The 42,554-nt window shown below is 42.2% G+C and carries 36 protein-coding genes and 1 riboswitch; of the genes, 16 read left to right on the top strand and 20 right to left on the bottom strand.

All coding sequences use genetic code 11. The features are described 5' to 3' along the window. Positions 1-395: 395 nt before the first annotated feature. From ACK4HU_RS08895 to ACK4HU_RS08915, 5 genes are all read right to left on the bottom strand, one after another. The gene (locus ACK4HU_RS08895; protein WP_409805709.1) at positions 396-878 is read right to left on the bottom strand and encodes a ferritin-like domain-containing protein; all 483 of its coding nucleotides are present in this window, start codon (positions 876-878) and stop codon (positions 396-398) included. Positions 879-1,010: 132 nt separating this feature from the next. Continuing rightward, positions 1,011-2,006, bottom strand: coding sequence for a manganese catalase family protein (locus ACK4HU_RS08900; RefSeq protein ID WP_409805712.1), 996 nt, complete (start codon positions 2,004-2,006; stop codon positions 1,011-1,013). Positions 2,007-2,850: 844 nt separating this feature from the next. Further along, positions 2,851-3,381 (bottom strand): shikimate kinase, encoded by a 531-nt coding sequence (locus tag ACK4HU_RS08905; RefSeq protein WP_409805715.1) that lies wholly within the window; start codon positions 3,379-3,381, stop codon positions 2,851-2,853. Then, the gene (locus ACK4HU_RS08910) at positions 3,378-4,475 is read right to left on the bottom strand and encodes a BT_3928 family protein (protein WP_409805717.1); all 1,098 of its coding nucleotides are present in this window, start codon (positions 4,473-4,475) and stop codon (positions 3,378-3,380) included. The genes ACK4HU_RS08905 and ACK4HU_RS08910 overlap by 4 nt, the downstream gene beginning before the upstream one ends. Before the next feature lie 119 nt (positions 4,476-4,594). Next, positions 4,595-5,143, bottom strand: a complete 549-nt coding sequence (locus ACK4HU_RS08915) for a DUF1599 domain-containing protein (RefSeq protein ID WP_409805720.1) — start codon at positions 5,141-5,143, stop codon at positions 4,595-4,597. Between the two features lie 14 nt (positions 5,144-5,157). Between ACK4HU_RS08915 and folP the strand changes: the two genes are divergently transcribed. Then, the gene (folP, locus tag ACK4HU_RS08920) at positions 5,158-6,042 is read left to right on the top strand and encodes a dihydropteroate synthase (RefSeq protein ID WP_409805723.1); all 885 of its coding nucleotides are present in this window, start codon (positions 5,158-5,160) and stop codon (positions 6,040-6,042) included. Then, positions 6,039-6,914: a diadenylate cyclase CdaA gene (cdaA, locus tag ACK4HU_RS08925; protein ID WP_409805725.1), complete on the top strand. Its 876-nt coding sequence runs from the start codon at positions 6,039-6,041 to the stop codon at positions 6,912-6,914. Before folP ends, cdaA begins: the two co-directional genes overlap by 4 nt. A 152-nt stretch (positions 6,915-7,066) precedes the next feature. Here the strand turns inward: cdaA and hslU are convergent, their stop codons facing one another. The 4 genes from hslU to ACK4HU_RS08945 all read right to left on the bottom strand — a co-directional run bounded on the left by hslU (position 7,067) and on the right by ACK4HU_RS08945 (position 13,681). Then, complete coding sequence (gene hslU / locus ACK4HU_RS08930) at positions 7,067-8,464, bottom strand: ATP-dependent protease ATPase subunit HslU (RefSeq protein ID WP_409805728.1); 1,398 nt, start codon at positions 8,462-8,464, stop codon at positions 7,067-7,069. 87 nt (positions 8,465-8,551) lie between these two features. Beyond that, complete coding sequence (lon, locus tag ACK4HU_RS08935; RefSeq protein WP_409805731.1) at positions 8,552-11,032, bottom strand: endopeptidase La; 2,481 nt, start codon at positions 11,030-11,032, stop codon at positions 8,552-8,554. Positions 11,033-11,201: 169 nt separating this feature from the next. After that, entirely contained in the window at positions 11,202-12,515 is a 1,314-nt protein-coding gene (gene rseP / locus ACK4HU_RS08940; protein WP_409805734.1) for an RIP metalloprotease RseP, read from the bottom strand. Continuing rightward, positions 12,515-13,681 (bottom strand): 1-deoxy-D-xylulose-5-phosphate reductoisomerase, encoded by a 1,167-nt coding sequence (locus ACK4HU_RS08945; RefSeq protein WP_409805737.1) that lies wholly within the window; start codon positions 13,679-13,681, stop codon positions 12,515-12,517. Before ACK4HU_RS08945 ends, rseP begins: the two co-directional genes overlap by 1 nt. Positions 13,682-14,069: 388 nt before the next feature. Between ACK4HU_RS08945 and ACK4HU_RS08950 the strand changes: the two genes are divergently transcribed. The 3 genes from ACK4HU_RS08950 to ACK4HU_RS08960 all read left to right on the top strand — a co-directional run bounded on the left by ACK4HU_RS08950 (position 14,070) and on the right by ACK4HU_RS08960 (position 16,868). Beyond that, positions 14,070-15,515 (top strand): S1C family serine protease, encoded by a 1,446-nt coding sequence (locus ACK4HU_RS08950; RefSeq protein ID WP_409805740.1) that lies wholly within the window; start codon positions 14,070-14,072, stop codon positions 15,513-15,515. 331 nt (positions 15,516-15,846) lie between these two features. Next, a complete protein-coding gene (locus ACK4HU_RS08955; RefSeq protein WP_409805742.1) occupies positions 15,847-16,182 on the top strand; it encodes a nucleotidyltransferase family protein in 336 nt (111 codons plus the stop codon). A gap of 269 nt (positions 16,183-16,451) precedes the next feature. Beyond that, complete coding sequence (locus tag ACK4HU_RS08960; RefSeq protein ID WP_409805744.1) at positions 16,452-16,868, top strand: nucleotidyltransferase substrate binding protein; 417 nt, start codon at positions 16,452-16,454, stop codon at positions 16,866-16,868. Positions 16,869-17,103: 235 nt separating this feature from the next. Here ACK4HU_RS08960 and ACK4HU_RS08965 read toward each other — a convergent pair whose 3' ends face one another. The 3 genes from ACK4HU_RS08965 to ACK4HU_RS08975 form a co-directional block, all read right to left on the bottom strand. Beyond that, positions 17,104-17,352: a hypothetical protein gene (locus tag ACK4HU_RS08965; RefSeq protein WP_409805747.1), complete on the bottom strand. Its 249-nt coding sequence runs from the start codon at positions 17,350-17,352 to the stop codon at positions 17,104-17,106. Positions 17,353-17,719: 367 nt separating this feature from the next. Next, positions 17,720-18,766: a YncE family protein gene (locus ACK4HU_RS08970; RefSeq protein ID WP_409805750.1), complete on the bottom strand. Its 1,047-nt coding sequence runs from the start codon at positions 18,764-18,766 to the stop codon at positions 17,720-17,722. Further along, positions 18,763-20,607, bottom strand: coding sequence for a TonB-dependent receptor plug domain-containing protein (locus ACK4HU_RS08975; protein WP_409805753.1), 1,845 nt, complete (start codon positions 20,605-20,607; stop codon positions 18,763-18,765). The genes ACK4HU_RS08970 and ACK4HU_RS08975 overlap by 4 nt, the downstream gene beginning before the upstream one ends. 130 nt (positions 20,608-20,737) lie before the next feature. Then, a riboswitch (cobalamin riboswitch) is annotated at positions 20,738-20,963 on the bottom strand. A 155-nt stretch (positions 20,964-21,118) separates the two neighbouring features. On the opposite strand from ACK4HU_RS08975, the gene ACK4HU_RS08980 reads away from it, so the two are divergent. From ACK4HU_RS08980 to ACK4HU_RS09000, 5 genes are all read left to right on the top strand, one after another. After that, positions 21,119-22,288 carry an ABC transporter substrate-binding protein gene (locus ACK4HU_RS08980; protein WP_409805756.1) on the top strand — a complete coding sequence of 390 codons (1,170 nt, stop codon included), beginning with the start codon at positions 21,119-21,121 and terminating at the stop codon, positions 22,286-22,288. A gap of 57 nt (positions 22,289-22,345) precedes the next feature. Next, positions 22,346-23,365, top strand: a complete 1,020-nt coding sequence (locus ACK4HU_RS08985) for an iron chelate uptake ABC transporter family permease subunit (RefSeq protein ID WP_409805758.1) — start codon at positions 22,346-22,348, stop codon at positions 23,363-23,365. A 166-nt stretch (positions 23,366-23,531) separates the two neighbouring features. Beyond that, on the top strand, positions 23,532-24,512 hold the full coding sequence (locus ACK4HU_RS08990; RefSeq protein WP_409805761.1) for an ABC transporter ATP-binding protein: 981 nt from the start codon (positions 23,532-23,534) through the stop codon (positions 24,510-24,512). Between the two features lie 536 nt (positions 24,513-25,048). Continuing rightward, positions 25,049-25,348 carry a carboxypeptidase-like regulatory domain-containing protein gene (locus ACK4HU_RS08995; RefSeq protein ID WP_409805763.1) on the top strand — a complete coding sequence of 100 codons (300 nt, stop codon included), beginning with the start codon at positions 25,049-25,051 and terminating at the stop codon, positions 25,346-25,348. Positions 25,349-25,611: 263 nt separating this feature from the next. Beyond that, positions 25,612-27,192: a glucoamylase family protein gene (locus ACK4HU_RS09000; protein WP_409805766.1), complete on the top strand. Its 1,581-nt coding sequence runs from the start codon at positions 25,612-25,614 to the stop codon at positions 27,190-27,192. 131 nt (positions 27,193-27,323) lie between these two features. On the opposite strand, the gene ACK4HU_RS09005 is transcribed toward ACK4HU_RS09000, so the two are convergent. The 6 genes from ACK4HU_RS09005 to ACK4HU_RS09030 all read right to left on the bottom strand — a co-directional run bounded on the left by ACK4HU_RS09005 (position 27,324) and on the right by ACK4HU_RS09030 (position 32,346). Continuing rightward, a complete protein-coding gene (locus ACK4HU_RS09005) occupies positions 27,324-27,650 on the bottom strand; it encodes a DUF4870 domain-containing protein (protein WP_409805769.1) in 327 nt (108 codons plus the stop codon). Between the two features lie 87 nt (positions 27,651-27,737). Further along, positions 27,738-29,042 carry a hypothetical protein gene (locus tag ACK4HU_RS09010; protein WP_409805771.1) on the bottom strand — a complete coding sequence of 435 codons (1,305 nt, stop codon included), beginning with the start codon at positions 29,040-29,042 and terminating at the stop codon, positions 27,738-27,740. Between the two features lies 1 nt (position 29,043). Further along, positions 29,044-29,442, bottom strand: coding sequence for a hypothetical protein (locus ACK4HU_RS09015; RefSeq protein WP_409805774.1), 399 nt, complete (start codon positions 29,440-29,442; stop codon positions 29,044-29,046). A gap of 133 nt (positions 29,443-29,575) precedes the next feature. Then, positions 29,576-30,067: a hypothetical protein gene (locus ACK4HU_RS09020; RefSeq protein ID WP_409805777.1), complete on the bottom strand. Its 492-nt coding sequence runs from the start codon at positions 30,065-30,067 to the stop codon at positions 29,576-29,578. A 202-nt stretch (positions 30,068-30,269) separates the two neighbouring features. Beyond that, the gene (locus ACK4HU_RS09025) at positions 30,270-30,995 is read right to left on the bottom strand and encodes a hypothetical protein (RefSeq protein ID WP_409805780.1); all 726 of its coding nucleotides are present in this window, start codon (positions 30,993-30,995) and stop codon (positions 30,270-30,272) included. 4 nt (positions 30,996-30,999) lie between these two features. Next, positions 31,000-32,346: an OmpA family protein gene (locus ACK4HU_RS09030; RefSeq protein WP_409805782.1), complete on the bottom strand. Its 1,347-nt coding sequence runs from the start codon at positions 32,344-32,346 to the stop codon at positions 31,000-31,002. Between the two features lie 113 nt (positions 32,347-32,459). Between ACK4HU_RS09030 and ACK4HU_RS09035 the strand changes: the two genes are divergently transcribed. Together ACK4HU_RS09035 and ACK4HU_RS09040 are read left to right on the top strand one after the other, a co-directional pair. Then, entirely contained in the window at positions 32,460-32,993 is a 534-nt protein-coding gene (locus tag ACK4HU_RS09035) for an RNA polymerase sigma factor (protein ID WP_409805785.1), read from the top strand. 6 nt (positions 32,994-32,999) lie between these two features. Continuing rightward, on the top strand, positions 33,000-33,719 hold the full coding sequence (locus tag ACK4HU_RS09040) for a tetratricopeptide repeat protein (RefSeq protein ID WP_409805788.1): 720 nt from the start codon (positions 33,000-33,002) through the stop codon (positions 33,717-33,719). A gap of 8 nt (positions 33,720-33,727) precedes the next feature. Here the strand turns inward: ACK4HU_RS09040 and ACK4HU_RS09045 are convergent, their stop codons facing one another. Next, the gene (locus ACK4HU_RS09045) at positions 33,728-36,613 is read right to left on the bottom strand and encodes a CHAT domain-containing protein (protein ID WP_409805791.1); all 2,886 of its coding nucleotides are present in this window, start codon (positions 36,611-36,613) and stop codon (positions 33,728-33,730) included. Between the two features lie 564 nt (positions 36,614-37,177). Here ACK4HU_RS09045 and ACK4HU_RS09050 point away from each other — a divergent pair. From ACK4HU_RS09050 to ACK4HU_RS09065, 4 genes are all read left to right on the top strand, one after another. Further along, positions 37,178-40,183, top strand: coding sequence for a PVC-type heme-binding CxxCH protein (locus tag ACK4HU_RS09050; RefSeq protein ID WP_409805793.1), 3,006 nt, complete (start codon positions 37,178-37,180; stop codon positions 40,181-40,183). 70 nt (positions 40,184-40,253) lie between these two features. Next, positions 40,254-41,288, top strand: a complete 1,035-nt coding sequence (locus tag ACK4HU_RS09055; protein ID WP_409805795.1) for a YhcG family protein — start codon at positions 40,254-40,256, stop codon at positions 41,286-41,288. After that, entirely contained in the window at positions 41,285-41,485 is a 201-nt protein-coding gene (locus ACK4HU_RS09060; protein WP_409805796.1) for a hypothetical protein, read from the top strand. Before ACK4HU_RS09055 ends, ACK4HU_RS09060 begins: the two co-directional genes overlap by 4 nt. Positions 41,486-41,716: 231 nt before the next feature. Further along, positions 41,717-42,325 carry a hypothetical protein gene (locus ACK4HU_RS09065; protein ID WP_409805798.1) on the top strand — a complete coding sequence of 203 codons (609 nt, stop codon included), beginning with the start codon at positions 41,717-41,719 and terminating at the stop codon, positions 42,323-42,325. On the opposite strand, the gene ACK4HU_RS09070 is transcribed toward ACK4HU_RS09065, so the two are convergent. Further along, positions 42,322-42,554: hypothetical protein (locus tag ACK4HU_RS09070; RefSeq protein ID WP_409805801.1), on the bottom strand; the 233-nt coding region annotated here is incomplete at its 5' end. The genes ACK4HU_RS09065 and ACK4HU_RS09070 overlap by 4 nt on opposite strands.

Below are 42,554 nucleotides of genomic sequence, written 5' to 3' on the forward strand. Positions count from 1 at the left end.
TATTATGATTATATTATAAGTTCACTTTGATAATTATAGTATTCATATTTTTGCTATTTCGTTCAAACTACGAAAAACAAGAATCCAGCATTTACACTATATATTATCAATATTTTTACAGTTTAATTTCGTAAGAACCTTTATTACTATCTAAGTCCCCATGACTTGTTTCTGATCTATATGTTATAAGTATTCAATTATTATGATTTTAAACATCATAATAGAACCACTTTCAAACAATATTTACATCATTAAGTACACTGGCTTAATAGAAAATAAATTATTACGAATACCATTACTGTACCCAGGCATCCGCCTCCCAATTTTTTTGCACCGTATCCAGCTATCAGTCCTTTGAAAATAGTGTTCATTTGATTTATTTTTTCTTATTTAACTTAAGCAGCTTCCTCAGATGCATCCACATTGATGGCTTCCATAGCCACTTCCGATAGCTTCAAATCAGCTTCTTTTTCTTCCTGAAGTGTCAAATCCAATAACTTTTCAACTTCAGTCAACTGAAGCGTCTCGGCAAACTGTCTAAGAGTGCCATAGGTGGCAATTTCATAATGCTCAACCTTCTGGGCTGCAGAAATAATACCTGCATCACGCATTGATCCTTCTTCACAAGATTCCATGATCTCAGAAGCTTCCTTGATCAGTCCTTCCATAGCTTCGCATTTTTTGCCTTCGGCCTTCACTTTGATCAAAGTGAAAACTTTGTCCAATCGTGTGATTTGTCCCTTGGTTTCTTCCAAGTGCGATGTAAGGGCCTTATTCAATTCCTCTGATGTAGTCTGCTTGACCATCTTAGGTAGTGCTTTCAACAAGGCGTTTTCTGCCCAATAGATATCCTTCAACCCATCTTCAAACAAAGACATAAGTTGAGAAGATTGCATTGATGATTTTTTGTCTGAGCTTGACTTCTTTGAGCCTGTACTAGGGGCTTGAGATGCACTTTTTTTGCTTTGCATGTTGTGGTTATAGTTATGGTTAAAATTTGAAGTGATTTATTATAAAGAAGACTTCTCCAGTTTCTGTGGTTTTTTTTGATCTTTCATACTTCCATTGTCTTGATATACAGACCAACTCATGACTCCATTACTTGGGGCTGTGGCCTTGTCTACCTTTTCTTTTCTTTTGGCACTCAAGTCTTTATTAGACTCCTGAACTGATTTTTCAGTGCGCTCTGTGCCTTTGGCTTTTTCATCCAGCAAGCCATTAGTGTCTCTCACGTGCTGAACGGGGTCTTGAATAGTCTGCCATTCCTCTCCCATCAACGGACTTGCACCTTGGTTCCAAGGACCTTTGAACTCCTCGCCCTGTGACATGTTGAAGTACTTGTTGCTGAACTTTGGATCACTTTCAAGAATTCCGGGAGGGAAATTAGGTTGAATCGTGTCAAGTGCAGCCTGGAACATTTGAAAATGGGCCACTTCCCGGGTCATCAAAAAGCGTAAGGATTCTTTTACATACACATCGTCTGTGAACTTCATCAGGTTTTCATAGACCATTTTCGCACTGGTTTCGGCACCGATATTTAGACGCAAGTCGGCGGTCAAATCGCCCATTCCCATGATATAGCTCGCACTCCAGGGGTTACCGACACTATCAGTCAAAGTAGGCGTACCACCACTTACTATAAAAAAATGTGGATTGATCATGGCATCATGGATGTAATTTTCCTTCGCTGCATTGCCATCGAGCATTTTGTTTAGATCAGATTCGTCTGCGGCATTTTTCAATTCGCCATTTACTCCTGTTAAGAGCATTTGGATAGTGGCACCGACAATCTCCAAGTGACTGAATTCCTCTGTGGCGATATCCATCAGCATATCATACTTGTCAGGGAATGCTTTCCTGCATCCAAATGCCTGAACAAAATATTGCATGGCAGCTTTTAATTCTCCATTAGGACCACCAAATTGTTCGAGCAATAATTTTGCGAATCGAACATCTGGCTTAGAAACTCTGGCATTAAATTGCAATTCTTTTACATGGTGGAACATAGCTTTATAGTTTGGTTAAAATGAATGTATATACTGTATAAAAATTGTATTTATAGCTACTTTAAATTCGCATTAAAAGCATACCAATTCACTAATAGAAATGATATCCTATTTAATGTGTTTATAACTTGATTCTAAATTTTAAATAGAATCTCGCTTGAAAGACATACACCCTTTTAAATAATCTGATAAGATTAAAATATTTTCAGAGATAATCAGGATTACATTTCTTGCTCATTTAGACATAAACAATAAGTCTAATACTATGCCACCACGCCTATATCGATTTAAAGCAGGATTATGCCAATAAAAAAATAATTTTTGAGAAGTTAAATCCTCGCAATGGGATAAAAATCCGGGGATTCTATCAACAGAAAATGATTGAGAAAAGTGAAATTTGTGAGTTGGGTATTTGTACAAATATTGAGAAAAGAGATTGAATAAAATTCAAGACCAACCTGCGAAAATTAAAAATCTGATACGATTTAGATTAAAAAAATATAGGCATTCGCTTTTTTACTAGTAGGAAATTATTTGCATGACAAAATTTAAAAATTCGTTTTTTAGGGCTGGAAATGAAGCGGATAATCAGATTAAAAAATATGGATATACGCAATTCTGCCAGTAGCCAAATTCTATTTAGTTTCACCTCGACTTCGCTCGGTGTCCGTTAGTTTTGTTTTAATAGGAGGGTAGGAATATGCGGCTGCGCCGCATATTCCTACCCTCCCCTAAATAATCAGAATCCGGAGGCCGAGCAGCTTGTCCGCCGTGGCGGGAAGTCGAGGCCATTTTGATTTACTGGAAAAGAAGCGGATAATCAGATTAAAAAATGAAATTTTTTTCAATTCTTTAGCTGGGAAATCAACTCATACATTAACAACTCTGCTGAGAAATCATCTCCACTCAGCTTGATTTTAGCCTGATTGTAATAGAAATCCCGCTCGGCAAGAAGGCTTTTCAGTTTCAGGGTTATTTCACCCTGATCCAGATTGAAAAACATGGGACGGCTCTGGACTTTGGATGTTCCTAACCTTTTGGAAATCGTTGACAATGGCACATCCAAGTACACAGAAACTGATTTTTGATTGATTAAATCCATGTTGTCATTAAAGCATGGCGCACCACCTCCTGCAGCTAGGACAAATGATTCATCACGGTCTAATAGCTCAGAAAGCATTTCGGTTTCAAGTTCCCGAAATTTTCCTTCCCCATGAACAGAGAATATCTCCGAAATCTTCATTTGACTTTTCTCTTCAATCTGCTGATCCAAGTCGAGATATGGAAATCGCAATTCATGCGCTAATTGGCGACCAAATGAGCTTTTCCCAGATCCCGGCAGACCCACAAGTACAACTTTCAGCGATTTGCTCATAGAAAAAAGTCTAAAACATCTGTCGCAGCCGGAGTATTGTTATGGTGATACTTCTCCATGACGACCCCATCTTTAAGAATCATTACACCCGGATTAGCCCGCATGATCGTCTTGACGACCGTGGCATCAGCCTGAAGCCCTATTACGCTCCAGTTATTCTTAGATAAAAAAGCATCGATCTCCTCCTGAGTAGCGGCGGCCATGAAGACCACATCCACAGGCGCACCTTCCATTGCTTTGACCAAAGAAGTCAAATCATCCAAATTGGACTCATTCATTTTAGCCATATTGCTACTGAGGATGATCACTTTATTTCCGGCAAAAAGAAACTCAGATTGATCTCCTTCAGAATTCCAAGCTGCAAAATCTGAGATTTTCGGTAAAGCATCTGGATTCTGTAGCACCATCTCCACAAACTCAAGCCCTTCTTCGGAAGGATACTGATCAAAAGTGACCGTCTCCTCCCCTCTTTTCATCACATATTTATATTGAAGTGCCGCGGAAGGCTGCATATTGGTGGGAATGCTTACTCCGTTTTTATATGCTCTGAAATCAATAAACGGTAAATTCTGAATTGCCCAATAAGCTAATCCCAAGGAAAGAACCAAGGTTACAATTGCTACGACACTTGCCCATTTGGGAGTTTCCTCCGGGAGATCTCTCCTGAAAAAAAACAGAAAAGAAATCATGATCAAAAGAATCACATCCTTGTAGAAAGACTCCCAAGGCGTCAATTTGATTGCATCTCCAAAGCATCCACAATCCGTCACTTTGTTGAAATATGCGGAGAAGAAGGTCAGAAAAGTGAAGAATAGAATCATCAAACCAATGGCAATCACGGTCTGCCTCAATTTGACTCCGATGATTAACATCACACCCAAAACCACCTCAGCCACTACCAGGACCACGCCTATGTAAAGGGCAATTGGCTTGAAATAAGAAAAGAATCCTGCGATATCATTGGAAAATACATCAAAATACTCTTCCAGCTTGATTGCAGTTCCAACAGGATCATTGACCTTGATCAGGCCCGAAAAAATAAAAAGCCCGCCTACCAAAATGCGTAGAATCCAAAGTACAGATTGCTTATTCATAGTTGTTTTTTCAATGGTTGTGTATAGCTTTTCTCTAACCTGTCTTTGGTAAGTATGCTTGAGTCGAGAAAAGTCCGGTTAGTTGTGATTTATACTTCTAAATTATACTCCTCTTAATGCTAGACTTCATGATACCCCTGTTTGATGAGGCAGAATACCGAGTAATTGATCATATCCTGATAGTTGGCTTCTATTCCTTCTGATACTATTGTTTTTCCTTGATTATCTTCGATTTGCTTCACTCTAAGAAGCTTCATTAGGATAATGTCAGTCATCGAACTGACACGCATATTTCGCCAAGCTTCACCATAATCATGGTTTTTATTTTCCAATAATCCCCTTGTCGAATTTACCCACTTATCGTAGACAGGCTCCAATTCTGAATAAGGAATTTCCATCCCTTCGTCCTGTTTCAAGCTGATCTGAATTAAAGCAATAAGGCAGTAATTAATAATTCCTACAAACTCATCAAGAATAGGATCATCTACTTTTTGACTTCCATTCTCCTGGATAGACCGAATTCGTTGAGCTTTGATGAAGATCTGATCTGTAATAGATGGGAGCCTGAGAATCCGCCATGCTGTCCCATAATCGAGGGTTTTCTTTCGAAACAGTTCTTTACATCGGGCAATTACTTGCGTATATTCGTTGGTGGTTTTTGTCTCCAAAATAAATTAGTTTAATGCTTCTCGGATCAAGTATATCTTCTTTGACCGAAGATAAATTATTTCCCCAAAAATATACACTTCAAATCAAGGGAAGGCTAGTAAGCTTGGAAAAACCCAAGATTATGGGGATTTTAAATCTTACCCCCGACTCATTCTTTGCCGGTAGCCGTGTCGATACATTACCAGACTCCATCTTGACTAAGGCAACTCAGATGATTGAAGAAGGGGCGGATTTTTTGGATTTAGGAGGTTACAGCACTAGGCCTGGTGCAATAGATATTTCTGTCCAGGAAGAAATTGACCGGGTTGTGCCTGCTGTAGAAATAATCCGAAAGAAATTTCCGGATGTACTTCTATCCGTTGATACATTCCGTTCAAAAGTGGCCAAAGAAGCTGTTTCGGCTGGTGCAGATGTGGTGAATGATATCTCTGCCGGAGCATTGGATGTAGAAATGCTGGAGGTGGTATCGAAGCTGAAAGTGCCCTATATAGCAATGCATATGAAGGGAAATCCACAAACTATGCAATCGCTTTCCCACTATTCTGATATTTTAGAAGAAATACTGTATTATTTCGCTGAAAAAGTGGATCTTTTTAGAAAACTTGGCATCAAAGATGTAATTATCGATCCGGGATTTGGATTTGCAAAGACGACTGAACAGAACTTTTTTCTGTTGAAAAATCTTAAGAGTTTTGAAGCTTTTGGGTTGCCACTTTTGGTAGGGCTATCGAGAAAATCAATGATTTACAAAACTCTGCAAATCAACGCTCCAGCCGCCCTTAACGGGACGACCGCTTTGAATATGTTTGCTTTATTGCAAGGTGCAAACCTACTCAGAGTTCATGACGTTAAGGAGGCAAAAGAAACTTTGAAACTATTTGAACAACTATACCCTTGAGCTTACTTTTCAAAATTGGTTTTTTAGACATTTCCATCGTCAATATGATAGATATTGCGTTGGTAGCTGCGCTATTGTACCAAGTCTATAAGCTTCTAAAGGGAAGTGTAGCAATTAAAATTTTCGTAGGGTTTCTTTCACTTTACCTGATCTATTTATTGGTTAGGGCACTGAGAATGGAGTTGCTTTCCGCAATTTTGGGACAGTTTATGGGAGTCGGTGTCATCGCCGCCCTCATTATTTTTGCTCCTGAAATCCGGAAATTCCTTCTAATTGTAGGACGAACTTCCATTTTCTCGGACGATAATATCTTCAAGGATATTTTATTCTTTTGGAGAAAAAAGGAAAACTCAGCCTTCAACATCAGCCCAATCATCGATGCTTCAAAAGTGTTGGCCGGAAGTAACACCGGAGCTTTGATGGTCATCTCCAGTAGTACCGAATTAAAATTTTATGCTGAGAGCGGTGACATGATGGATGCTGAACTTTCAAAGCGTCTTTTGATCTCGATTTTCAACAAATACAGCCCACTTCACGATGGTGCTGTGATTATCCATAAAGGTCGAATTAAGGCTGCTCGATGCATTTTACCAGTAACCGAGCGCGAAGTGCCTGCTCAGTTTGGACTTCGACACAGAGCCGGAATAGGTATGTCAGAGGCCACTGATTCCTTGATCCTAGTTGTATCAGAAGAAACAGGTCAGCTATCCATGATGAAAAACGGAAAGGTCCTGCACAATCTGTCCTTTCAGGAAATCAGAGAAATCATCAATGATTACCTCAACAATGAGGACTTGGATGATCGCTTCGAAAATCTTTCCGAACACGACCATTCAAGCAGACAGAATCTTGCGGTTTCTGGTAAGTCTTGATTTAAGAAAATTTACCCCTATTCTCTGAGTAGCATTTTTTTCTACACTACTAAATTTTACAGGCTAATTGCAAAGCCACCTTATTCCCTGCACGATGAATCATCCAGTGAATAATATTTTCCTGAAACAGACTAATAACCAATTCAGTCTTTTTAAAGAATATACTGCGACAGATCCCTGTTTTTCACCAAGGCATTCAATCGCTCTTCTACCATTTCTTTGGTCACCATGATTTTTGAATTGGCTTGGATTAAATCAGGAACATCAAACAGGAAGTCATTCAGCAAATGACTCATCACGGTATGCAATCTCCTTGCGCCGATATTTTCCACTTCCTGATTGATCAGGAAAGCCAAGCGTGCAATTTCCTCAATCGCATCACTAGTGAATTCCAAAGAAACCTGCTCCGAACCAAAAAGTGCTTGGTATTGCTTGGTCAGTGCATTCTTCGGTTCTCTCAAAATTCGGGAGAAATCTTCCTGAGTCAAACTTTGAAGCTCGACTCTGATTGGGAATCGCCCCTGCAATTCCGGGATCAAATCCGAAGGCTTACTTACATGAAAAGCCCCAGCTGCAATGAACAAGACGTGATCTGTATTCACTACACCATACTTTGTGTTGACAGCAGTACCCTCTACGATCGGTAGCAAATCTCGCTGCACGCCTTCTCGGCTGACATCCGGTCCACTTCCGCCTTTTCCGGCTTTCGATGCTATTTTATCAATCTCATCTATGAAGATGATACCGTTGTTTTCGGCAAGCTTGATAGCTTCTTCTTTTACTTCGTCGAAGTCTACCAATTTGGAAATTTCCTCTTCCAACAGCACTTTTCTCGCTTCAGCGATAGTCAACTTCCGCTTTTTGGTCTTTTTGGGCATCATACCCGAGATCATATCCTGAAGTCCAGCCATGCTGGCATCATCCATCATCCCGTTTCCGATCATTCCGATACCGACAGGTGAAGAAGCCTTTACATTGATTTCGATCTTTCGCTCATCCAATTCTCCGTTTCTGAGCTTTTCGCGGAAACGCTCCCTAGTGCGTTCATTCAATTCAGAATCATCTCCAGGTTCACCTTGAATTTCAGTATTGATAGCCATTGGTCGGGTGAACCCTGCACTTTTGACAGGTGGAATCAGAATATCGAGAATCACTTCCTCTACAGCTTCAGTAGCTTTTATTTTAACTGCTTCGTTTTTGACCTCTTTGACCAAATGAATGGATTGCTCCATCAAGTCTCGAACCATGCTCTCGACGTCTCGGCCTACGTAGCCAACTTCGGTGAATTTTGAGGCTTCCACTTTGGTAAATGGAGCCTGTGCAATATTTGCGAGTCGACGTGCGATTTCAGTTTTTCCAACTCCGGTACTACCGATTAGCAGTATGTTGTTTGGAACAATGTCCTTTTGGATATCGGATTTGACCATCATGCGCCGGATCCGATTCCGTAAGGCAATCGCAACATTCCGCTTGGCATCTTTCTGTCCGATGATGTATTTATCTAGCTCTTCGACGATTTGTCTTGGAGTGAGTGATTCGATTTGATTCATGGTAGTCCTAGGGGTGTTGGTAATGAAACTGATTTCGTTTCCAAAAGATTGAAAAGACTTCCCCTTTTAGAGGAAGTCCTAAAATTTTTATTCCTGAACCGGCTTTGGTTCGGCCGAGAAAGTGAATTTAAGCGGCTTGTCCACCTTATGTGGGGTGAGTGCGATATCCAAAACCTCAGAGACTCGATCCACGAAATGGAATTCGATTCCCTTTACGTATTGCTGATCGATCTCCTCGATGTCACGAAGATTTTTCTTACAAAGAATAATCTCTTTGATTCCAGCTCTTTTGGCTGCAAGAATTTTTTCCTTTATACCTCCGACAGGCATCACTTTACCGATCAGGCTAATCTCACCTGTCATGGCAGTTTTTGCTTTCACTTTTCGTTGAGTATAGACAGAGGCCATAGCTGTCAGCATCGTAATTCCTGCTGATGGTCCATCTTTTGGCACTGCACCCGCAGGAACGTGGATATGGAGATCATATTGATCAAAGACACGGTGATCGATACCAAGTGTTTCCGCCTTTGATTTCAGGTAGGAAAGTGCAGTCATCGCAGACTCTTTCATCACTTCACCTAATTGACCTGAAAGGGTCAATTTGCCTTTGCCTCTGCTCAAGCTGGATTCTATAAAGAGAATTTCTCCTCCTACACTGGTCCAAGCCAAACCTGTCACTACACCTGCAATGCTATTGTCCTGATACGTTTCCTTATCGAAAATCTCAGAACCTAAGATTCTTCTCACCGCCGCCGGTGTGATTTTATGATCGTATTCCTCCTCCATGGCAATGGATTTGGCGATATTTCTGACCACCTTTCCAATCGCCCGTTCAAGGCTTCTTACGCCTGATTCCCGTGTATAATCTTCAATGATTTTCGCCAAAGCCGCCTTATCAAAGGCGATGTCTTTGGCTTTCAAACCGTGCTCTTTTCGTTGCTTAGGCACGAGGTGCTTTCTGGCGATTTCAAGCTTTTCTTCCTGAGTATAGCCCGTCACTTCGATGATTTCCATACGATCCCTCAGTGCAGGCTGAATGGTGTCCAGCGAGTTGGCGGTTGCAATGAACAGCACCTTGCTCAAGTCATATTCTACTTCCAAATAATTATCGAGGAAAGCGAAGTTTTGCTCCGGATCAAGAACTTCAAGGAAAGCTGAAGAAGGATCCCCTCTGAAATCGGAGGAAAGCTTATCAATCTCATCCAACACAAATACCGGATTGGAGATTTTCACCTTTTTCATATTCTGAATAATCTTACCCGGCATCGCACCAACATAAGTCTTGCGGTGTCCACGGATCTCGGCTTCATCATGAAGGCCGCCCAAAGACATTCGGATATACTTTCTTCCCAATGCGGCAGCTACGGATTTTCCAAGGGAGGTTTTACCTACACCAGGAGGGCCATAAAGGCAAAGAATAGGACCTTTCAAGTCGTTTTTCAATTTCAGAACTGCGAGGTATTCGATGATCCGCTCTTTCACTTTTTCCAAACCAAAATGGTCTGCATCAAGTACAGCTTTGGCATGCTTCAGATCAAAATTATCCAGCGTAAACTCATTCCAAGGCAGATCAACCAAGGTTTCTGCATAGTTGAGTGCGATGGGATATTCCGCTGCAGCCGGATTGATTCGAAGGATTTTGTCGAGCTCTTTGTCAAAATGTTTCTTGACTTCAACCGGCCAATGCTTCAGATCGCCGCGCTCCCTCAAATCCTGTACTTCCTTTTCAGGACCTTCTTCACCCAATTCGTCCTGCAGGACTTTCATCTGCTGACGCAGGAAATAATCCCGCTGTTGCTGATCAATGTCGGTATGGACTTTCTTATGAATCTCTGACTTCAGCTCCAGCATCTGGATGTCTTTCATCATGTATTCCAAAAGAAGCGTTGCGCGCTCCACTCCATCGTTGATCTCAATCAAGCGCTGCTTGGATTCTACCGGTGCATTGATATTCGAAGACAGGAAATGAGTAAGAAAGGGCGTATTGTCGATGTTGTCCAAGGCCACTTGAGCCTCACGGGGAATCTCAGGATTGAGGTGAAGAATCTTACTTGCAGCTTCTTTCAGAGATTCTTCCAGGGCTTTGATTTTTCGGGAGTTTTTTGGAAAACTTTCATCCAAATAATCCACCTTGGCCATGAAATACGGGTCATCTGTGACCTGTTCACGGATTTTGAATCGCTTTTTACCCTGAATGATTATCGTTGTGTTTCCATCAGGAAGCACGATCATTTTGATGATTTTGGCCAAAGTGCCGACATGGTAGATGTCTTCCCACCCAGGATCATCATTGTTAGGATTGATTTGAGCACAAACACCGATCATTTTACTACCCTTATGGGCTTTCTTGACCAAGCGAATAGATCGCTGTCGACCCACAGTAATCGGTATGATTACTCCAGGAAAAAGGACGGTATTTCTAACAGAAAGTATGGGGATTTCTTCATCATAGGACTCATTAATCGGATCACCTTCTTCATCGTCTGTGATCAATTGAATGAGATCTCCCTCCCCGGTATAGTCACCGGACATAAGATTTTGAAATAAAGAATTAGAAAATTGGTTCATATGGACAGAATGACAGCCGGGCTGTCAGAGAATGGCTAAAATAAAAGATGAACCCCCTATTTACGAAGGTTCATCCTATAAAGTCAAGGTCAATGCCAAAAGGGCATTGGGTCATATTGGCAGCTTAGATTAAATTCAATCAATCGATTTAGTAGCTAGAGTAAGGTGATCAGGAAAACAATTTTAAAATATCGTTACCTATCGCAAAGACCATCAAAGCCAAAAGAATCACCATCCCGACTTTCTGAGCATTTTCAAGGAATCGATCCGAAGGAGTTCTTCCGGAGACCATTTCATAAAGCAGGAATACTACGTGTCCTCCGTCCAATGCAGGAATCGGCAATAAGTTCATAAAGGCCAAAATCATGGAAATCAAACCTGTGATACTCCAGAATTTCACCCAATCCCAAGAAGCCCCATAGATTTTTGCCATTCCGATCGGTCCACTGACATTTTTAGCAGAAACCTCTCCGGTAAACATTTTGCCTAAAGCTTTTGCATTGACGATCACCACTCCAAATGCCCTTTGGGTTCCTTTGGAAATGGCTTCACCAAAACCGAATTGTCTGCGAGTTGGCTCAATAAGTGACTGTACAGCGATTCCAATTCGTGCTTCATCAGTCACAGCAATTGCCAAAGTGTCAATTCCTGCTTTATTCTGCCGGACCACTTGAGCAGTCTTTCCTACTAAGGGCTGTAGGGCAGATTGCATTTCATCAAAGTATTCAATCGGCTGATTATTCACAGCTAAAATCTTGTCTCCAGGCTCAATTCCAGCAGATTCAGCTCCACTTCCTTTATCAACCAACCCTACTTCAAACGGAAAGCGAATAGAAACGAATTTGCTGAATGACTCCTCGCTGTTGAAAGTATTAATGAACCCACGTGGAATTTCGATTTTGATTTTTTCACCATTGCGATCTACGGTGTAATACCCGTTTTCGCTGAGTAAAGCCGAACCACTAGTCAGGTCATTAATCCCCTGATATGCTTCCCCATTGATGTCTAGGACTTTGTCTCCTGTTTTGAATCCAATCATCTCGCCGTATTCATAGGCTACGATTCCTTGTTGGATCACTTGATCTCGGGAGTAGTACGTTTCTCCGTTATTGTAAACCAATACTACGAAGATGACAATCCCTGTGATCACGTTAACGATAATACCTCCAAGCATTACAATCAATCGCTGCCAGGCTGGTTTGGAGCGGAACTCCCAAGGCTGCGGTTCGGAAGACATCTGCTCGGTATCCATGGACTCGTCCACCATGCCGGAGATCTTCACAAAGCCTCCCAATGGAATTGCTCCTATTGAATATTCGGTCTCTCCCCACTGGAATCCAGCGATTTTGGGAGGAAAACCAATTGAAAATTTCTCTACTCTCATGCCAAACATCTTGGCAGTAAGCAAGTGACCCAATTCATGCAGCCCTACCAGGATCGATAATCCCAAGAGCAGTTGGCCCACCATAATCAATGTTTCCATTATTTGTTACGCTTAATTAGTTGTGTTGTAATTGTTCTTGCCTCTTCATCTGTGCCGATATAATCATCCAAACTAGGACGGGCGATAAAGGTTGCTTTTTGAAGTGTCTCTTCGATCAGATCCGACATCTCCAGAAATCCCACTTCCCTATTTAAGAAAGCTGCTACCGCAATTTCATTGGCAGCATTGAGGACGCAGGGAGCATTTCCCCCTTTTGCTAAAGCATCAAATGCCAGTTGAAGGTTCCTGAAAGTTTTCAAATCCGGCTGCTCAAATGTTAATTGAGGATAATTCATAAAATTAAATCGCTCAAAGTCGCTTTTCAATCGATCCGGAAAGCTGAGAGCAAATTGAATCGGGATACGCATATCCGGCAAGCCAAGTTGTGCTTTGATCGAACCGTCCTCAAATTGCACTAAAGAATGGATGATACTTTGTGGATGGACAACGACCTCGATTTGTTCGATTTTCAATCCAAAAAGCCACTTTGCCTCAATTACTTCCAAGCCTTTGTTCATCAAAGAAGCTGAATCGATGGTGATTTTAGCCCCCATATCCCAATTGGGATGCTTGAGGGCTTGCTCTCTCGTGACAGTTTCCAGAAAAGCCCGATCTTTTCCACGGAAAGGACCACCCGAAGCAGTCAAAATGATTTTTTCGACTGGGTTGTGGTATTCACCTACGAGACATTGGAAAATCGCCGAATGCTCGGAGTCTACCGGAAAAATATTAACCCGGTTTTCTTTCGCTAATGCAGTGATAATCTCTCCTGCAACTACCAAAGTCTCTTTATTCGCTAGCGCAATCTGCTTCCCAGCCTTGATCGCATTCACTGTTGGAATCAATCCAGAATAACCCACCAAGGCGGTTAAGACCACATCGATGGTTTCCATTTCCACGATTTGAGCGATTGCTTTTTGACCTGCAAAAACTTTGATATCATGCCGATCTAAAGCCTCTTTTACTTTCTGATAATTGGCTTCATTTCCGATCACCACTGCATTCGGATTGAATTCAAGCGCCTGGGCGATAAGTAAGTCGCAATTATTCTGAGCAGTTAGAACCTCAACTGAAAAAGTTTTGGGATGCTGACGGATCACCTCTAGGGTCTGAGTTCCGATGCTTCCGGTACTACCCAGGATGGCTACGCGCTTAGTTTCTGTCATTCGAAGAGGGTTACAATCTATCTCAAAACTTCAGTTTTTGGCTAAAGTTCTTTTCAGGCTGACAAAATTACCAATTGGGCAGACTTTTCCTTGTACATCTCGTCACTTTTTGGGGAATGGGATGATTTTTGGTCATTTAACAGCAATTATCCGTATTAAAAATTGTGAAGTAACTAAGTTCTGGAAACTATCAGCTCACATTTTGAGTAACAGAAAAATTATAAACAGCTTCTTTGTAAGAAATTAAAACCAAGTAAAGAAAATAGCCGTCAAAATTTTGATTCATGCCATCTGCGCCTGCGCGCCGCGGCGTGGTCTCCTGTCTTCGAGCAGATCTTCAAGAGATTATTGGTTTAGTATCCTAAAGCGAAATCCTTAAACAGAAATTATGAACTCACTCATCAAATCTATCGGATTGCCTTTTATGGCAGGGATTGCCGGAGCGGCTTGTTGGTCCTATCTTGAATTTAAACCAGTTGAAAATTCTGAATCGACATTTTTTGAACCCAAACGAACCGAAATGCAATTTGCATCTTCCTATCGGCCAGAAAACTCAGCCATTGCTTCTGAAATCCCGGTTTCCTTTGTAGAAGCTTCGCAAAACAGCACTGAATCGGTCGTTTTCATCAAAAATTTTACCGGTACAGATCCAAGAAGAAACAGCATGTTCGACTATTTCTTTGGAACCGGGCCTTCTCAGCAAGTAGGCACAGGATCGGGTGTGATCCTATCTAAAGATGGATACATCATCACCAATAACCATGTGATTGACCGGGCAGAGACCATTGAGGTAGTTCATAAGAAACGAACCTATGCTGCCAAACTCGTTGGAACTGACAAAAACACAGATATCGCAGTTCTAAAGATCGAAGCCGATAATCTTCCCGAAATCAAAAAAGGAAATAGCCGAAGCCTCCAAATCGGTGAATGGGTATTGGCCGTGGGAAATCCATTCAATTTGACTTCTACTGTTACTGCGGGAATTGTATCTGCCAAGGAGCGTCAGATAAATATCCTAGGTGGAGATTTCCCTTTGGAAAGCTTTATCCAAACTGATGCGCCCATTAACCCCGGCAACTCAGGTGGAGCATTGGTGAATATTAAAGGTGAATTGGTAGGAATCAATACTGCCATCCTTTCCCGAACAGGATCCTATACCGGATATGGTTTTGCCGTGCCAGTGGATATTGCTTTGAAGATCGCTAATGACTTGATCAAATACGGTGAAGTCCAGAAAGCCATTCCTGGAATTGACGTGGTAGAATTGACACCTGAATTGGCAGAGGAAATGAAACTGAAGACGCTCGATGGAGTAATTGTTACACACACTTTACGCACGGGAGCAGCTGAAAAAGCCGGAATTCAAAAAGATGATGTAATCATTAAAATCGCTGACTGGAAGATCACCGGAAAGGGTAGCTTCGAGGAAGCACTTTCTTATTTCTACCCGGGAGATAAAGTAGCAATTGAATACATGCGAAATGGCAGCATAAAGACTGCTCAACTCACCCTTCAAAATCTCGAGGGAGAAGAAGGGGTCATCAAGCGTGAGTTTTTCACCTCCGGAGTTTTGGGAGCCAAACTTGAAGCGGTTAATACCATTGAAAGAGACCGTCTCAAAGTCCCTTATGGCATCAAGATCACTTCAATGACCAGAGGATATCTTCGGGATTTAGGTTTAAGGGATGGATTTGTGATCACCCACATCAATCAAATTCCCGCCAAGGACCCGAAAGCCGCCGGGAAATATTTGGAAGAATTCAGCGGCAAACTTCGGCTCGAGGGAGTAGCCCCAAGTGGTCAGCCATTTATGCAGAGCTATAATGTGAAATGATTTGAAAATTGATTGGCTTTCATTAAGGTGAATTTGGTTATACGTTTTCTACCACCAACTAAATTTTCTTAAGTTTCACCTCGACTTCGCTCGGTGTCCGTTAGTTTTGTTTTAAAGGGAGGGGAGGGAAATGGCGGCGCCCATTTCCCCTCCCCTCCCTTTAACAACTTCACATTCGGTGGCCGAGCAGAGTCGAGGCCATTTTGATCTATTAGCAAAGTAATATTTACATACATAAAGGAAATGGATTTCTCTTGGCCACAGCGGATAATCATTTGGTCACGTTTCATTTGGTAAGCTCGAATTGATCAAAATCTTAGTATATTGATTTATGCATTCAGATTTGAAAAAGCTCCTGAATTTGGAAAACTTAATTCCCCTCTTGGAAAACCATAAGGTGAAAAATGCCTATGTCTTTGGATCTATTCTTACTGAGCATTTTGACTCAAACAGTAGCGATTTTGACTTTCTAGTAGAAATTGAGGAGTCAGATCCTTTGGTTAAAGGTGAGCTTTTAATCAGTCTTTGGGATAAATTGGAAAGTTTGACTGATCGAAAAGTGGATCTTCTAACGCCTGAAAGCTTAAAAAACCCGATTCTATTGAAATCAATTAATAGCAATAAACTGAAGATCTATGACAGATCGGGAGCGAAAGTATTTAATTGATATTCCTAAAAATTATGGGCCTAGATTAATAAGTTTAAAACCGAACCCTAAAAATCTTGAGGTTTGCGTAGTTCTTCGGTCTTCGCCTGCGCGCCGTGGCGTGGTCTCCCGTCTTCCGTCCTATAGCCTAAGGAGTTTGTGATAACTGTTTGAGAAGCGTATCCTTAAATATTAACCCAAAATGAAATCGAGCCTTCCTCAAGACGAAATAAAAGCTTACTTTTTAGTTGCGAGATTCCATGTGGCCATAAAAATTAAATTATAATCACATGAAAACCCTACCCCAAACTTGTGAACAGTGCCTCGAAGAATTCAGTACCGCATTGGAGGAATTGGTGATTTATGCAAGCCGAGGTGAAAAAACCGGATATAGTGAAATACATTCCAGAGATCTGATCATAAATTTCGAAGTGGCGCATGAATTAGCACTGAAAGTCATTGCGAAATTCTTCGAAAAACAAAAGAAAGGTCCCTTTTCAGGTTCACGAGATGCGACTGTCGAGGCTTTTCACGCAGAGCTAATCGATGACGGCAAATCCTGGCTGGATATGATCATCGACCGTATCCAATACAATCCGGTTTACAGTATCGATACCCAAGCCAACTTTCTGGAAAACATCCGAAAAAGATACATCAGACTCTTGGAGCGATTTGAACGAACAATGGCAAAAAAGCTGGAGGAGTGATTTTGATATCTATTATCAGATCAGAATTGCATCAAATCCAGCTTATATAGAGAAAATCTATCGCAATCCACAAAAGTGGCAACCTACATGGAATTGATTCCTCTAAAGTGGCTCTTTTTATGGGATCTGAATGGAAAAATCTATGACGCTCAAGTTGTTGGACTCTATTTTCAATCCCAATTCTCATTTTTCTCCAACCTTCAATAGATATATCTTTCTTGCTGAAAAAAATTATTTAACTAGAAAAATAGATCGTGCCTTCAGCACTCAAAACAGAATCATCTTCACTAAATCCCGGCATTGCATACCGGGCTTTTACAGTACGTGCCTTTGGCACTGCCAAGATTCCAAATGAAATCGAGCCTGCCTGTAGACAGGCATGGCCCAAACCGACACACATAGGGATGCCCCGATAACCCCGATAGCTATCGGGGGGGAAACTATGCGAAATCCCACCAGCCGGCAGGCAGTTGTGACAATTCAAAATCAATTTATAGACACATAAAATCGAAACTTTTCCTTTGTGAACTTGAGAAAAATCAATTGTACCTTCTTAGGTTAAAAGTCCAATTCCAAGACTGATCGACCAACTTCTTTTTCTCTGCGAACTCTCAATGGTGAAAATCTTTGCGTCACTTCGCGTACTTCGTGGCTGAAAATCAAAAAGCTTTAGCTTTTCTCTGTGTCCTTAAAAAATTCAATCAAAAGGATCACCCCTGAGGATCTTAGAGCATAAATCTCCTAAAACCTCCATCTCAGTGATCTCTGTGGTGAAATTCCAAAAAAACCCGATCCATCGACCGGGCCTATTAATTTTTCAATTTTGAAATTTTTCAATCTTTCAATTCTTTTCACCTAAAAACAAACCCCGAAGGCCCTCTGCCGACCTCCATCTTTTTCACTTCTGCACCGGATTTACTAAATACCGTTACCTCACCATTTCCCTGGAATCCTTTGGCATTCGCAACATAGATTTCCTGCCGCTCCTTATCATAGCCAATTCCATAAAAGCCTGATCCGGTTTTCCAGCTAGGAGTCAAAGTCGTGTCAAACAGTGAAACCACCGCTACGCCATCATTGTAATCCGGCCAACCCGAACTGGTCAAAATATAAATTCTGTCATTCTCCCCCAAAGCGATTCGGCGAGTGGCTTTGGAAATCGGGAACTCCCGAAATTCCTTTTTGGTCAGATTAGATAATTGGAAAGACTGAAAGTAAATTTTTTCAGAATCATACGAGTAAACCCAAAGATCTCCCCGCTGCTCAAAAAACTGAACTGGCTTACCTAAAACCTCGATCGTTTTGGATACCTCCTCAGTATCTGCATCGATAATCTCGATTTTCCCCTGTTCAGACCCAGCCACAAACACAAATTTTCCCGAGGTAAATAAATCCTCCGGCTTATTCGAAACTTTGATTTTCTTTTTAACTGTACCTCCATCCAAACCTGCGACCACTGCAACATAAGAATTCGGAGTCCTGAAGCTTGCATCATATGGGCCATAATCAGAGATAAACAGCTTGCCACGAGCCGTAGCCAATGATCTCGGTTGATCCAAATCACCGATGACAGAACCTATCGACTTAAAGTCTCCCGGATTCACTATCTCTACCTTTCCCGTATTTGCCACCAAATAAAGTCGGTCTTCCTCCAACACAATATCCTCCAAAAGTCCGGCAAAAGGACGGTTGTTCTCCGTCTCAAATACGTTCTTCTTTATGGAACCAGTAGTCGGATTTAAATGAAATACTTCTCCATCATTTGAACCGAATGCTCCTTCATTCATGATTAGAATTCCGGTGTCATAGGCACCAAGGGGTTGTTCTTTGCCTGAGTCGTTGCAGGCAAATAATAGAAAAGTCAGAGCCAAGGCTCCTAAATGGTTTTTGTAATTCATAAGTGTATGGTTAGATTAATTTGATAGGATCGACCGGGCATAGCACGGAGGTAAAGTACTTGATAGTCTTTGTCTAGCAGATTGAGGACTTGAAAACTGAGCGGAAATCGGGTTTTACCCCATTTTAGGTCGGAAAAACGTAGCCCTGCATTCCAGATTTGATAGGATTCCAAAATCCGGGCATTGCCGGTTCCGATGGCTCGCTGACCCACTAAATAAGAACCAAGATTTACTGCAAATCCAGCATATTCTGCTGACAGATTTCCATTAGCCTGATGCTTTGGAGTATAAGGAAGTTGGCGAGGATTTGAAGGTTCAGAAGTGAGATCCAAAGCTTCGGAAAAAGTATAACTTAGACCTAATTCCCAGTTTATATTTCCTGTTTTCCAGTCCCCTTTTCCCTGGTATTCAATTCCTTGATTTTGGACTTCACGGATATTTTCCGGACTCCATAACGAGCCCCTCGGTAGCCAAATGATCCAATTATAAACCTGCATCCGGTAATAGGTCAGACTTTGATCCCAAGAGAAAGCACCCTTTTTCAGCCAGTTCAGACCAATTTCTCCAGAAACACTTTCCTCTGGAAGCAAATCCTGATTTCCTCCGGGATTCCAAAATCGATCGTTGAGTGTAGGCGCTTTGAACCCCTTTCCTAGGGAAGCTTTCAGCAAAAGATTTTGATTATCGGATTTCCAAAAAGTCCAATCCCCACCAATGCTGGGAAGGAAAGGAATGAAATTATCCAAATAAGCGAATTGTCGAAGGTTTATCGAAAGAGCAAGATTCTCCGAGGCATTCCATCTTGCGGATTGATACAATTCAAAGCGTTGATCTGTGGCGAAATAGGTGCTTAATTCTCCCTGAACAAAAGTCGCTCTAGCGCCAGCCTTCAACTGCCAATTTTTACTATTGGAAAATTCCCAGTCAGAAGCAGCGAAAAACTGATGAGTCCGATTTAGACTTTCATTGAAAATTAATTTGTCCTGAATCCATCCTGTTTTCAGATTCCAAACAGCACTTTTACCAAATCGGAAATAGTCCACTACTGCTCTGAAGTTTTCATCCGATTGCTGATCGGTAGTATTGGAACCCATCACAGGCTGAATTTCCCGCTCGGAATTATTCCACCAAAACGCTGCCTTCAACTGACTTTTAGCACTGAGATTCCATGCTAAATCCTGCACAAATCCCAATTGTTCCGACTGCGCATGATCTTGCCTGACCTCCGGTGTGCCGGGTAACGCAATATTTTGATACCTAAAATTATTCTGTGCAAACTGTCGGTAAACCCTCGTCTTGCTACTGAAACTTTTAGAAGAAAATCCTCCAGACAAGGACGTGTTGAACAATCCAAAACTCCCAAAGGTCTGAGAGACTTTTCCTTCGAATCCCTTTCCAAACCCTGTTTTTGAATTCAAATGTAGGCTCCCACCGATGGCTTCATTTCCAAAAAGTGCCCCCGAACTCCCAAAGTGTAATTGCGCTTGATCGATCGCCTCCACGGGCAAAATTGACAGGTCACTTTGACCAAGTGATGGACTGTTGATCGGAAGTCCATTCCAAAAAATGGCTGTGTGACCAGCCGAGGTACCTCGAAATGATGGTGAAGCCAACATCCCTGCACCGTATTGACGAATGAACACAGGACTTTTTTCCTGCAGCAAATCGCCCAAAGAACGTGTAGAATACGCCTCCAAAACCTTGGAATCAAGGTTTACCACCTTCTGCCCTTGGGCAAAGCGATCCAAGGAAGGCGCATACACCTCCACTTGCTCTAACGTGACGGTGTCCTGAACCGGCACAAAACCGAATACAGAAACTACCCAAAACAACAATGTCATGCCTGATCGAATAAGTTTAAACTCAATTCGATTCGGGCTTGAAGAGAAATGGGAAGAAATGAAAACTTTCCCGCCGAGAAATAAATCTATAGGGAAATCGACATGTCTTCTTCGCTTTTCCTCCGAAAGCACAGAATCAACAGATCAAGGCAGGTCTCCTGGCTCATCTGATTTTTGCCGGCCTTCTCATCCCGATACTTGTCCGCAGTGGCGGATCGGGACAATGGCATAGTGGAGCAAAAACTTTTTCTTTCCGATTGATAAGAAAGACAGATTAACAGTTGCGGGGACAGCTCCGGTTTTACACCGGATTCCCTTTTAATCCCAAGAGCCGAACCTGTCCCGATCCCGATAGCTATCGGGACGGGACGGGAGGTTTGGGAACCTTCATCGGCGACAAAGTAAAGCGATTTTGATTTGGTAAAAAAGCGGTTGGCCGTAACTAATTTTGGAAAGCAGGGAATATCTCTTTTACCTTGGCAGAATATTTCGTCCTATATTTCTAATCCCTGTGAACACAAAAAAACATACTTATCGCTCGCTACCAATCAATTACCTACTTTACTTTTTGAGCTTTGGCATGTTAGTTTCCTGCGGGAAAAAATCTGAATCCATCACTGAAAAAACTCCAATTGCACTGAGCTATGCTAAGGGATTTGAAATTTATAAGGGAGAAGATTTCTGGGAAATCCAGGTGACCCAAGGCTACAAAGGAGCGGAAAAATCATTTCGATACCTGGTATTAGAAGAGAATTCACAGGCTGAAAAAGTAGGGTTTGATGCCGTGGTTCAGTTGCCGATTTCAAAAGTTATCATGACTTCCACCACGCATATTCCGCATTTGGATTTACTTGAATCAACCGAGAAATTGATTGGTTTTCCTCAAACGGATTTGATTTCCTCTGAAATAACCAGAAAATTGATCGACTCCGGAAAAGTCACCGACTTAGGAAAAGGCCCTTCAGCCAATCCGGAAATTGTCATAAATCTGCAACCTGACTGGATGATGATTTCGACTTTGGGAGAGGATTTACGGTATTTGGATCTATTTGCGCAAGCGAAAATCCCTGCGATCATCAATGGAGAATATGTCGAGCAAAATCCACTCGGAAGGGCCGAATGGATCAAGTTCACCGGGATTTTACTCGGTAAATATGAGGAAGCTGTAACCGCTTTTGAAGAAATTGAACAAGCATATCTAGATGCTGAAAAACTCACACAGAACTTACCGAAAGCGGCAAAACCAAAAGTCCTCAGTGGAGTGATGTATCAGGACATTTGGTATGCACCGGGGGCGGATAGCTGGGGAGCAAGAATCCTTGAAAACGCCGGGGGGAGCTACATTTTTGCTGACCAAAGCGGCGAAGGAAGCCTGCAACTCAATTATGAATTTGTCTTGGATAATGGACTGGAAACTGACTTTTGGATCGGGTCATCAGACTTTGAAAATCTCAAGGCTATGGGCAATTCCGAACCTCGCTATCAGGCTTTCAAGCCATGGAAAAATGGTCAAGTCTATACTTACACGGCAAAAAAAGGAGCAACAGGTGGTTTGGAATATTTCGAATTAGGCTACGTTCGCCCCGACTTGATTCTCAAGGACCTGATCAAGATCCTCCACCCGGAACTATTGCCGGAATATGAGTTGTACTTTTATAAGAAACTCGATGAAGGCAAGTAATCCGATCCCATCTTCGCCGTGGTTTGTGTCCCCACAAACCACCTACACATCAAATAGATGAATCTAAAAAGCCTGCTTTTCCCCATCACCTTCCTCCTACTCTTTCTGAGCTTTTTGCTCAATCTGAGCTTGGGTTCGGTATGGATTCCGTTTGGGGAGATCGTCTCAGGACTATTTTCGGGAGATTGGAGCAAAGCTTCTTGGGAGCAAATCATTCTCAATTATCGCCTTCCAAAAGCACTTGTGGCTATCTGTGCAGGTATTGGTCTGAGTTTAAGCGGACTTCAGATGCAAACTTTTTTCCGCAATCCTTTGGCAGGACCTTTTGTCTTAGGCATCAGTTCCGGTGCAGGTCTGGGCGTGGCGATTTTGATGCTGGCAGGATCAGCTTTTGGTTTTGCCCTGAGCGGAGTGAATTCATGGGCGATAGCTTTTGCAGGAGTTTTGGGAGCAGGATTGGTCTTATCGGCAGTGAGTTTGGTGGCTTGGAAAGTCAAAGACAGCATGACGCTTTTGATCGTCGGTTTAATGTTTGGATCGGCAGTTTCAGCGGTAATTTCAGTGCTTTCTTACTTTTCTGGTGCTGAAGCTTTAAAGCTTTTCACCGTTTGGTCGATGGGAAGTTTAGGAGCTTTGGGTTGGTCACAAGTTGGAATTTTAGTGATTTTAGTCGTCATCGGATGCATTCCTGTTTTCGGATCAATCAAATCCTACAATGCGCTTTTGCTTGGTGAAGCCTACGCAAAGAGCATGGGAATCCGAACCGAAAAGATGCGCTGGCTAATGATCGGGAGTACGGGGATTTTGGCAGGAGGAATCACTGCTTTTTGCGGACCGATAGCATTCATCGGGATTGCTGTTCCACATCTTGCGCGGATAGTATGGAAGAGCTCAGATCATCGAATCCTCTTTCCTGCCTCAGCTTTGATTGGAGCGATTCTGCTTCTACTTTGCGATGCGGCTGGGCAGCTTCCGGGATTTGCCAGCACACTACCAATCAATGCTGTGACTTCGCTGGTCGGTGCACCGATTGTTATTGGTTTGATTTTGAAACGGAACTTTAGCAGAGATTTTTAAAGGATGGAAATGTTTGTTATCAATTTAAAAAATCCCTCCCGAATCAAGTTCGGGACAAGCTCTAACCTCCTTTGTAAAAGGGGGAATCTTCTCAATTTGAGCTTCAAACCTAATTTTTATAGCCACCTGCCAGGTTTCAGTAAAATTTTTAAAAAAATATTAGTAAATGACTGAATTCCGGCACCATATCGCACTAGAGGGAAAGGGTTTGACACTTGGTTATGTCCACCAAAAAGTCAAGAAAGAAATCCTAAATGAGCTGGATTTCCAGCTTCTTTCAGGCGAACTCACATGCCTGCTTGGTCCCAATGGAGTTGGAAAATCCACACTGATCAAAGCCATTCTAGGTCAGATTAATCTTTGGAAAGGTGAGATTTTGATCGAAAATAAAGCCATTGAAAACCATGGGGTCGAAGAACTCGCCAAGCAGATTTCTGTGGTGTTGACGGAACCTGTTTTTCCCGGAAATATGACCGTGGGTCAGCTTGTGGCTTTGGGAAGAACTCCACATACGGGTTGGTCAGGAAAGTTGAATGAGAAAGATCGGGAAATCGTAGAAAAAGCCCTTTCAGACACCAAAATCAATTATCTCCGAGACGAGCACTTGAGTGAAATCAGCGATGGTCAGCGTCAGAAAGCAATGATAGCCCGAGCGTTGGCACAAGATGGGAAACTGATGATCCTGGACGAACCAACGGCACATTTGGACTTGGTCAACCGGTTTGAAATCATGGAATTGCTCCGAGACATTGCTTCGCAAAAAGGAAAGGCTGTCCTCGTAGTAACTCACGATTTGGATATTGCCATTGAGACCGCAGATCGGTTTTGGCTGCTCAATTGTGGCACTCCATTAATCTCCGGTAAACCTGAAGACCTGATCATCTCAGGGAAAATCAATCAGCTGTTGCATGGAGAGAAGTATCGGTTTAGCTTGGAAAGAGGGAAATTAGAGTTTGAGATTCGAGATTCGAAATTTGATATTTCCGGCCCGAAGGAGCTGGTGTTTTGGGTTAGGAAGGCGCTTGTCAAGGCTGGAATAGCAGAAAAAAATGACCCGATTTTTATAGAAAAAGATCCTTTTTTGCTGTCAATAGGCGAAATGAAATTTGATTCGATTGACAAGCTAACTGACTTTTTAAAGAAATAAATCACAGAATCTTTGCGGGAAAGAAATCAATCCTAAACCCCATCCAATTAACTAGAAAATCTCACAAAGACAGGAAGACGCAAAGCCTTCTTTTTCTTGGCGGATTTAGCGCCATGATGTTTCTGAAGCATTTCTAACTGCTTCTATTCACAAGCCCAACAAATAAGTTTAAGTAAGTGTGGTGAGAATCCCTTACAAAAGTTTTGAAAACTAACTAATACAAAAGGAAATTACTCCCCAGTTTGAGTTGATATGTTGATCGGTCAATTGAATAAGTAGTGGACTGCTCATAGGCAAAGTAGCACCCATAACTTTCTTTTTTTTAATGAAGTATTAAATTGAAAAAAGCAATCACATTCACATAAAGACGTATTTGACCCTCAAATTCACCAAAGAAAAAAAATAAAATTGACGCTCAAATTAGGTCAAAGTCCGTGTAATATTTTTGGAAAACCAATCGGGAGAGGTATTTGGAAGTTTGATTTTTAGAAAATAACCATTTTTTGAAAATGGGCTAAACCAACTAAACTAAAACCATGATGGGAGAATCACTACCTCTGGAGAACTACCAACGAGTGGGTCGTTTTATCCTTCTCACATTGTTCATATTTTTTGGACATGTGGCTTCCGCCCAAAGTGACTTGCAAGTCAGTGGCACTATTCTGGATTCCAGCGGCCAACCTTTACCCGGTGTGAACATTGTCATCAAAGGCACTTCCAATGGAACGGTATCCGCCTTGGATGGAAAATACAGTTTAAATGTGCCGGCAGACGCAATTCTCGTCTTTTCATTCGTTGGATTTAGCAGTCACAGCATAGATATTTTGACTTGGTAAGACAGGGACGGGCGCAAACCGTTTTCAAAAATCTTGATATCAACTGGATGCCTGGAAAGCATGAAGTCTTCCCAATTCCACAGTCGGAAATCGATATCAGCGGGGGAATTCTAACGCAGAATCCTGGCTATTAAAACTCCGAATTCTGGAAAGAGTACTGATTTGAGCTAAAAAAACCACTGTTCAATTGAAAATCCCGAATTATCCTGAAGCAATGAGTTTCCGGATAATTCGGGTATTTTTATTTAAAAAATAAACCCTAAATGAAGAGCACCCTCTTATTCATTCCAATACTTTTTTGCTTAAGTCTTTTTTCCTGTCAAAATAAAGCCAAGGATTCCGAAACAATCGAAATTGATGCATACGAACAGCACGTGGAAATAAGATGGAATCCATCAGCTGAAGCCAAGACCTATTCAGTTTGGGCAAGTTTGAACGGAGATAATTTCATTCAGCGAGGTATAACTACAGATACTTTATACTTGGACTTTGTCTCGGATCTTGGGACTGAACTGAAGCTCAGCTACGAGGTCCGATCCAATCAAGGACAAGAAACCGTAGTAGTAGCAAGTAGCGAAACAGCCACTCGCAAAATGACGGAAGAGGAGCTCTTGGATATGGTGCAATACTACACCTTCCGATACTTTTGGCATGGAGCGGAACCAATGTCCGGAATGGCTGCAGAACGAATTCATCTGGATGGAGATTATCCTGACAATGATGCCCACATCATCACCACAGGAGGGACTGGATTTGGACTTTTTGGATTGATTGCAGGGATTGAGCGAGGGTGGATTACCCGAGAGCAAGGGTTAGTAAGAATGGATCGAATTGTCAGTTTTCTGGAAAAAGCAGATCGATACCACGGGATCTGGGCACACTGGATAGACGGACAGACAGGGAAAACCAAAGCCTTTAGCCCAAAAGACAATGGTGCAGATCTGGTCGAGTCGGCATTTCTGATGCAAGGACTACTAGCCATCAGAGAATATTACAAAGACGGAACTGCCACTGAAAAAGCTGTTGCAGATCGAATCAATACCCTTTGGAAAGAAATGGACTGGACCTGGCATACACAGGGGGCAAGAGACGTCCTCTATTGGCATTGGTCACCTGAGTATGAATGGGAAATGAATTTCCCGCTGGAAGGATATAATGAATGCCTGATCACCTATGTCCTAGCTGCTGCCTCCCCTACATATACGATCGAGCCTGAAGTCTATCACAAAGGCTGGGCAAGAGGAGGCGGAATTAAAGCCAATGTGCAAGCTTACGACATGCCACTCCAACTCATACACAATGGCGCTGAAGCGATGGGAGGCCCACTTTTCTGGGCGCATTATTCCTTCTTAGGCTTGAATCCAATGGGTTTGAAAGACCAATATGCCGACTATGAGCAAGAAAATCGAAATCAAACCCTGATCAATCGGGCTTGGTGCATTGAGAATCCCGGGAATTTCAAAGGTTACGGAGAATCACTATGGGGATTGACGGCTTCCTACTCGATCAACTTTTACAATGCGCATCACCCCGGCAATGACACCGGTGTCATCTCACCTACTGCGGCCATCTCTTCGGTTCCTTACACTCCCAAAGAGTCCATGGAAGTCATCAAAAACCTCTACTACAACTATGGTGAAAAAGTCTTTGGCAAATATGGTTTCTACGATGCCATGAGCCCACATCATAACTATTTTCCTACCCGATATTTGGCAATCGACCAAGGTCCGATGGTAGCAATGATCGAAAACTACAGAACCGGTCTTGGATGGAAGCTATTTATGGGAGCACCTGAAGTGAAAGCTGGATTGGAAAAGTTGGGATTCACGTCGCCGAATTTGTAGTGCAAATGAAAAATCAGAAATTCATCAAGATTCCGATTTCGACTTATTTTAAATAAAAAAAAGCCAAAATCAATCGGCTCTTTTTTTAATTAAAAAATTAAGCTTTTAACTTTTAAAAGTTGTTTTTAAACTCATGCCCCAGCAAACCACTCCTCATACTTTTTACCCAAAATAGGCATCGGCTTCATCTGACCATTTATTGCAGCGATCAAACCCATCACCCACATATAGAATAGAATAAAGACCCCGACGATCACAATCAACCAACCCAAAATCGGAATTATCCCGATCAGCCCTATCGCAACGCCGCTTACAAAAAGACCCAACATCTGCCGAATATGGTACTGTGCAAATTCTGATTTTTTCTCATTGTTCATTACAAATGCGATGATCAGTCCTATGACTGTGAGGTAAGCGATCATCCCGATCTGCTTGCCGTCTGTTTCTTGCGTTTCCATAAATTTTATTTTGTTGAATTAATTTGAATTGCGTTTTTTACTTAATTTATTCTGGATTTTTATAGCCTTATATCCAAAAAAATCTGTCTAGAAACCACCCATGCTTTTGTACCCCGATCCATCAAAGCTCTTGGATGAGGATTCATTGTAAGTCATGAAAATGGATGAGCGTCCATCTTGAAATCCTGTGAGCATATAAGTTTTACCACTGGAATCTGCGATGTATCCAAGCCCAAAATGCCCAGTGAGTCTCTGAGTGAAATTAGGATCCAACCTGACCTGACCCGGATCAGCTAAATAGATCGAATAAGTCTTTCCTTCATGCTTTCCTTTATATTCAACACTGTCGAATTTATGTCCACCCTGGCCTTTACTCAGCTTTTTACCAGTTGGCTTGAACAGGTCGAAAAATGAGTCACCTCCCGGTCGATCGGGTATCCCTCCCATTTCAGGTGATGTCCCGGCACCCATTTTGAATGAGTAATTACCTTCTGAAGATTTGGTGAAACTCAGAAAATCGCCCGAGTGAGTGAAGATCTGGTTCACTTCACCACTGACCTTTTCGGCAATCAAGGCCTCATTCCCAGAGTGATCCATCAGTGAAGCGCCTGTATGAGTATCGAAATAAAAATAACTCGCCATTTCTCCTTCAGGTGCACTGATATAAAATCCGATTTTGCGGTTAAACTGAAACCTACTTCCAAGATTTTGATTCTGTTTGACTCCTCTACCTGCATTTGGGGCTATCCCTCCAACTCCTGAAACTTCTCGACCCTCAGACCCTCCTGGATTTCCGCCGTCTTCGTCTTCCAAAATTTTGACATCTGTCCTTTTTGGATCTTCCAACCGCTCCACTTTTGTTTTCGGATCGTCCTCAATTCGCTCGATAGTGGATCGCTTTGGTTCTACAATTCGTTCTATTTTAGTCCGAGGACCATCTTCGATTCGCTCGACATTTGGTATTGGTCCGTCTTCGATTCGATCAATTTGGGTTGGAGTAGGATCAGTGATGATCGGAACATTCGGTTTTACCGGTTCTCCCGGAAGCCGTTCCACTTTGGGTTTAGGCCCATCTTCGATTCTTTCGACCTTGGTTTTAGGTCCATCTTCAATTCGATCTACCATTGTAGTTGGACTGTCATCTAAACGTACAACCTTCGTTTTAGGAGCATCTTCCATTCGCACAACTTTGTTTGTCGGGCCATCCTCAATGCGCTCAACTTGAGATTTTACCGGATCTTGGATTCTTGGAACCTCCGTATACTGGGCATCTACTCGCTCTACTTTTGGTTTTTCAGCATCAGATTTTCGGACGACTTTTAGCTTTTGCTGTGCAAAAATCACTGAAAACAATAGGCCCAAACAAATTGTCAGAAGTGATTTTCTCTTCATTTTATTGCCCTTGAAGTTTAAATCGATGCTCAAGAACCTTGGTAGGCCTGCTGTCTTTGTAATTGATTGTTGTCTTGATGTACCCCGTGTACCGATTGGTTCCGTGCTCTCGATCATAGTGGATTTCATACTTTTTATTGGCCACACGATCATCATTGAAAAAGACTCCGGAGTAGCGGTCCAAGCGGTCCTCTGAACTGATAAGCTTTGGAGCCTGATTCCAAGTTTTTGTCAGTTGCACTTCTGTCCCCACCATTTGATAGAGAAGGGTTTTCCCACTTTTGATTTCGAATTTTGGCGTAGTCGCATTGGATTGGACATTGACAAAAACCAAGTTTTGGCCTTGAGATAAGGATATCAAACCCAAGATTAGAAAAGCTGTAAATAAGATTGATTTCATGTTTTTAGTATTTGATTTTAAGGTCACATAGCCAGTCCCATCCGCCGCAACGGATTGGGAGAATTTTCGCACCTGCCTGCCAGTAGGAAAGTGACAGGCACAATTTCATGGTCTATTTGATAAAATGATGGAATTACTTCACTGAAAAAACAAGGGTAGCCGAGGAAACCGTTCCCATCACCCCAACTGGTCCGGCCTCCAAGGTTACCTCATAGTTTCCAGCGGGAATTTTGCTTGATAAATCCGGCTTACCGGAGGCAGTTGTCAACTGAGAAACAAAATCAAAAGTCTCTACAGGCATCAACATATCTCCCGGAAAAAAAGGCATCGGTGTTCGCTCTTGTTTGGAGATGACTCTTCCATCCTTTTTCAAAGTCGTGCGAAACCAAATAATGGCGACTTCATTTCCAGATTCGGTTTTTGCAAGTCCTTTTCCTTCAAAGCTGAACTGGATCGGATAAGCCTGATCTCTCATAGCAGCATAGAGGTCTACGGCATTGGAAGACTTGAGCGATAGCTCTTTTTTAGAAGTCCCATCGACAACTAACTTTCCTTTGATTTCTTGGGCGATGGTTTGGTTTGAAAGAATCAAACCAAAAAAGATTAGATACAGTAAGTTTTTCATAAAATTAAGCAGTTTTGAATTTGAGTATTAGTTTAAATTTTATTGATTGAGATTAACAAATCCAGTGATATTTTTTCCTGATGAAATTGGCCCGATTACACACATGTGGGCATGCTTCGCCAAGTTCAGCAGCGGTGACTTAGTTACCTTTGGTGACTGAACTAGAACTGATGCTGAACCTGTTAAATCAAGAAATTATGTGTTAAAGTTTAGCAAGTATTTCTTTAGCTAGAATTCCTGCTTTGGATTTTGAAGTTTCCATGTCTCCATTGAGATTAACCCGAACGATGAAGGTCACTCCGTTTTCGTAGACGGAAAGTGAATTCTGTCCCGGCATCCAAACGGCCAACTCTCCCACTCCAGAGACCTTTTCCCTGCTCAAATCACCCATCATACCTTTTCCTAGATCACCTGCCATTTTACTTTGATCCTTGGAAAGCGTGCCATCAGCTACCTTTTCCTCCATTTTAGCGTTCATCGCTTGGTCAAGATTCTTCAGATCCTCTTCGGTGAGTTCTCTGTTCATGTATTCAAAGTCTTGCTTAGAAATAAGAGCCAATCCATCTAGCTGCACCAGTTCCATCACTGGTACTTCGAGATTCATGGCGCCTACGCTCATCATTCTGGTTCTTCCCTGATCCCAGGTATATGCAATGGAATGGTATTTTGGACTGATGTTTTGATTGTAATTTTCAATAGCCTCTTCTGCATTATATCCAGTAATTTTAGCCGCCATTTGTACAGTTAGCAGCTCGTCAAGTTTACCGGTGTATTTATCCAGAGATTTGGTTCCTGAGGCTTTATCGGCAATCTTGATGGCTTCAGAAACTTCAGATTTGAGTTCGTTCTGTTTGCTGTCAGATCCGCATGAATTGCTCATGAGCAATAGCACGAGCGGAAGTAATAGAATCAAAGAATAGCTCTTCATAACTTTATTTTTTGATGAATTCTACACGTCTGTTTTGGGCTTTGCCTGCAAGGGTCTTATTGTCACCTATTGGTTCGGATTCACCTTTGCCATCCGTATCCAATCTGGAGGCAGCGATACCATAATCCTTACTCAAGGCGTTTTTCACTGCATCAGCTCGTTTTTGAGACAGGATGAGATTAAGATTCTCATCCCCATCGCTGTCTGTATGACCGACAATCTGCACATTGACCGATGGATTTTCCTGAAGTACTACAGCGATTTCCTTTAGAACCCCAGCAGATTCAGGTTTGATGTTAGCCGACCCCGAGTCAAACACGATCCCTTGAGTGATAAATTTTCCTTCGGTGATCAACTTGGAGCGTGTGTCCGGTGCGCCTACTGCAAACCTGAGATTGCTCATCAAAAATTCTCTGTTTTCAAGATAATAGGTAATCATACCCATTGTAAATCTGTAAGCTCCGGCTTCAGTGAAGGCTCGGGGGATATCCCAGATTTTCTCTTCATTTATATAAACTCGTAGCCTGGATTTCTGTCTCCAGATGGATATTCGGGCAAAAGTGTAATCCTCGCCTTCCGGTATATAGTATTGAGATTGATTTTTATTATTGGCCAATTTTGCAGCCCCGTATTCATCAAAAGTATTAAAGTAGACTCTTCCAAGAGCTTCAATACCGACTTCAACCGCATTTTCCCGATATCCATCCAGTAGCCCTCGACCATTGGATTCATCCAAAAACATGATTTGAGTATAGGCTTGGTTTTCCTTGAATGTGCCTAAATCAAACTCAATCGTAAAATTTTCCGGCAACACTTCCAAAAACTCCGGATAAAGTACGCCATCGTCTTTAAATGCTAGCCATTTACCATCCAAGCCTGATATCGTGACCACCTCACCGGATGAATTGGTATTCCATCTGGCAGGAAAATCTCCGATTGCATCCTGTGAAAAGTCTTCAAAGGCAATCACCTTCTCTCCCGGCACAAAATCGAATTTGGAGTATGCTTGTAGACTGGGATTAGAAAGACCGGCCTGGGTGGAATTAGAACTAGAGGAACTAGAATTGGAAGCTCCGCTATCTGTGGAATTTTCTCTATTTCCAGTATCCTGCTCCATCTCTTCTGGTGAAGAAGATTTTTGATCTTTGGCAGACTTATCTTTCTTTTTGAAAACTGAACCAATACCGTCCTCAATCTTATTTAGTGCTTTATCGACAGATTGATCTGCCCGAATTTCCACCCGGTTATTTGTTTGATTTTTGGTGTTGTTTACTACCCGCTGCCCCGTATTTTGAGCTTTGGCACAGACTGAAATCGATAGAAACATTACCAGTGTTAAAAATTTTTGCATGGCGTTTTTTGTAATGATTTGATTGTTGGTGTAGAAAAGTCGCCGAGGTAAACATTCCCCTTCGAAAAAAAATCAAAAAAAATTATGTTTACTTTGAGGCACTTTTTGAACAAATGGAAAAAGAGACACAGATCGCTTTATTGAAAGCAGGGGACCGAGAAACTATCAAAACCATTTATCTGGACAATCAGCAGGGGTTTCGGCTTTTTGCAAAGCGTTATACTATTGACATCGAAGAGATCAACAATACCTATCAAGATGCGGTAATTGCGCTAGTGGAAAATGCCGCCAAAGGAAAACTTGATGAATTACAGAGCAGCATTAGTACCTACCTATTCGGTATCGGCAAGTATTTGATCTTCAAATCCAATAAGTTCAGCGATAGAAAAGTCAATCTTGACGCTGAGGAGATTGAATCTATTCCTTGGGAAACCTATGAAGAGGAATCCAAAGACGAAGAAATAAAGGAGCTTAAGGCCCAGTTTGAAAAGCTGGGAACAAAGTGTAAAGAGTTGCTTAGGCTATTTTATTATGAGGCAAAAAGCATGGATGAAATCTACTTGCAACTGGGGTATGTATCCAAAGATGTGCTGAAAAGCACCAAATCGAGATGTCTGAAAAGTCTCAAAGAGTCAATGAAAAAATAAAGAACCATGGATCAGGAGGAATTGATAAACGCATATTTGGAGGGAACACTAAGTCCCGAAGATCAAAAACTCTTTGAGAATCTGGTCGAACAAAATCCCGAATATAGGGCCGAACTGGAAGTGCAACGAAAACTCAAAGCGGTCATCTCCTTATCCGAACGAGAATCACTGAGAGGTTTTCTGGAAAATATTGAAAGCAGTACAAAACCTAGAGCGACCACAAGTCTTAAATCTTGGCTTTACTCTGCATCTGCAGCGTGTTTGGTCGTGATGGCCGGCTATTTTCTATGGACTACATTATCCATGTCTCCCGGTGAAAAACTCTATGCTCGGCACTATGAAACCTATCCAAACTTAGTCGCTCCAAGTAGTCGAGGCGAAAGTTCATCTGGAATGAAAGCTGAGGCATTTTTGGCCTATGACAATGGAGATTTTGCCAAAGCAGCAGGTTTTTTTGAGCAGCTTCAGGCACAACCCAACTCAGATTTCGCTTTGCTCTATTTGGGAATTTGCCAACTCGAACTTGGTCGTCCCGAAAAAGCGATTCCTATCCTTAATCGTATTTCATCAAAAAGTGAATCCAAAGAAATTGCTTCCTGGTATGAGGCCTTAGGATATTTCAAACTGAATATGCTGGACAAAGGAAAAGCAGCGCTTCAGGTCACGGCAGCCAAACCCAATCCATTTCAAAACGAGTCACAGGAAATTTTAAAAACGCTGAAGTAAGTCTGAGATCAATAATACCTCGCTTTTTCTCTCCAAAAATAGAGGCCTAATCCAGCGAAAATCAGAACTCCCAACACTCCAATCCAAACTGGAAAAACAGTAGCCTGAATCGGGTCCAACTGTCCATTGATCACAAATCCTGCCCAGAATATAGGATGCTTTTTCAATGGATTTTCCTTAAGAAAACGACGTTTTGACTCAGCCAATGCTTGATCCTTTGGGAGTCCTTTTTTTATTTCTTCATAGAAAAAAATCATCAACTCAGAAGTTTCCTTGTCCGGCACTTCCCAAAGGCTGTAGACACTGCTTTTCACTCCTGCAAAAGTCAATGCTCTTGAAAGACTAGCTAAGCCCTCTCCAGGTTGCAGCTGTCCAACTCCGGTATTGCAAGCACTTAGGACGACCATTTCTGAAGGGAAATTCATCTGATAGAGTTCGTCGAGTTTCAGCCGTTCGGCATTCGCAAAGACCAAAGCAGACTGATCGAAATTCTCCTCCAGCTGCTCGGTGTGCATCGCTAGATGATGGATGCGATAATTGGCAAAACTTGCCACAAAATTCCGCTTGCTTGCTTCCTTACCCACTTTTGCTTCCCCAGAGTGATAAGAAACAATCCGCTTAGTTTCCTCCAGATTATTCTTGATATCGCTGAATGGAGTGCCTTCATAGGACGGAGCAAAACCTATTAGGAAATCCGGATTAAAACTCGTTTCAACGGGATTGCGATACTTGAGCAGCTTGAAGGAATGCTGATAGGCGATTGGTATTTTTTCTATAAAGAAGTCAGCCCCATCTTCACTCAACACCTCAAAAGGCAATAAATGGAGGAAATCATCAGGAATAATTTGAAGTCGCTTTCCATTTTCAATGGAAAATGGATCAAGCAGGGCGTGAAAAAGCGCCTGAGAATACTTAGAATAATTTGGTTTGATTTCAAGAATCGAGGCTCGAAGGTGGTTCACATTTTCTTCCAAAATCTTGACCTCCCCCAATTGACGAACTACAAACTCCTGCGAATTGATCAGTACTCCAAAAACCTCCTTATCCGCCACATAAAACTTCAGCACTTGCTCGTCTTCGGGAATTAAATTTTGAAACACCTTCATATCAAAGTCCGCTCCTGAAAAAAAATCAAAGGTCCGCTCTTCAGCGATATCTCTTCCGATTTTTTCCAATGCAAGCTTCAATTCCCTTTTTTCGGATTGGGAGGAAATCGAATCACTTAACCCTTCCAACTCCAATTGCTTCAGGTTAAACTCACTAATCATTTGGGCAGTTTTTCCCAGTGTTTCCTCATTTTTGCTTACAAATTTCTTCCAAAGTTCCTGAGATGCATTCTCCTCCAGCAAATTCAAGGAAGATATTATAGAGTCTTGATTGACCATCGAAGTCTCAGCCAGCAAGCTCAGCACTCCCCCTTTGATTTCCTTATTGAGCGTCTCCAGCCAGGCATTGTAGGAGCCTTTGAGATAATATTCGTGAAACATCTCAGCTGCAAGTTGGTAGAAGTTGTAAGCCCGATTAAAATCGGATTTATGGCCTGTTTTCCTGAAAAAATCCCGATAAATATTCCCACTTCGAATGATGATTGTGATATGACGATCCGTATTCATCCCGTTGAAATCCCGGTAATTCAAATTCTCCAAATCACCTTCTGAAAGCTCCTTCTCAAGCAATTCTGAATAAATCCTGACGATCAAATCTTTTGCTTCCTCTCCTTTTCCCAGGTTATTCAAGAGTTCGGCCTTCAGCACCATCACAGTGTAGGTGCTTGAACCTCGATATCCCATTTCTTCAAGCAATCGCAAGCTTTCCTCAGCATATTCCAGTGATCGACTGTATGCCTTATCGTAATAATAAACCAAAGCCAAATTGGCCGCATACTTCATCTGATAGAAATTACTAAGTGGGATATCTTGCATTTTCTGGTAGTAGAACTTTGACTTGTCGTACTGCTCCAGCACCTTAAATAAGGCTCCGGCACTTTCATAGATCGTCAATTGGTAATGGTGTCTGGCAGTGCGGAATTCAGGATTCATTTCCTGCATAAAATCCTCAACTTCTAAAATCAACTTCTCCATATTTTCCGAATCACGGACAAGCTCAAAAAACTGTGACTTATTTAAGTGCTGATTGATTTTCATCAGGTGAATTTGATCCGCCTCCAGTGTGTCTGACTTCTCAGCCTCTTGGATGTAGTTATCAAAAAAGTTCACCAAGTCTGCAGAAGCCTGCTTATTCCCATATTCACACTCAGTGTAGACTATGTTTCTGACCATACTGGTCACATTTTTAAAGTTTGATATTGCATAGTCTTTAATAATGTTAAAGGCCTTGTAATAATTTAAAATAGCCTTGTTTTGAAAGCCCAAATTGTAATACGCATATCCAAGATTGTTCAAGGTTAAAGCAAGCGTAATTTTGTCCGATTCGGGTTGTTTTTCGAACAGCGCTACGGCTTTTTCAAAAGCTTGCACTGCCTTGGCAGTTTGCCCACTTTCATCGTATAAAAATCCCTGAGCAGCATAAAATCCAGCCCATTTTTCGGGTGCCATAGCTTGCAATTCTGCTTTTTCTGCCACTTCTGAAGCCAGTTTGAGACCTTTTTCAGCTTGATCATTTTCTCCCAAAGCCTCCAGAAACAGGACATAAAACTGGATTAGCTCCTCGGGATTGGGTTTCAATACTCCCAATTGGATTTCCAGATCCAACTTTTCGATCTCAGGTAAAAGCATCTCTGGAGAAAGCTCTTCCCGCTGTTTTTCTAAGACAGAAAGCTGCCACTCAAAAGTGGAGGGCGGAAGCTCCTTGGATTCAGGGGCATTGGAATCAGTTTGGATAAAAAGTAAAAAAACTGAAAGCGACAAATAGAATAACCAACTCAGTTTAGGCACCTTATCAGGATTATTAGGGTGAAAAATTCTCTGGCTTGAAACCAAATTAAGAACTTTTGCAATAATTGCTAAAATAAGAATCAAAAATGTAATGAATGCTTCATTTGATGTTGTCTACTTCTGGAAATACAAGATTTACTTTATTGCAAGGTGTAGAAATAAAAGCCTGAGATACAAGTATAATATGTAAATGATAAAGAGTAAGTAGCAAGTAGGTGGGCAGGCCAAAAAGCAACCTTTGGAGAAATCTAAAGCTGTGTAGCCCAATGTTTTTTCTGTTGTAAAAACCCTTTGCGCTCCTTCGAGTTCTCTATGGCTAAAAACCAAACAGGAATGTGGTTCTTTTGAGACCTGATTCCCTAAACAACCTTTTTCTCTGCGATCTCCTGTGGTAAAAAAAATATCCAGTTGCTAGTCCTAGTTAGCAGAACCTTGAAAATTGTCCCGATTGTTATCGGGATGAATTTGATAATTGATCATTTTCCTCTTTGGTAAACAGCACCTTATCCCCTATTTTGCTTTGCAGTCTGATTTTTTGCCTGCCAACCCCAAAAAACCAAACCTATGAATAAGCCTCTCCTTGCACTGCTCCTTGCTTCCGCAATGATCTTTTCCTGCGAAAAACCCATTCCTCAACTTTCCGAAGAGGAGTACGCTGCCCTGACCGACGAACAAAAACGCTCGGTGGAGCATGCACTCGATGGCATCCAAGTCATGGATGATCGCCTGGAACTGACGCTTTTTGCATCCGAACCCATGATGACCAATCCAACCAATATGGACATCGATGATCGTGGCCGGATTTGGATCACGGAGGCCTACAACTACCGCATGCATCTTAATCCTAAAAATCCAACCCAAGCCGAAGGTGACCGGATATTGATATTGGAAGACACCAATGGAGACGGCAAAGCCGATAAATCCACGGTCTTCTATCAGGGAACCGATATCAATGCAGCTTTGGGCATCGCCGTTTTTGGCAATAAAATCTTTGTTTCCGTCAGCCCGAATGTCTTTGTCTTCACGGACGAAAACGGGGACGACGTACCGGACAGCAAAGAGGTCCTCTTCACCGGAGTTGGCGGAGTGCAGCACGATCACGGCATGCACGCTTTTACTTTTGCGCCGGATGGTAAGCTTTATTTCAACTATGGAAATGAAGGCAAAGGACTGCACAAAGGGGACGGTTCGCCGATCCTCGATCCGATGGGTCGACCGGTTAACTCCACTACTGCACCGTATCAGGAAGGAATGGTTTTCCGTTGCGATCCCGACGGCAGCAATGTGGAAATCCTAGGTTGGAACTTCCGAAACAACTACGAAGTGGCCGTGGACAGCTACGGACGCATGTGGCAAAGTGATAACGACGACGACGGCAACCGCTCCACTCGGATCAACTTTGTGATGGACTATGGCAACTACGGCTTCAAGGACGAATTCACGAAAACAGACTGGAGAACCCGACGCATCAATATGGAGGACTCCGTATGGCAGCAGCATTGGCATCTCAACGATCCCGGCGTAGTACCAAACTTGGTGCAGACTTATGCAGGTTCGCCCACAGGAATTCTCGTCTATGAGGGCAAACTCCTCCCTTCCGAATACCAAAACCAAGTTATTCACGCCGATGCCGGACCCAATGTGATCCGCATGTATCCCGTTGAGACTTCCGGCGCGGGTTTTACCGGAGTGGCAGAACCTATCCTCGATGGCAACAAACGCGACAATTGGTTTCGGCCATCCGATGTGACCGTGGCTCCTGACGGCTCGATCTTTATCTCCGACTGGTACGATCCAGGCGTGGGCGGGCATGCTGTGGGCGATCAGGACAAAGGTCGTGTCTACCGACTTGCTCCGAAAAAGTCGAAATACCAAGTTTCCGCACCGGACTATTCTTCTGTGGAATCCTTGATCGAGTTGATTCAAAACCCCAACCGAGCCATTCACTTTAAGGCTTTTATAGCATTGAAGGAAAAAGGAGCCGAGGCAACAGCAGCCTTGGAAAAACTCTATGAATCCGAAGATTCCCGCATGAAAGCCCGTGCGTTTTGGTTGCTGACCAAGCTGCCAAATGGCAACGATTACATCCAAAAAGCCGCTGCCGATTCGGATGAAAATATCCGAGTAGCCGCAGTTCGTGCTTCCCGGATCAACAACATAAACGACGCCGACTTCCTGCTCACCATGGCTGAAGATGCTTCTGCTCAAGTGCGTAGGGAAGTGGCCGTGGCCATCCGATATGAAGATCAGCCTGCCGTCTGGCAAAAGCTGGCCGAGTCTTACAAATCCGGCGACCGCTGGTACTTGGAGGCATTGGGCATCGCGGCAGAATACCGATGGGACAGCTATCTGCCTGCTTATCTGGAGAAAGCGGGTGAAACCTGGAACATATCGGCTGAAGCAAAAGACCTAGTCTGGAGATCCAGATCAGCGCAAACTCCCGAATTGCTCGAGCAGATGATCCTGGCGGAAAATAGCCCTGCCGATCATCGCTATTATCGTGCTTTGGACTTCCAAAATGCAGATCTGAAAAATCAAACCCTCAAAAATCTATTGGCTAAAGGCCAAAACGAAGATCAGGTCATTATCCTTCGCCAAGCTGCTTTCGACACCCAAAAGCCGGATGCTACCCTGCTCAATCTTGCCAAAGCCAAGTCAGGAGAGATCGCCGACGACCGGGACTTCCTAGATATCGTGCGCAAATACCAACTCAAAGACCAAAAGGATCGCATTCTATCCATTGTCTATCAGGATAAAGACAACAGAATGGCAAGTGCCGCAGCAGGAGTCTACACCAACTTCTATGGATTGGGAGAAGTGGAAAAAGCGATGAAGGACCCGGATCAAGCAAAAGCCATCGCTGCTATACGGAAGTTTGGCGTGGTGGATAATAAGGAAGTCGCGATGCTGCTGAGTACATTCTGGATGGATCCAAATGCTCCCGCAGCGATCCGAACTGCCGCCATGGAACGAATGAGAGGCAGTCAGGCAGAGGCCTTACTTTGGGAATTTGCCAAAGCGGATCAAATCCCGGCAGACCTGCTACCGATCGCGCAGAAGACGCTGATGTCCTCTTGGACCTCCAATATCCGTCAACTCGCCACCGAGAAATACGGAAGCAGCGTAGAAAGCAACTATGACATTCCAAGGATGCTAGCCGCAACCGGAAATATCGAAAAAGGAAAGGTACTCGCCACCAGCTACTGCACCGCTTGCCATAAGATCGGAAGCGAAGGCATCGACTTCGGTCCGGCCTTAACCCAGATCGGAGACAAACTCAGCAAGGAAGCCCTGATCAACTCGATCATCAACCCATCCGAAGGCATGGGCTTCGGCTACGAAACCCAACTCGTCAAATTCAAAGACGGCAAGGAAATCACTTGCATCATCAACTCCAAAACCGAAAACGACCTGATCGTGAAGCTAGTCGGCATGGGCGAACAAACCATCTACAAGCTTGCCGACATCGAATCCATCACCCAGCTCGACGAATCCCTCATGCCCAAATTCCCACTAAGCGAAGAGGAATTGGTGGATCTGGTGAGTTATTTGGCAGGGTTGAGGAAGTAGAAAAACAAGTGAGATGGAATTTAATTTGAATTTATAGAATGCCCTTTAAGAAGACTTATGCTTTTCTTAAATGAAAAAAGAGGTGGTTTTACATAGTGAAATGATTTTCAAAGGCATTGAACAACTTATTGAAAATGCCAGAAAGCGTGTTGCAGTCTTTGTAAATGCAGAAACGACTTTGCTTTATTGGCAGATCGGGGATTATATCAACAAAGAATTTCTAAAAGAAGACAGAGGCATCTATGGTGCAAAAATTCTTGCGACGCTGTCGCAAGATTTGATAAAGACTTTTGGAAAGGGTTATTCTTATTCCGCATTGACCAGAATGTGCAAAGTTGCCAAGTCTTTCGATGCGGAAATTGTTGCAACACTGTCGCAACAATTGAGTTGGAGCCACTTCATCGAATTAGGAGCCCTAGAAAACCCACTTAAAAAAGATTTTTACAGCAAACTATGCATCTATGAAAAATGGAACGTCCGTACTCTACGAGATAAAATAGATTCTATGGTTTTTGAAAGGACAGCGATTTCTTCAAAACCAGAGCAGACCATCAAATCAGCATTATCCAATCTAAAAAATGAAGATAAACTTGATCCGGATTTAGTTTTTAGAAACACCTACGTCCTGGATTTTCTGAATCTACCACAAACATTTAAGGAAAAAGATCTGGAAACTGCTCTAATCGAGAATTTACAGCAGTTCATCATGGAATTAGGAAATGGATTTGCTTTCTTGGAAAGGCAGAAACGGATCGCTGTAGACAGTGTGGATTATCATCTGGATCTTCTTTTTTACCACAGAAAACTCAAAAGGCTTATTGCGATTGATCTAAAATTGGGAAAATTCAAACCAGAGCACAAAGCTCAGATGGAATTGTATTTGAGATGGTTACAAAAAAATGAGGTACAAGAAGGAGAAGAAAGTCCGATAGGCCTACTACTTTGCAGTGAGGGTAATATCGAACATATTGAGCTATTAATGCTGGATCAAAAAGAAATTAAGGCAGCGCAATACTTGACCGAATTGCCAGACAAGAAATGGTTTTCAGAGAAACTACATCGAGCGATGGAAATTGCGAAATCAAATCAAATTTCTGAAAAATGAAAGTAGCTACCTTCATCAACTCCAAAACGAAAAACGACCTGATCGTGAAGCTCGTCGGCATGGGTGAACAAACCATCTACAAGCTCGCCGACATCGAATCCATCACCCAAACGAACGAATCCTTAATGCCAAAATTCCCATTAAGCGAAGAGGAATTGGTGGATCTAGTGAGTTATTTGGCGGGGTTGAGGAAGTAGAGGTAAATATGTCAATTCTATATTTGGTAGGGATATTTGGGTGTTTTGAAAACTCACCCAGTCCAAGCCATCATTTGACTACGGCGATCGGGGGGAAAAATCAAATAAATAGTTAAATACAACAAAAAATAAACAGTCATAAATCACAGTGTTTATGGCGGTAATTGATCCAATAAAGACAAGTTACCGCCAAAAAATGGCGGGAATAATAAGTTACCTTCAATTCATCAAATGAAAAACATTTTTATATTATTATCCATTATTCTAGTAGGTTGCTCGACACAAAATTCACTTGAAAAAGAAGTGATCAATGCAACCTTCATGGATATGGTGGGAACTCAATATTACAAAGAACCCCTATCCATACCACCTTACAGACCAATTCACCCAGACTCCATCTATAACGAAATTGAGGGTGATATCGAACTCACAATTGAATTTGAAGGTGAAACCTATGAACCTAAGAATAGCTTAGCACTTGCGAATGAAAAGGCTTTGGAACGAAATAGACTATTGAAGGAATACACAAGTTTTGATTGGAGTCAATATAAAAAGGACTCTATCGAATGGCATAAACAACTAAACAATAACAAAAGAGACAAAAGGAATATTGTTTTATTAGTAAATGACTCGTTAATCAATCCAAATTTAGATTATCTTGACTTGACCTTTAGGTTAACTGAAGTAGGTTTTCAGACCAACATACAACTAGAAGAATCTTGGAGGGAATTGATGATCCAACTTGTTGAATCCAATTTTGAAAGCAAACACCTAAAATTTGAAGACTTTCCTAACATAGGAGAATACCACCTGTTTTGTGCGATGGGACACCCAAGCTAGTTTTTTTGGATAGCTTCGATTAATTCCATCTGTTCGGGAGTTGGTTTAAGAGGTATCGTGGTGTAGGTTTTTGAGTCAGGGAGAAGTACTTTGATTTGGTACATATTCTTAGTCAACTCAATGGCTCTATATGCAGAAAATGACGCATTGGCCTTTTTGAGTAGCCTTTCTAGTTCCTTAAACACCGCATAGGAAACAAAACAAATGCAGATATGTGTGCTTATTCTTT

The organism is Algoriphagus sp. (assembly GCF_046296635.1).
Lineage (GTDB): Bacteria > Bacteroidota > Bacteroidia > Cytophagales > Cyclobacteriaceae > Algoriphagus.

Bases quoted from the DNA above. Each gene is read 5' to 3' on its own strand.
- ACK4HU_RS08995 (WP_409805763.1), top strand. From the start codon at position 25,049: ATGATGGGAGAATCACTACCTCTGGAGAACTACCAACGAGTGGGTCGT.
- lon (WP_409805731.1), bottom strand. From the start codon at position 11,032: ATGAACCAATTTTCTAATTCTTTATTTCAAAATCTTATGTCCGGTGAC.
- ACK4HU_RS09065 (WP_409805798.1), top strand. From the start codon at position 41,717: ATGAAAAACATTTTTATATTATTATCCATTATTCTAGTAGGTTGCTCG.
- ACK4HU_RS09040 (WP_409805788.1), top strand. From the start codon at position 33,000: ATGGATCAGGAGGAATTGATAAACGCATATTTGGAGGGAACACTAAGT.
- ACK4HU_RS08895 (WP_409805709.1), bottom strand. From the start codon at position 878: ATGTCTTTGTTTGAAGATGGGTTGAAGGATATCTATTGGGCAGAAAAC.
- hslU (WP_409805728.1), bottom strand. From the start codon at position 8,464: ATGAATCAAATCGAATCACTCACTCCAAGACAAATCGTCGAAGAGCTA.
- ACK4HU_RS08960 (WP_409805744.1), top strand. From the start codon at position 16,452: ATGAAAACCCTACCCCAAACTTGTGAACAGTGCCTCGAAGAATTCAGT.
- ACK4HU_RS09060 (WP_409805796.1), top strand. From the start codon at position 41,285: ATGAAAGTAGCTACCTTCATCAACTCCAAAACGAAAAACGACCTGATC.
- ACK4HU_RS08945 (WP_409805737.1), bottom strand. From the start codon at position 13,681: ATGACAGAAACTAAGCGCGTAGCCATCCTGGGTAGTACCGGAAGCATC.
- ACK4HU_RS09010 (WP_409805771.1), bottom strand. From the start codon at position 29,042: ATGAAGAGAAAATCACTTCTGACAATTTGTTTGGGCCTATTGTTTTCA.
- ACK4HU_RS09000 (WP_409805766.1), top strand. From the start codon at position 25,612: ATGAAGAGCACCCTCTTATTCATTCCAATACTTTTTTGCTTAAGTCTT.
- ACK4HU_RS09035 (WP_409805785.1), top strand. From the start codon at position 32,460: ATGGAAAAAGAGACACAGATCGCTTTATTGAAAGCAGGGGACCGAGAA.
- ACK4HU_RS09050 (WP_409805793.1), top strand. From the start codon at position 37,178: ATGAATAAGCCTCTCCTTGCACTGCTCCTTGCTTCCGCAATGATCTTT.
- ACK4HU_RS09015 (WP_409805774.1), bottom strand. From the start codon at position 29,442: ATGAAATCAATCTTATTTACAGCTTTTCTAATCTTGGGTTTGATATCC.
- folP (WP_409805723.1), top strand. From the start codon at position 5,158: ATGCTTCTCGGATCAAGTATATCTTCTTTGACCGAAGATAAATTATTT.
- rseP (WP_409805734.1), bottom strand. From the start codon at position 12,515: ATGGAAACATTGATTATGGTGGGCCAACTGCTCTTGGGATTATCGATC.
- ACK4HU_RS08985 (WP_409805758.1), top strand. From the start codon at position 22,346: ATGAATCTAAAAAGCCTGCTTTTCCCCATCACCTTCCTCCTACTCTTT.
- ACK4HU_RS08990 (WP_409805761.1), top strand. From the start codon at position 23,532: ATGACTGAATTCCGGCACCATATCGCACTAGAGGGAAAGGGTTTGACA.
- ACK4HU_RS08970 (WP_409805750.1), bottom strand. From the start codon at position 18,766: ATGAATTACAAAAACCATTTAGGAGCCTTGGCTCTGACTTTTCTATTA.
- ACK4HU_RS08905 (WP_409805715.1), bottom strand. From the start codon at position 3,381: ATGAGCAAATCGCTGAAAGTTGTACTTGTGGGTCTGCCGGGATCTGGG.
- ACK4HU_RS09025 (WP_409805780.1), bottom strand. From the start codon at position 30,995: ATGAAGAGCTATTCTTTGATTCTATTACTTCCGCTCGTGCTATTGCTC.
- ACK4HU_RS08955 (WP_409805742.1), top strand. From the start codon at position 15,847: ATGCATTCAGATTTGAAAAAGCTCCTGAATTTGGAAAACTTAATTCCC.
- ACK4HU_RS08900 (WP_409805712.1), bottom strand. From the start codon at position 2,006: ATGTTCCACCATGTAAAAGAATTGCAATTTAATGCCAGAGTTTCTAAG.
- ACK4HU_RS09005 (WP_409805769.1), bottom strand. From the start codon at position 27,650: ATGGAAACGCAAGAAACAGACGGCAAGCAGATCGGGATGATCGCTTAC.
- ACK4HU_RS08910 (WP_409805717.1), bottom strand. From the start codon at position 4,475: ATGAATAAGCAATCTGTACTTTGGATTCTACGCATTTTGGTAGGCGGG.
- ACK4HU_RS09020 (WP_409805777.1), bottom strand. From the start codon at position 30,067: ATGAAAAACTTACTGTATCTAATCTTTTTTGGTTTGATTCTTTCAAAC.
- ACK4HU_RS09030 (WP_409805782.1), bottom strand. From the start codon at position 32,346: ATGCAAAAATTTTTAACACTGGTAATGTTTCTATCGATTTCAGTCTGT.
- ACK4HU_RS08950 (WP_409805740.1), top strand. From the start codon at position 14,070: ATGAACTCACTCATCAAATCTATCGGATTGCCTTTTATGGCAGGGATT.
- ACK4HU_RS08975 (WP_409805753.1), bottom strand. From the start codon at position 20,607: ATGACATTGTTGTTTTGGGTAGTTTCTGTATTCGGTTTTGTGCCGGTT.
- ACK4HU_RS09055 (WP_409805795.1), top strand. From the start codon at position 40,254: ATGAAAAAAGAGGTGGTTTTACATAGTGAAATGATTTTCAAAGGCATT.